This window comes from Paraburkholderia sp. RL17-383-BIF-A, from assembly GCF_046028015.1.
Classification (GTDB): domain Bacteria; phylum Pseudomonadota; class Gammaproteobacteria; order Burkholderiales; family Burkholderiaceae; genus Paraburkholderia.
Window position 1 is genome coordinate 57,672 of sequence record NZ_JARESR010000009.1, and the last position, 57,671, is coordinate 115,342.

50 protein-coding genes and 3 pseudogenes (2 of these 53 cut by a window edge) are annotated in these 57,671 nt (G+C 60.8%); 34 read left to right on the forward strand and 19 right to left on the reverse strand.

Annotation, left to right across the window (positions count from 1 at the left end; all coding sequences use genetic code 11):
- Both ctlX and ocd read right to left on the reverse strand, forming a co-directional pair.
- On the reverse strand, positions 1-104 hold the beginning of the coding sequence (ctlX, locus tag P0D71_RS12985; RefSeq protein ID WP_408480349.1) for a citrulline utilization hydrolase CtlX. 835 nt of this gene lie to the left of the window's left edge; the window shows 104 of its 939 coding nt (coding positions 1-104); it begins with the start codon at positions 102-104; its stop codon lies off the left edge, out of view.
- 50 nt (positions 105-154) lie between these two features.
- Entirely contained in the window at positions 155-1,231 is a 1,077-nt protein-coding gene (gene ocd, locus P0D71_RS12990; protein ID WP_408302304.1) for an ornithine cyclodeaminase, read from the reverse strand.
- Positions 1,232-1,448: 217 nt separating this feature from the next.
- Between ocd and P0D71_RS12995 the strand changes: the two genes are divergently transcribed.
- From P0D71_RS12995 to P0D71_RS13015, 5 genes are all read left to right on the forward strand, one after another.
- Entirely contained in the window at positions 1,449-1,880 is a 432-nt protein-coding gene (locus P0D71_RS12995) for an Lrp/AsnC family transcriptional regulator (protein ID WP_091803811.1), read from the forward strand.
- A 229-nt stretch (positions 1,881-2,109) separates the two neighbouring features.
- Positions 2,110-3,462 (forward strand): MFS transporter, encoded by a 1,353-nt coding sequence (locus P0D71_RS13000; RefSeq protein WP_091803814.1) that lies wholly within the window; start codon positions 2,110-2,112, stop codon positions 3,460-3,462.
- Between the two features lie 33 nt (positions 3,463-3,495).
- Positions 3,496-4,155 carry an RraA family protein gene (locus P0D71_RS13005; protein WP_091808921.1) on the forward strand — a complete coding sequence of 220 codons (660 nt, stop codon included), beginning with the start codon at positions 3,496-3,498 and terminating at the stop codon, positions 4,153-4,155.
- Positions 4,156-4,262: 107 nt separating this feature from the next.
- Positions 4,263-5,039 carry a class II aldolase/adducin family protein gene (locus P0D71_RS13010; protein ID WP_408480498.1) on the forward strand — a complete coding sequence of 259 codons (777 nt, stop codon included), beginning with the start codon at positions 4,263-4,265 and terminating at the stop codon, positions 5,037-5,039.
- Positions 5,040-5,061: 22 nt separating this feature from the next.
- On the forward strand, positions 5,062-5,988 hold the full coding sequence (locus tag P0D71_RS13015; protein ID WP_408480351.1) for a 2-hydroxyacid dehydrogenase: 927 nt from the start codon (positions 5,062-5,064) through the stop codon (positions 5,986-5,988).
- A gap of 21 nt (positions 5,989-6,009) precedes the next feature.
- On the opposite strand, the gene P0D71_RS13020 is transcribed toward P0D71_RS13015, so the two are convergent.
- On the reverse strand, positions 6,010-6,963 hold the full coding sequence (locus P0D71_RS13020; protein WP_286162111.1) for a LysR family transcriptional regulator: 954 nt from the start codon (positions 6,961-6,963) through the stop codon (positions 6,010-6,012).
- A 141-nt stretch (positions 6,964-7,104) separates the two neighbouring features.
- Between P0D71_RS13020 and P0D71_RS13025 the strand changes: the two genes are divergently transcribed.
- The 8 genes and pseudogenes from P0D71_RS13025 (at position 7,105) to P0D71_RS13060 (ending at position 14,013) form a co-directional block, all read left to right on the forward strand.
- Positions 7,105-8,337: a Zn-dependent hydrolase gene (locus P0D71_RS13025; RefSeq protein ID WP_408480353.1), complete on the forward strand. Its 1,233-nt coding sequence runs from the start codon at positions 7,105-7,107 to the stop codon at positions 8,335-8,337.
- Entirely contained in the window at positions 8,334-9,236 is a 903-nt protein-coding gene (locus tag P0D71_RS13030; protein WP_408480355.1) for an HpcH/HpaI aldolase/citrate lyase family protein, read from the forward strand. Before P0D71_RS13025 ends, P0D71_RS13030 begins: the two co-directional genes overlap by 4 nt.
- Positions 9,237-9,404: 168 nt before the next feature.
- Positions 9,405-9,983, forward strand: coding sequence for an RNA polymerase sigma factor (locus tag P0D71_RS13035; protein ID WP_408480357.1), 579 nt, complete (start codon positions 9,405-9,407; stop codon positions 9,981-9,983).
- 12 nt (positions 9,984-9,995) lie between these two features.
- Positions 9,996-10,304: a hypothetical protein gene (locus P0D71_RS13040; protein ID WP_091803831.1), complete on the forward strand. Its 309-nt coding sequence runs from the start codon at positions 9,996-9,998 to the stop codon at positions 10,302-10,304.
- 181 nt (positions 10,305-10,485) lie between these two features.
- Positions 10,486-11,202, forward strand: a complete 717-nt coding sequence (locus P0D71_RS13045) for an O-methyltransferase (protein ID WP_408480358.1) — start codon at positions 10,486-10,488, stop codon at positions 11,200-11,202.
- A 268-nt stretch (positions 11,203-11,470) separates the two neighbouring features.
- Entirely contained in the window at positions 11,471-11,740 is a 270-nt protein-coding gene (locus P0D71_RS13050) for a MoaD/ThiS family protein (protein ID WP_408302319.1), read from the forward strand.
- A gap of 91 nt (positions 11,741-11,831) precedes the next feature.
- A complete protein-coding gene (locus P0D71_RS13055; RefSeq protein ID WP_408480359.1) occupies positions 11,832-12,989 on the forward strand; it encodes a WD40/YVTN/BNR-like repeat-containing protein in 1,158 nt (385 codons plus the stop codon).
- Between the two features lie 381 nt (positions 12,990-13,370).
- Positions 13,371-14,013 (forward strand): annotated as a pseudogene (locus P0D71_RS13060) (phosphatase PAP2 family protein).
- Positions 14,014-14,148: 135 nt separating this feature from the next.
- Here the strand turns inward: P0D71_RS13060 and P0D71_RS13065 are convergent.
- Positions 14,149-14,592, reverse strand: coding sequence for a cupin domain-containing protein (locus tag P0D71_RS13065; RefSeq protein ID WP_091803865.1), 444 nt, complete (start codon positions 14,590-14,592; stop codon positions 14,149-14,151).
- Positions 14,593-14,807: 215 nt separating this feature from the next.
- Between P0D71_RS13065 and P0D71_RS13070 the strand changes: the two genes are divergently transcribed.
- From P0D71_RS13070 to P0D71_RS13080, 3 genes are all read left to right on the forward strand, one after another.
- Positions 14,808-15,869, forward strand: a complete 1,062-nt coding sequence (locus P0D71_RS13070; protein WP_408480360.1) for a methyltransferase — start codon at positions 14,808-14,810, stop codon at positions 15,867-15,869.
- Positions 15,870-16,292: 423 nt separating this feature from the next.
- A complete protein-coding gene (locus tag P0D71_RS13075) occupies positions 16,293-17,684 on the forward strand; it encodes an MFS transporter (protein ID WP_408480362.1) in 1,392 nt (463 codons plus the stop codon).
- 209 nt (positions 17,685-17,893) lie between these two features.
- Positions 17,894-18,724 carry a 3-oxoadipate:acetyl-CoA acetyltransferase gene (locus P0D71_RS13080; RefSeq protein ID WP_408480364.1) on the forward strand — a complete coding sequence of 277 codons (831 nt, stop codon included), beginning with the start codon at positions 17,894-17,896 and terminating at the stop codon, positions 18,722-18,724.
- Positions 18,725-19,099: 375 nt separating this feature from the next.
- Here P0D71_RS13080 and P0D71_RS13085 read toward each other — a convergent pair.
- A pseudogene (locus P0D71_RS13085) lies at positions 19,100-19,873 on the reverse strand (MHYT domain-containing protein); the annotation flags it as partial.
- Positions 19,874-20,238: 365 nt separating this feature from the next.
- On the reverse strand, positions 20,239-21,195 hold the full coding sequence (locus tag P0D71_RS13090; RefSeq protein ID WP_091803880.1) for a helix-turn-helix domain-containing protein: 957 nt from the start codon (positions 21,193-21,195) through the stop codon (positions 20,239-20,241).
- 95 nt (positions 21,196-21,290) lie between these two features.
- Between P0D71_RS13090 and P0D71_RS13095 the strand changes: the two genes are divergently transcribed.
- The 5 genes from P0D71_RS13095 to P0D71_RS13115 all read left to right on the forward strand — a co-directional run bounded on the left by P0D71_RS13095 (position 21,291) and on the right by P0D71_RS13115 (position 25,927).
- Positions 21,291-22,535, forward strand: coding sequence for a DUF1479 domain-containing protein (locus P0D71_RS13095; protein ID WP_408302333.1), 1,245 nt, complete (start codon positions 21,291-21,293; stop codon positions 22,533-22,535).
- A gap of 73 nt (positions 22,536-22,608) precedes the next feature.
- Entirely contained in the window at positions 22,609-23,856 is a 1,248-nt protein-coding gene (locus P0D71_RS13100) for an ABC transporter substrate-binding protein (RefSeq protein ID WP_408480365.1), read from the forward strand.
- Between the two features lie 252 nt (positions 23,857-24,108).
- The gene (locus P0D71_RS13105; RefSeq protein ID WP_408480367.1) at positions 24,109-25,155 is read left to right on the forward strand and encodes an acyltransferase family protein; all 1,047 of its coding nucleotides are present in this window, start codon (positions 24,109-24,111) and stop codon (positions 25,153-25,155) included.
- Positions 25,156-25,352: 197 nt separating this feature from the next.
- Positions 25,353-25,730, forward strand: a complete 378-nt coding sequence (locus P0D71_RS13110; RefSeq protein WP_408480368.1) for a hypothetical protein — start codon at positions 25,353-25,355, stop codon at positions 25,728-25,730.
- A gap of 8 nt (positions 25,731-25,738) precedes the next feature.
- On the forward strand, positions 25,739-25,927 hold the full coding sequence (locus P0D71_RS13115; protein ID WP_408480369.1) for a hypothetical protein: 189 nt from the start codon (positions 25,739-25,741) through the stop codon (positions 25,925-25,927).
- 148 nt (positions 25,928-26,075) lie between these two features.
- On the opposite strand, the gene P0D71_RS13120 is transcribed toward P0D71_RS13115, so the two are convergent.
- From P0D71_RS13120 to P0D71_RS13135, 4 genes are all read right to left on the reverse strand, one after another.
- Positions 26,076-26,993 (reverse strand): sterol desaturase family protein, encoded by a 918-nt coding sequence (locus P0D71_RS13120; RefSeq protein WP_408480371.1) that lies wholly within the window; start codon positions 26,991-26,993, stop codon positions 26,076-26,078.
- A 513-nt stretch (positions 26,994-27,506) separates the two neighbouring features.
- Positions 27,507-27,779, reverse strand: a complete 273-nt coding sequence (locus P0D71_RS13125; protein ID WP_408302341.1) for a DUF1488 family protein — start codon at positions 27,777-27,779, stop codon at positions 27,507-27,509.
- Positions 27,780-28,055: 276 nt separating this feature from the next.
- A complete protein-coding gene (locus tag P0D71_RS13130) occupies positions 28,056-29,060 on the reverse strand; it encodes a potassium channel family protein (protein WP_408480373.1) in 1,005 nt (334 codons plus the stop codon).
- Positions 29,061-29,437: 377 nt separating this feature from the next.
- Entirely contained in the window at positions 29,438-29,776 is a 339-nt protein-coding gene (locus P0D71_RS13135; RefSeq protein ID WP_408480374.1) for a hypothetical protein, read from the reverse strand.
- Between the two features lie 344 nt (positions 29,777-30,120).
- Here P0D71_RS13135 and P0D71_RS13140 point away from each other — a divergent pair, with 344 nt between their 5' ends.
- Complete coding sequence (locus P0D71_RS13140) at positions 30,121-31,044, forward strand: glutaminase (protein WP_091803901.1); 924 nt, start codon at positions 30,121-30,123, stop codon at positions 31,042-31,044.
- Positions 31,045-31,292: 248 nt separating this feature from the next.
- On the opposite strand, the gene P0D71_RS13145 is transcribed toward P0D71_RS13140, so the two are convergent.
- A complete protein-coding gene (locus P0D71_RS13145) occupies positions 31,293-32,753 on the reverse strand; it encodes an efflux transporter outer membrane subunit (RefSeq protein WP_408480500.1) in 1,461 nt (486 codons plus the stop codon).
- Between the two features lie 76 nt (positions 32,754-32,829).
- Between P0D71_RS13145 and P0D71_RS13150 the strand changes: the two genes are divergently transcribed.
- The 5 genes from P0D71_RS13150 (at position 32,830) to P0D71_RS13170 (ending at position 39,157) form a co-directional block, all read left to right on the forward strand.
- Positions 32,830-33,447 (forward strand): TetR/AcrR family transcriptional regulator, encoded by a 618-nt coding sequence (locus tag P0D71_RS13150; protein WP_091803904.1) that lies wholly within the window; start codon positions 32,830-32,832, stop codon positions 33,445-33,447.
- A gap of 81 nt (positions 33,448-33,528) precedes the next feature.
- Positions 33,529-34,644: an efflux RND transporter periplasmic adaptor subunit gene (locus tag P0D71_RS13155; RefSeq protein ID WP_408480375.1), complete on the forward strand. Its 1,116-nt coding sequence runs from the start codon at positions 33,529-33,531 to the stop codon at positions 34,642-34,644.
- Positions 34,641-37,778: an efflux RND transporter permease subunit gene (locus P0D71_RS13160; protein ID WP_408480502.1), complete on the forward strand. Its 3,138-nt coding sequence runs from the start codon at positions 34,641-34,643 to the stop codon at positions 37,776-37,778. The genes P0D71_RS13155 and P0D71_RS13160 overlap by 4 nt, the downstream gene beginning before the upstream one ends.
- A gap of 31 nt (positions 37,779-37,809) precedes the next feature.
- Complete coding sequence (locus P0D71_RS13165) at positions 37,810-38,616, forward strand: oxidoreductase (protein ID WP_091808930.1); 807 nt, start codon at positions 37,810-37,812, stop codon at positions 38,614-38,616.
- A gap of 169 nt (positions 38,617-38,785) precedes the next feature.
- On the forward strand, positions 38,786-39,157 hold the full coding sequence (locus tag P0D71_RS13170; protein WP_408302363.1) for a hypothetical protein: 372 nt from the start codon (positions 38,786-38,788) through the stop codon (positions 39,155-39,157).
- On the opposite strand, the pseudogene P0D71_RS13175 reads toward P0D71_RS13170, so the two are convergent.
- The 4 genes and pseudogenes from P0D71_RS13175 to mhpT form a co-directional block, all read right to left on the reverse strand.
- Positions 39,146-39,634, reverse strand: a pseudogene (locus P0D71_RS13175) (IS6 family transposase); the annotation flags it as partial. The gene P0D71_RS13170 and the pseudogene P0D71_RS13175 sit on opposite strands and share 12 nt — an antisense overlap.
- A 506-nt stretch (positions 39,635-40,140) precedes the next feature.
- Positions 40,141-41,850 carry a tannase/feruloyl esterase family alpha/beta hydrolase gene (locus P0D71_RS13180; RefSeq protein WP_408480378.1) on the reverse strand — a complete coding sequence of 570 codons (1,710 nt, stop codon included), beginning with the start codon at positions 41,848-41,850 and terminating at the stop codon, positions 40,141-40,143.
- Between the two features lie 10 nt (positions 41,851-41,860).
- On the reverse strand, positions 41,861-42,994 hold the full coding sequence (locus tag P0D71_RS13185; RefSeq protein ID WP_408480380.1) for a porin: 1,134 nt from the start codon (positions 42,992-42,994) through the stop codon (positions 41,861-41,863).
- Between the two features lie 42 nt (positions 42,995-43,036).
- Positions 43,037-44,242, reverse strand: coding sequence for a 3-(3-hydroxy-phenyl)propionate transporter MhpT (mhpT, locus tag P0D71_RS13190; RefSeq protein ID WP_408480381.1), 1,206 nt, complete (start codon positions 44,240-44,242; stop codon positions 43,037-43,039).
- A gap of 489 nt (positions 44,243-44,731) precedes the next feature.
- Between mhpT and P0D71_RS13195 the strand changes: the two genes are divergently transcribed.
- A complete protein-coding gene (locus P0D71_RS13195; RefSeq protein ID WP_091803926.1) occupies positions 44,732-45,613 on the forward strand; it encodes an amidohydrolase family protein in 882 nt (293 codons plus the stop codon).
- On the opposite strand, the gene P0D71_RS13200 is transcribed toward P0D71_RS13195, so the two are convergent.
- Positions 45,585-46,085 (reverse strand): MarR family winged helix-turn-helix transcriptional regulator, encoded by a 501-nt coding sequence (locus tag P0D71_RS13200; protein WP_091803930.1) that lies wholly within the window; start codon positions 46,083-46,085, stop codon positions 45,585-45,587. The genes P0D71_RS13195 and P0D71_RS13200 overlap by 29 nt on opposite strands.
- Positions 46,086-46,257: 172 nt before the next feature.
- On the opposite strand from P0D71_RS13200, the gene P0D71_RS13205 reads away from it, so the two are divergent.
- The 6 genes from P0D71_RS13205 (at position 46,258) to P0D71_RS13230 (ending at position 53,672) form a co-directional block, all read left to right on the forward strand.
- Positions 46,258-47,094: a p-hydroxycinnamoyl CoA hydratase/lyase gene (locus P0D71_RS13205; protein WP_408186743.1), complete on the forward strand. Its 837-nt coding sequence runs from the start codon at positions 46,258-46,260 to the stop codon at positions 47,092-47,094.
- Between the two features lie 103 nt (positions 47,095-47,197).
- On the forward strand, positions 47,198-48,634 hold the full coding sequence (locus P0D71_RS13210; RefSeq protein WP_408480504.1) for an aldehyde dehydrogenase: 1,437 nt from the start codon (positions 47,198-47,200) through the stop codon (positions 48,632-48,634).
- Positions 48,635-48,745: 111 nt separating this feature from the next.
- Complete coding sequence (locus P0D71_RS13215; RefSeq protein WP_408480383.1) at positions 48,746-50,644, forward strand: feruloyl-CoA synthase; 1,899 nt, start codon at positions 48,746-48,748, stop codon at positions 50,642-50,644.
- A 1-nt stretch (position 50,645) separates the two neighbouring features.
- Complete coding sequence (locus P0D71_RS13220; protein WP_408480384.1) at positions 50,646-52,433, forward strand: acyl-CoA dehydrogenase family protein; 1,788 nt, start codon at positions 50,646-50,648, stop codon at positions 52,431-52,433.
- A 42-nt stretch (positions 52,434-52,475) separates the two neighbouring features.
- Entirely contained in the window at positions 52,476-53,045 is a 570-nt protein-coding gene (locus tag P0D71_RS13225) for a DUF3237 domain-containing protein (RefSeq protein ID WP_408480385.1), read from the forward strand.
- Positions 53,046-53,174: 129 nt separating this feature from the next.
- Positions 53,175-53,672 carry a MarR family winged helix-turn-helix transcriptional regulator gene (locus P0D71_RS13230; protein ID WP_408480506.1) on the forward strand — a complete coding sequence of 166 codons (498 nt, stop codon included), beginning with the start codon at positions 53,175-53,177 and terminating at the stop codon, positions 53,670-53,672.
- A gap of 233 nt (positions 53,673-53,905) precedes the next feature.
- On the opposite strand, the gene P0D71_RS13235 is transcribed toward P0D71_RS13230, so the two are convergent.
- The 3 genes from P0D71_RS13235 to oxdA all read right to left on the reverse strand — a co-directional run.
- Entirely contained in the window at positions 53,906-54,856 is a 951-nt protein-coding gene (locus tag P0D71_RS13235; protein ID WP_408480386.1) for an AraC-like ligand-binding domain-containing protein, read from the reverse strand.
- Positions 54,857-55,097: 241 nt separating this feature from the next.
- Positions 55,098-56,624 (reverse strand): amidase, encoded by a 1,527-nt coding sequence (locus P0D71_RS13240; protein ID WP_408480387.1) that lies wholly within the window; start codon positions 56,622-56,624, stop codon positions 55,098-55,100.
- Between the two features lie 52 nt (positions 56,625-56,676).
- Positions 56,677-57,671, reverse strand: partial view of an aliphatic aldoxime dehydratase gene (gene oxdA / locus P0D71_RS13245; RefSeq protein WP_091803951.1) — the 3' portion only. 55 nt of this gene lie beyond the right edge of the window; only the last 995 of its 1,050 coding nucleotides appear in the window; the start codon falls outside the window, past its right edge; it ends in the stop codon at positions 56,677-56,679.

Here is a 57,671-nt window from a genome sequence, read left to right on the forward strand (position 1 = left end):
CTGCGCTGAAAAGCGTTGTCGGCGGCGGTCTCGGGGTTCGGAAGAAAACGATGCGGGCGGATCATCACGACCGAGGCCGGCGCTTGAATCGACAAAAGTGTCATGGATTGCGAGGGACGAAAGACAGTGGGAACGACGACGGGCTACGTTAGATTCAGCGGGCGAATGCGAGGACGTCGGCCGCCCCGAGTGCTGGCTCCGACGCTTTTTCCTGAGACGCGCCGATTAGCGCGAACAGATTCTTCGGATCAGTGGCAGGCGGGATCAGCGAGATTTCGACGCCCGCATTGTGCTGACGCGCGAGCCCGTCGAGGTAACGAAGCGCCGAATAGTCTTCGAGCGCGAAACCCACTGAATCGAACACCGTGACTTGCGTAGCACTATCGCGCCCGGCTGCTTCGCCTCGCAGGACGCGCCACAGTTCCGTGACGGGGAAGTCGGCGGGCAGTTGCTGGATGTCGCCTTCGATTCGAGTCTGCGGTTCGTATTCGACAAACACACGCCCCATGCGCAACACGTCGGCATGCAACTCCGTCTTGCCCGGACAATCGCCGCCGACAGCATTCAAATGCATACCCGGAGTGATCATGTCGGGCGTCAGGATGGTCGCGTAAGCTTTGTCGGCTGTCACTGTCGTGACGATATCCGCGCCGCGCACAGCTTCAGCAGTGGACGCAGCCCGCACGGTACGTAGCGCCGGAAATGCAGACAGGTTGCGTACGAGCTTGTCCGTCGCACGCTCGTCGAGGTCGAACAGTCTGATTTCCTCGATGCCCATTAGCGTGTGGAATGCGATTGCCTGAAACTCGCTCTGTGCGCCATTGCCGATGAGCGCCATCGTTCTGGATTCCGGCCGCGCGAGTGCCTTTGCCGCAAGTACCGACGTGGCGGCCGTGCGCAGTGCGGTGGTGAGCGTCAATTCCGCAAGGAGAAGCGGATAGCCCGTGTCGACGTCGGCCAGCGCACCGAACGCCATCACGGTATGGATGCCTCGCTCTGCGTTGACCGGATGGCCATTGACGTACTTGAACGCGAACAACCGTGAATCCGCAACGGGCATTAACTCGATCACGCCCTCCCGCGAATGGCAGGCCACGCGCGGCGACTTGTCGAAGTCGTTCCATCGAACGTAGTCGGCATGCAACGTGTCGACGAGTTCACTCAGGAACCGTGGGACACCTAATGAAGCGATCAGTCTGCTGGTAGCAGGCACATCGAGGAAGCGGGTCATGGGGTTTGTCTCCTGGGTTGGGCGCGGCTCCGCGAGCCGCCTGATAAGCCATTATTTCCGCAACCCAGGCCAACAAAAAGTGTCCACTTATGACAAAATAGCTGCCTTAATGAGCAATTTGCCCATGCTGAATGGCAATTTGTTTATCTGACGCAACCATTGCCGTCAACGAACGGCAAAGCGCCCGTTTCAGCGTCATGCAAAGGAAGCGAATTACATGATCAGCCTTGACGACGTGGACCATCAGCTCATCGCGCTGTTGCGCGACAACGCGCGCACGCCAGTCGTCACACTCGCACAACAGTTGCGGGTGGCACGGGCAACGGTTCAGAACCGGTTGACCCGGCTGGAAAAGAACGGCGTGATCGTCGGCTATACGGTGAAGTTGAAGCCGGCCGTGGAAAAGCACCGGATTCGCGGGCTGATGTCGATTGCCGTGCAGGGCAATCGGGCGGCAGAGGTCGTGAAGGTGTTGCGTGGTCATCCAAACGTCGCCACGATTCACAGCACCAACGGGCGTTGGGACCTCATTGCGGAACTGCTGGCGGACTCGCTGGAGAATTTTGATCGCGTACTCGGCACGATCCGTTTGATCGACGGCATTGCCAGCACGGAAACCAGCATTCTCTTGTCGACACACAAAGCGTGATCGCGGCACGCACGGCGCGCCATGCCCAAGCCTGCTGTTCCAGGCGTTTCCCGCCAACAGCCGCGCGCATGCACCTCCTGATTTGCATCCGCGATCATTCGCTCCATTAATACAAAGGATTAGAAAACAGACTTTTACTTATTCTTTTTGGTTTCCGATAAAGGCACCAGGCCATGCGCGCAATCGCTGCGTTCATCCACTGAAACTGCTGTGCCTCAAGGAGAAACCCATGACGTCCTATCGCCCCGCGGACACACCACCCCCATCAGACGGCGCCCCGGCCAACATGAAAAAGATCGCGGTGGCGAGTGTGATCGGCACGACCGTAGAATGGTATGACCTGTTCGTCTTCGCCACCGCCTCGGCACTCGTCTTCAACAAGGTGTTCTTTCCCGGCTTTGTCCCGTTAGTCGGCACCTTGCTGGCGTTCGGCACGTTCGCCTCCGCCTACCTCGCGCGCATTGCCGGGGCCGCCCTGTTCGGCCATTTCGGCGACCGGCTCGGACGCAAGGCGATGCTGCTGGTGTCGCTCATCATCATGGGCATCGCGACGTTCTCGATCGGCCTGCTGCCGAACTATGCGTCGATCGGCATCTGGGCGCCCATTCTGCTGCTCACCTTGCGCGTCATTCAGGGACTCGCGCTCGGCGGCGAATGGGGCGGCGCCGTGCTGATGGCGGTGGAACATGCCCCCGCAGGCAAGCGTGGACTGTATGGCTCGTGGGTGCAGATCGGCGTGCCTGCTGGCACTCTGATCGCCAATCTGGCGTTTCTGGTCTGCAATGCCACACTTTCAAACGACGCACTGCTCTCCTGGGGCTGGCGCATTCCGTTCCTTGCGAGCGCATTGCTCGTGGGGGTCGGGCTTTACATCCGTCTGAACACATCCGAAACGCCGTCGTTCCGCAAGATCAAGGAAGCCGACGCGCAGGTCAAGTTGCCGATCGCCGAGGTCCTCACCCGATACTGGAAGCAGGTTCTGCTCGGCGGTATCGCGACGATGTCGACGGGTACCTCGTTCAACCTGATTGTCGCGTTCGGGCTAACGTATGGGACGCAGACGCTGGGATTCTCACGCAACGCGATGCTCTCCATTGCACTGATTGCCTGCGCGCTTTGCATCGTGTTGCTGCCGGCCTTCGGCAAGCTCTCTGACATCGTGGGCCGCAAGCCGGTGATCATCGGCGGCATTGTCGCCGAGGCTCTGCTCGCTTTTCCGCTTTTCTGGCTGCTGGATACGCGCGAGTTTCCGTTTGCGCTGCTCGGTTATCTGCTGATGATGACCGCCTTCGCCGCGAACTACGGACCCATTGCCACCTTCCTCGCGGAGTTGTTCGGCACCGAGGTTCGCTACTCCGGCCTGTCGGTGAGTTATATGTTGTCGGGGCTGCTCGGCAGCGCAGCTACGCCGATTGTCACCACCGCATTGCTGTCCGCTACGGGCAGAGGTTCGTCGGTGGCGTGGTACATGATGGGCTCGGCTGCTGTTTCGGCACTCGCGCTCGTGCTGCTCGCGGAGACGCTCCGCCGCGATATCTCGTCCGCGGCGCGCGCGAATGCCGCCACCGCAAGCATTTCGTGAAGGGTTGATATGCAAACGGAAAAGGCCGCTCTGATGCAAGACACACCAGACTCATCGTTACTGCACAGCCTCGAATCCGTCAGCTTCCCGACACTCGGGCATTTCCTGGAGAATGGCTTCGCGGACCATCGCCTGCGCGCGATGGTCCCCAACGTGAAAGTAATCGGGCGCGCGGTGACGCTCAAATTGCTATCTCCCGACGCCATCCCCGTGAACCGCGCCCTGTCGCAACTCAAACCCGGCGATGTGCTGGTGATCGATATGAGCGGCAATCATACGCATGCGCCGGTTGGAGCAGTCACGGCATGCGCCGCGCTCAACGCCGGCGCGAAGGCCGTCATTGTCGACGGCGTGGTGACCGATCTCATCGAACTACGCAGCACGCGGCTGCCAATATTCGCGCGCGGAACGTCATTGCTGACGACCAAAAAACGCGACACCATGTCGAGTCAGTTCAACGAGCCGGTGGTGTGTGGCGCAGTCGTGGTGCGCCCAGGCGACATTGTGCTGGCCGACGACAATGGCGTGCTGTTCACCCAGGCACCGGCGCTTGCCGCCGTGATCGATCTGGCTCTGGCGTCCGATCACGCGGAACCCTCGATTCTGGCTCGGCTCAACGCCAAAGCGCCGCTTCACGAGGTCCTGCAATGCTTCATCTCATCAAGTATTCACGCCGCTAATGATCAGCATTAGAACAATGAAGTTGACGGACACTGACACGCTAACGAACACTACGCCCACTACAGCAAGTGAGAACCCGGGAGACTTCTGAAATGCAATCCACCCCTACCCCCGATCGCATGAGCGAAAAACCGGCGCAGCCGGCTGCCGAACAGCAGGTAAGAGAGGAACTGGCGGCGCTCTACAGGCTGGCCGCGCACTTCCGCATGACCGACATGATCGACACGCACATCACGGCGCGCCTGCCCGGCTTGCCGGGGCAGCCGCCGGCATTTCTGATCAACCGCTATGGCGTGCTGTTTCACGAAATGCGCGCGTCGGACCTCGTGAAGATCGATCATCTCGGCAACGTCATCGACGAGCGGGCTCACAGCGAACCGGCGTTGTTTCGTGTCAACGCCGCGGGATTCACGATTCATTCGGCCATCCACGCGGCACGCGACGATCTGCATTTCGTGATCCATACGCACACCGCCGCGGGAACAGCGGTATCGGCTCAGGAGCAAGGGCTGCTGCCGATCAGTCAGCATGCGTTGAAGTTCTACGGCAAGCTCGCCTATCACGATTACGAAGGCATCGCGCTGGAACTCGGCGAGCGTGAGCGCCTGGTGCGCGACCTCGGTTCCTGCAAGGCGATGATCTTGCGCAATCATGGGTTGCTTGCGGCCGGCGCCACGGCAGCCGAAGCGTTCCACGAGATCTATTTCCTCGAGCGGGCCTGTCAGGCGCAAATCCAGGCGCTGGCCGGCGGCAGCGCGTTGCGCATTCCACCGCGGGGAGTGTGCGAGTTGACCGCGAGCCAGTTCGCTCGCGAAGACTCCGCGGAAATTTCGGAGTTGGCATGGCACGCGGCGTTACGGTTGATCGACGACCCGCAATCCGACTACCGCAGCTAAGCCCGTTTTCTGCTTCAATGCCATGACCAAATTAGTTCTAATGAGCCGTGACTACGACATGTCACACCTCGTGCAGCCGATTCTGCGCGCCGCCCCTGAATTGGATGTCGTGGTGCACGGCGAGCAGTCCGCCGGCGATGCTGAAATAGCCGTGTGCTGGAACCCGCCGGCCGGCGCGCTGGCGGAGTTGCCGAAACTGCGGCTCGTTCATAGCATCGCCGCGGGCGTCGACAACATCCTGTCAGACCCTGCCCTGCCCGCCGTGCCGCTGTGCCGGGTCGTCGATCCGCAACACGCGCGCGGTATGAGTGAATTCGTCACGTGGGGAGTGCTGCATTTTCATCGCCAACTCGACCGCGTGCTCGCCAATCAGCGTCTTGACCGCTGGTTCCGCCACGATCAGCGCGATGCTTCCGAATGCGCCGTCGGCATCATGGGATTGGGAGAAATTGGCAGCCGCGTCGCGACGGATTTGCAGCGCTTCGGGTTCGCAGTGCGCGGCTGGGCGCGTAAGGCCCGTGAATTGCCGAACGTGACGACCTTCGCCGGCGCCGAGGAATTCAAGCCATTTCTCCAGGGGACGGACATTCTCGTGTGTCTCCTGCCGCTCACGCACGAAACCCGCTGGATTCTCAACGCAAACACGTTCGAGCACTTACGGCCTCTAGCGAAGCTGATTCACGTCGGCCGAGGCGAACATCTGGTGCCGGCGGACCTGATCGCGGCACTGAAGAGTGGGAAGATCGGCGGCGCGATCGTCGACGTGTTCCCGACCGAACCTTTACCCCCCGAAGATCATTTATGGCGCGCACCCAATCTGATCGTGACGCCGCACATGGCTTCGGTGGCAAGCTCGGAGACGATCGGCGCGCAAGTGGCGCACAACGCACGCAGGCTGATTTGCGGCGAACCGCTGCAGAACATGGTCGACATCGCGCGCGGATATTGAGTGAGGTTGCTGAGCGAGGCGTTAGCGGCCAACACCTTCCTCCTGGCCGTCGATGAACACATTCAGGGCATCGATAAACGCGGCTTCGGCGGCGCTCAACTTTCGGTCCTGTGACCACAACATGTAAATATCGAGGTCGGCCACGCCTTCATCCGGCGGCAGCCGCTGAAGGCGGCCTTGAGCAATGTCGTCGCGTACGACATGTTCCGGCAGGCAGCCTATGCCGAAGCCCGCGAAGATGAAGCGCCTCACCTCGGTCATGCTCGACGACGAACCCACCACGCGCCCGGTGAAGCCCATCTCGTCACGAAAGAACGTAAGCGGCGACAGGTGGTCGCCCACCTTGTCGCCGGTGAAGGAGACAAACTTTTCGCCGGCGAGATCAGCGACCCGAAGATCGTTACGCCCAAAGAGCGGATGATGACGTCCGCAGAAAAGCGCATACCGTTGACGCAGAAACACACGGCTGTCGACCCGTTTGGGTAACGCGCGCCGTGGCGTCAGTCCAAGCGTTGCGGACTTTTGCTGGAGACTGTTCACCACGTCGGCGCTGCGCATTTCCTGGCTTTCAAGTTCGATACGCGGATACGTGCGATGAAACTCGGCGAGAAACGTATCGTAGGCCGGAAAATCGATGCCGCTGACGGTACTCACGCGCACCATGCCGGAGATATCGTGATCGCGATCCACCTCGGCAAGTGACAGGCGCGAAATCGTCCCGTATACGTCTTCAGCAATCTGCTTCACTTCGATGCCGGCCTGCGTGACCTCGATGCGCGGACCGTGGCGATCCACGAGGCGCAGACCCAACTGCTCTTCCAATCGGCGCAGCGCCTGGCTGACCGCGGGCTGCGTCAGATGGAGTTTCGCCGCCGCGCGACTCACGCTGCCTTCTTTCGCGATCGCAAGAAAAGTCCGCAGCAAATTCCAGTCAAGACGGTCGTTCAGGTAGGTGTCAGGGCGATCTTTGCTCACGATGAGCCTCACTGATTTCATCATCCGCCAAAATTATACTTAGGATTAGAATTAGAAATTAGACTTATCATTTTTGATTACCGATAAAGGCATCACGACGAACCCGACGCGGCCATCTCGCCGCGGCCTCAGGAGTGTGTGATGCTAAAAATCAATGGTGAACGGCTCTGGACGAGCCTGATGAACATGGCCGCTGTCGGCGCTACGGCGGGCGGCGGTGTGCGGCGCCTCGCATTGACCGAACAGGACGCGGCCGGCCGGGCGCTTTTCTCGCAATGGTGCGTCGACGCGGGCCTCACGTTGTCGGTCGATCAGGTCGGCAATCTCTTCGCACGGCGCGCCGGCAAACTGAACGACGCCGCACCCGTGGCAAGCGGAAGCCACCTCGACACCCAGCCCGAGGGCGGCCGATTCGACGGTGTGTATGGCGTGCTGGCCGCGCTCGAAGTTGTCCGTACGCTGAACGACGCGAACATTCAAACCGACAAGCCCATCGAAATCGTCGTGTGGACCAACGAGGAAGGCGCGCGATTCACGCCGGCCATGCTCGGTTCAGCGGCCTTTACGGGCGTCATGCCGCTCGCTCAGGCATTGAGCACGCGCGATGCAGCCGGAACATCGGTCGAGCAGGCTTTGCAGGCAACAGGCTATGCCGGCGCGCGCGCCGTGCCTGGCGTTGTCTTCGACGCCTACTTCGAAGCGCATATCGAGCAGGGGCCGGTGCTCGAGGAAAGTGGCGTGCCGATCGGCGTCGTCACGGGCGGCCAGGCCATTCGCTGGCTCGATGTGCGCGTACGTGGGCAGGCCGCGCACGCAGGCACGACGCCGATGCAGTACCGCCGCGATGCGCTATTTGCGAGCGCGGAAATGGCCGCGGAACTGGAAAGCATCGCGGCAGATTTCTTCCCGCAAGGCCTTGCGACCATCGGCGAACTGCACATCCGCAATCCATCGCGCAATACGATCGCGGCGGACCTGTCGTTCACGGTGGACCTACGCCACCCCGACGACGCGATGATCGAAAACATGGAAGCCGCGCTGCGCGAGCGCTTCGATGCCATCGCGAAGCGCCGCCGCCTCACGGTCGAGGTGGGGCAGCATTGGGTCAGTCCGGCTACGCCGTTCGACCCGCACTGTATTGCTGCGGTGGGCAACGCGGTGGAGGCGCTGGACTATCCGCATCAACGCATCGTCAGCGGGGCCGGCCATGACGCGATCCATCTCGCCAAGCATTGTCCGACCGCGATGATCTTTATCCCCTGCGTCGACGGTCTAAGCCATAACGAAGCCGAAGACGCCTTGCCGGAAGACGTCACGCGTGGCACGGACGTGTTGCTTCACGCCATGCTGGCGCGCGCGGGGCATGCCGTATGAACGCACACCCAACGCCGCGCCCGCCTGGCCTGCGGCGCACATGGCTCTTCGCACCCGGAAACAATTCCGAGGCCCACGCAATCGCGCTGCAAAGCGGTGCGGATGCCATTGTCGCCGACCTGGAAGAGATGACCTCGCCGCAAGACCGGCCGCGGGCACGCGAACGCATTGTCACGTTATTGCGCGAGGCGGCTCGGGCCGGCACGTTCGGTTCGGTACGGATCAACAAACTGGAGCACGACGGCCATGCCGATCTCGAAGGCATCATGCCCGGCGCCCCACGGGCGATTTTTCTGCCGCACGCGGAGAGCGCGGCCCAACTGGCCTCACTCGACGATGCGCTGGCCATCATCGAGCGCAAGCTGGGCATTCCGGCGGGCTCGACGGAGGTGGTTCCAGTTATCGAATCCGCGAAGGGTCTGGTCAATGTGGGCGCGCTACTTCAGGTGGGCGCACGAATAAAATGCTGCATGCTTGCAGTCGAAGACCTGGCGGCGAATCTCGGCGCTCGCCGCACACCGGGCGGTATCGAACTGCTTTACGCACGGAACCGCTTTCTGATCGAGTGCATTGCCGCCGGTTGCGTGCCGATTGATCTTCCTTGCACCTATCGGTCGGCGCAGGTGCTTGGGCAGGACCTGGACCTCTGCACGCAACTCGGATTCGCATCGAAAAGCGTCGTGTTTGCCGAACACGTGCCGGCCATTCACCGTGCGCTGACGCCATCCGCGGAGGACGTGCGGGCGGCGCATGCGCTCATCCACGCGCACGCCGCACAGCAGGCGAATCCGCCGGATGCCGGTTCAGCCTGGATCGATTATCCGGAGCGCAATAACGCGCAACGTCTGATCGCACGTGACGCGCTGCTGCGCGCCTTTGACGACAGCCGCAACGCGTAGGCCGCGCGCATCGCCGCCGCGGCTTTTATCGGCAGGGCTGTCAGGGTCGATCGCAAGAGGCGTGAACGCAACGATCTTTAGGATCGAGCGTCAGCGCAACAAATATTCGACTGGCAAAATTTTTTGAGCCAGCCACAATATTTGCGCGCCTGAAACGTCTTCAGACGCATGGAACCCCCACCCACCCCGGCCACGATGACCGAACGAGACAGCGACATCACCGCGACCGTGGTGCGTGAGCGCACGAGGCTCGGCAATTTCATCCGGCGCCGCATACGCGATCCAAACGATGCCGAAGACATCCTGCAGGATGTCTTCCACGAATTCGTGCAGGCCTACCGCCTTCCGGCGCCGATCGAACAGGCTAGCGCGTGGCTTTTCCATGCGGCGCGCAATCGCATCATCGACCGCTTCCGGAAGAAGAAAGAAGAGCCTCTGTCTGACCTTTTCGACGACGACGAAGCCGGCAGTGAGTATCGCCTCGACCTGAACTTACCGGCCCACGATGCGGGCCCCGAAGCCCGATACGCGCGCGCTGTATTGCTCCAGGCCCTGCAGGATGCGCTCGACGAGTTGCCGCCGAATCAGCGCGACGTGTTTATCGCGCACGAACTCGAAGGCCGGTCTTTCAAAGACATCGCGGCTGAAAGCGGTGTCACGCTCAATACGCTGCTTTCACGCAAACGCTATGCGGTCCTGCATTTGCGCGCCCGACTGCAGGCCATTTACGACGAACTGGATATTTAGAGGAGTTGAAGTATGAAATTTCGAATCAGATGTGCAGGTAAAGCGTTGCTTGTGATCGTCGGCATAGGCGTGCTGGGGTGGGCGGTCATGACGCTATGGAACTGGGTGATTCCGACGTTGTTCGTCGATGCCCGGACGATCGACTTTGCGCACGCACTCGGCTTACTGGTTCTGAGCCGCATTCTGTTTGGCGGATTCCGCGGACACGGCGGCTGCCGCGAGCGGCGACTGTGGCGCAAATGGGATGCCATGACGCCGGAAGAGCGGGAACGCGTGCAGGCCGGCTGGCGGTCGCGCCCCGGCAAACGCGCGGAAGATTGACAACGCGCAAAACCCCGACGTCCAACTGCAACGAGAACTGACCAGTCGTGACGGTGCGCCTTCCATGGGCAATCGAACTGGCCGGAACAGGCGCCACAACCCGCATTCCTGACATTGATGCGAAGTGATGCCGATCGGTTTTTGATTACTTCGCCGAGCCCGGTTAGCCCCGGGACAACCTATGAGATCGACGACCACGACGCTTTTGCAGCGGCTTCACGAGCAAAGCCGGACAGAAATGATGCTCCGCGCGCGGGCCCAATTTCCGGGATCGAGTGATGAGTTTCAGACTCTCGCGGAAGAATACGACACGCTCGCCCCTCACCTGCGGGGGCGTTTTCTCGAAACGCTCGGGCTTTCCACCGACGACTTCGAATCCACGCAAGGGACGGCGCTGTCGTTGGCGGTTTCGGAGGAAATGGGACGATTTTTGCGCAACATGGTCCTTTCGCATAAGCCACGTCGAATTCTCGAACTCGGCAGTTCGTATGGCGTATCCACGCTGTATTTTGCCGAGGCGCTTCGCACCTTGAACGACGGCGTGGTCGTCGCGACGGAACTGGACCCCGTGAAGTGCGCCCACCTCCGCGCTCACGTCAGAACCGCGGGCGTCGATGCCTATGTCGAGTTGCGTGAAGGTGACGTGTTCCAGACCGTTTCCTCATTGGACGGTGCGTTCGACATGGTGTTTATCGACGTATGGGCGAACACGTATCTTGATCTGTTCAAGCAGACCGAACGATTGCTGCGCCCCGGCTCCATTGTTCTCGCCGATAACATGTACACAGCCGAGGACGCTGTCCGGCCCTTCAAGCAGTACCTTGCCGGCAATCCACGCTTTTCAACGACGACGCTGGACTTTGAATCAGGGGTCGAGTTTACGGTCGTGGTTGCTTGAGTTGCTGCGGGGTGGTTGTTGATGCGGTTGAGCGCGCGTCAGTTCCTCGATGAGCGCGCCAGCGCGCAATCGCCCCACCGCCAGCGCCGACCTCGCAAGACTCCACCACCGGGACACCGACGGGATACCGTTGCCCGGCTTGAAACTCGTGACGCGCGGTGATTCATGCCGCTTATCTTCTGCTGAATCGCGATACCCCGGAGCAAGCGGCGAATCGCCTACACTACAGAATCAACGGACCCTGCCATCCCCGCGACGTGACTCCGCCATGGCGCACATCTTCTTCGCTGCTTCGATTCAGCGACATATCGCAACGCCCGAGCGTGATATCGACGCTCGCACGCTGAGCGAAGCGCTCGAGGCCGTCTTCGCCGTGCAACCTCGACTGCGCGGCTACATCCTTGATGATCAGGGCGCACTAAGGCGGCATCTCGCCGTGTTTGTGGATGGTCGGCGGGTGCGCGATCGACAACGCCTGTCCGATGCACTCGGCGAACAGAGCCGGGTTTATGTCGTGCAGGCGCTGTCGGGCGGGTGAGGCGCCACGCAGATTCGAGCTTTGCATGAGATCGGAGTGAGCGCCAAAACGCCAACGCCGATCGACATCTGGACGACGGGAGACACTCCACATGAGCGATCGATTGCTTGTCGCGACCCGCAAGGGTCTGTTCGTTCTGAGAGCCAATGGAGCAGGCGTCTGGGAGTTCGACGAGTTGCATTTCACCGGCGAGCCGGTGAGCATGGTGCTGCCTGATTCGCGCGACGGGTCGCTCTATGCGGCGCTCAATCTCGGCCACTTCGGCGTGAAGCTGCATCGCCGGCGCGCGGGCATGGCGGATTGGGACGAGTGCGCGGTTCCCGTCTACCCGCCGCAGCCTGCCGGCGAAACGCGGGCCGGCGACAGCGCAAACGCGAATGTAGACACCGGCGCGGACAACGCGAACGCCGTCGCGCCCAGCGCGCCGCCTGCCTGGACGCTTCAGCAAATCTGGTCGCTCGAAACCGGTGGCCCAGACGAGCCAGGCGTCTTGTGGGCCGGCACGATTCCCGGTGGGCTGTTCCGTTCCGACGATGGCGGCGACACATGGGTGCTCAACCGTGCGCTGTGGGATCGCCCGGAGCGCCGCGAATGGTTCGGAGGCGGCTATGACGCGCCGGGCATCCATTCCGTGATGGTGGATCCGCGCGACAGCCGCCATGTGACGATCGGCGTATCGTGCGGCGGCGTTTGGCAAACGGTCAACGGCGGTGCGACCTGGCGCGTCACCGCCGAGGGCATGGAGGCTGACTACATGCCGCCGGAGCGGCGCGGCGACGCCAACGTGCAGGACCCGCACCGGGTCGTCCAATGCGCGGCAAATCCAGACACGTTGTGGACGCAGCATCACTGCGCAATCTTCCGCTCGACCGACGGTGCGGCACACTGGCAAAGAATCGAGGCGCAGCCATCGAGCTTCGGCTTTGCGGTTGCCGTGCATCCGCACGAGCCGGACACCGCCTGGTTCGTGCCTGCCGTGAAAGACGAGTGCCGGATTCCGGTTGACGGACGGTTCGTCGTCACGCGCACACGCGACGGCGGCCGCACGTTCGATCGCTTCTCGAGTGGCTTGCCGCCTGCCCCCGCGTATGACCTCGTGTATCGGCACGGCCTCGCGGTGGACGACTCCGGCAAGCGCCTCGCGATGGGGTCGACCACCGGCTCGCTATGGACGTCCGATGACGGCGGCGAAAGCTGGCAATCGATTTCAGCGCATTTGCCGCCGGTTTATTGCGTCCGGTTTGGATGACGGTCTTTGCCAATCGGACGGCGGCCTAAAGTGAAGGGTCGATAAGTTGCGCATACCCGCCAGTCCGCCGATATCCGCTGCCTGAGCGGACAAATCCGATCACCACCGTGCATTACCTGCTCGCGCGTGGACCAATGGCTCGACGAACGCGAGCGCCAACACGGGACTGGGGAACGAAATGTAGATGTCGGTAATACGCACCAGGTGCCACCATCGCCACCCGACGCGTTTTCGATAGACGTAGCCGACGCGATGTTCGTCGGCATGCGTTGCCCGAACAGGACAATCGCGCAGTAAGCCGTCAGTGAAAGTAAGCACCAGAAAATGCGGCGCACACAATGGGCTATGTTAACCCTCGATGCGACCAAGTTTCCTAAAGAAATGAGCAGCTTCGATTCGTCTATCGAAACATATCTGTCCAACATCCACTTCGGTCATTTCGCGACCCAAATCCCGTGCTGTGGTGGATGTGGTTTCAGCAAGACAAGCGCCGCGAATGGTGGCGGGAAATGGTTCTCGCCACGCTTCTCAGTAGCGTCGTGGCGCTCTTCGTCGGAAGACTGCTGACTCACTGGTTGCCGTTCAGAGTGCGCCCCATCTATAGCGACGAACTGCATCTGCACTTTGCAGGTAGCGCTATCAAGGACGCACTGCTGACAAGTTGGAGTTCCTTCTCAAGCGATCACGCGATGCTATGGATGGCGGTCGCCACCGGTATCTTCCTCGTGTGGCGGGGCATCGGTGTGCTGGCGGTTTCCTTACCGTGCTGTTCATTTGCGTTCCGCGCGCCTACCTGGGTTTTCACTACCCAACCGATTTGCTGGTGGGCGCCGCCTTGGGAATCGGCATTACCTATGTCATGACGCGAGATGCGATCCGCGTGCGCTATGCGATTCCTGCGCTGCGATGGATCGAACGCTACCCGGGGCCTTCAGCGATGCTGGCCTTTATTCTGTGCCTCGAACTCGTTACGCAGTTCGACGAACTGCGCAGGCTGGCGAGCGGTGTGCTCAAATATCTATGAAGCACGCGTTGCGGTGCGGCGCTGGGAGGCTATTCGGTGGTGGCGGCGCCCGAGCGAGTGATGTTATCGAAGCCAGGTTCATGCGCGTTTGCACGTCGGCCGATAGTTATTCAGCCACAGTGGATCGCTTTCAACTCATTTAGGCGACGCTGGGACCAGTCCGTACCCGGACATCACAGCGATAAGCTTCGCGCGGTCGGGCGGCTCACCCGCATTGACTATGGCGCCGACGTCGCGGAAATACTGGGCGCCGATGTCGGGCGTAAGTATGATCAAGGCACGAGCCGTGTCACCGTGTGGATTGCTGAATTGATGGACCGATCCGCGTCGGGAATGCATCCACTGTCCTTGGGCCAGATCCCGGACTACGCCATCAACTGAGTATCGAAGAACGCCCTCCAGCACATACACGCACTCCTCATTATGTGTATGACTGTGAGGTGGAGGAACGCTCGAACCAGGAGGCACCGTCAACTCGAATACGCCCAACCCGCCTGTGCCGGCTCCATCAATCAGGTAACGAATCGTCAGACGACCGACCGTGATCAGTTCGCCTGGTTCCGCGTTGTCAACAGTCATTTAAATTTTCTCCCGCCTGAGTATTCGCGCCGGTCGCAAACACTACGAGTGTAGGCCGGAGACACGCCGCTTGCAGCGGTTCCCTGACCGAATGTCCGACATTGGGCAGCACGTAAGCGGCTGGACTTAGCTTTATACGATGACTACGCTTAAGAACGTCGCGCCGCCCGCCATGGCACCTGGCGCTTCAACACACGTGTCCGACGGAGGCATCGATGCCAAGTACACCAAACGTGGATCAGCAGGGACCGGGCGCCGACGTCAAGTATCAGCCCGAACCCACTCCTGAGCGACTTCTGCAACTGGGCATGGGATTCTGGGCGTCGAAGACGTTGCTGTCCGCGGTCGAACTCGGTGTGTTCACGCGCCTCGCGAGCGGTCCGAGCGATGCGGCGGAACTCATTGAGGCGCTCGGATTGCATCCGAGATCGGCCCTCGATTTTCTCGACGCGCTGGTTGCATTGAATCTGCTGGAACGCGAAGCCGGGATATACCGCAATACGCCGGAGGCCGGGCTCTTTCTGGACACGACCAAGCCCGGTTACGTGGGCGGACTACTGGAAATGGCCAACGCCCGGCTGTATCCGTTCTGGGGCTCACTGACAGAAGCGCTTCGCACCGGGCGGCCACAGAACGAGGCGAAACACGGCGGCAACCTGTTTGACGCGATCTATCACGATGAAGCAGGCCTGCGGCGTTTCCTGCGAGCAATGACCGGAGTCAGTCTTGGGGCGGCCAAGGCGATTGCGCAGAAATTCCCCTGGAAGAATTACAGCACTTTCATCGACATTGGCACGGCACAAGGTGCGCTACCTGTGCAGATCGCGCTCGCTCATGCTCACCTGCTCGGCGGTGGTTTCGATCTACCGGAAGTGGGCCCGGTATTTAACGAGTACGTGACGTTGCACGGCTTGCAGGAACGGGTGCGCTTCCATGCGGGCAATTTTTTCAAGGACCCCTGCCCGGCAGCAGACGTGCTTGTGATGGGACACATCCTCCATGACTGGAATCTCGAAGAGAAACTCGAACTGCTGGCGAAGTGTCACGCGGCGCTGCCTCCCGGGGGGTGTCTGATCGTCTACGACGCGGTGATCGACGATGATCGCAGGCAGAATGCATTCGGTCTTCTGATGAGCCTGAACATGCTTATCGAGACCCCCGGCGGTTTCGACTATACGGGTGCGCAGTGTTGTGCGTGGATGAAGGAAGTCGGCTTCTCACAGGCACGCGTAGAGCCTCTCGCCGGCCCGGATTCAATGGTGATTGGAATCCGGTAGGAGCGGATTTGGCGCCCCGCCAGCCATTTACCGAAGCGTGGAGCGACGCCACGATGCTGGCCGGCCTCCCACGCTCCGGTCCCTGCCGCTCACGGTCCCGCTCCGTAGAAACCCCATTTCAGAACGAAAATCGCGCGTGTTGCGCGAATAGCGCTCATATTATGCTGACTGCCGTTGTCGTGCATCCATCGACAGCGTAACTTCCTTGCATCCCTGATCGCTCTGCGGACCAATGCCGACTTAAGGCTCGTGTCGCGTCGTAAGCGAAGCAAGTCATGCCGGTCGATGTCGGGATGCACATTCAATATTACCGATCGAATGCGCCGGCTGAAGCGGTGAAGCCGGCGCGATCCAAGCGAAGCGTTTTCGCTGACGAGCAGGGCGCAATCCCACCGCGATCAAATATCAATATTGGAGACAGACATGGCTGGCAGCCCCACCGAACACGAGCCGCATGGCGCCCATCAGACGAGGAAGGCAACCGCGAGCGGCTGGATCGGCTCCGCGCTCGAGTACTACGACTTCTTTATCTACGCGACCGCAGCATCGCTGATTTTCCCGCAGCTGTTCTTCCCCTCGGGCAACCCGAAGATCGCGATCGTGGCTTCACTGGCGACCTACGGCGTGGGATATGTCGCGCGGCCGATTGGCGCCTTCTTTCTCGGACACTGGGGCGACACGAAAGGCCGCAAGAACGTCCTGCTGGTGTGTATGTTTCTGATGGGCTTCTCGACCATGGCCGTCGGCCTGCTGCCGACTTACCACCAGGTCGGCCTGCTCGCACCGGTGCTGCTGGTTGCGCTGCGCCTGATTCAGGGCTTCGCGGTGGCCGGCGAGATCTCCGGCGCCAGCTCGATGATTCTCGAGCACGCGCCATTCGGCCGGCGCGGTTACTACTCGAGCTTTACGCTGCAGGGCGTGCAGGCCGGCCAGATTCTCGCTGCGGCCGTGTTCCTGCCGCTCGCCCACTACATGCCTGAAGACGCGTTCAATGCCTGGGGCTGGCGCATTCCGTTCCTGCTGAGCGCAATCGTTCTCGTGGCGGGCTACATCATCCGGCGCGAGGTGAAAGAAACGCCGGCCTTCGCGACCGAGGGCGCCGTGCCGCGCTCGCCGATTGTCGAAGCCTTCAAGTTTAACTGGAAGGAGATGCTGGTCGTCGTGTGCTGTGCGTTGATGAACGTCATTCCGGTGGTCACGACGATTTTTGGCGCGGCCTACGCGGTTCAGCCTTCGTACGGGATCGGCTTCCATAAAAGCGTCTACCTGTGGATTCCGGTGCTCGGCAACATCGTGGCAGTGCTCGTGATTCCGATTGTCGGCAATCTGTCCGACAAGATCGGCCGACGTCCGCTGATTATCGGCGGCGCGCTCGGTTCAGGGCTGCTGTCGTTCGGTTATCTCTACGCGATCAGCATCCATAACGTGCCATTGGCGATCGTGATGTCGATACTCATGTGGGGCGTGATCTATCAGGGCTATAACGCCGTTTTCCCGAGCTTTTACCCCGAACTCTTCCCCACGCGCTCCCGGGTTTCGGCAATGGCGATTTCGCAAAACATCGGCACCACGATTACGGCGCTGCTGCCGGCTCTCTTCGCAACCGTCGCGCCTCCGGGATCGACCAACATCCCCATGACGATCGGTGCGATCACGTTCGGCGTCACGATAATTTCGGCGATTGCTGCATACAGCGTGCGGGAAACGTACCGGATTCACCTGAACGACCTTGGCCAGCGCAGCGCAAAGCCTGTCGACAAGGAGGACTACGAGCGGATGCGCGAGCAGACCCTGTCCGGCGCAAAAGCGGCGTAGCAATCGAACGTCTGGATGCAAACGCCGGTGCCCGGCATTCATCGTCCGGGTCCGGTCTGCATCAAAAGAGCGCGCAATGAAGTTGGGCGCGCAACCATTGGATTAGCCCGCTGAACGGGACGGCGCGCTGCCGGTTAGGCGGTCGCGCTGTCACTGTCGGTTCGCCAGCCGGGCGGGCCGGCCACAACGATTTGTATGGAGCGTCCCTCATGAATCAGCCTTGCATTATCTCCGTCGCCATTACCGGTTCAGTGCCGCGCAAGAAGGACAACCCGGCTGTGCCGGTCACCATTGCTGAACAGATCGAAAGCACTCACGAAGCTTATGAAGCCGGCGCGACGCTCGTACACCTGCATGTGCGCGACGAGCAGGAAAACTCCAGTTCCGACCGGTCGAGCTTCGCGAAGCTTCAGGAAGGCATCCGCAAGCATTGTCCCGACATCATCATCCAGTTTTCGACGGGCGGCCGCGGCCGTTCGTTCGAGCAGCGCGGCGCGATGCTCGATCTGCGTCCGGACATGGCGTCACTCGCAACGGGCTCGGTCAACTTTCCGACGACCGTCTACGAAAATCCGCCGGATTTCGTCCGCTCGCTGGCAAAGATGATGCTCGACTACAACGTCAAGCCGGAAATCGAAATCTTCGATCTGGCGATGTTGTACAGCACCGTCGACCTGGTCGGGCTCGGCCTGCTGAAATCGCCCGTGCACGTGCAATTCGTAATGGGCGTGAAGAACGCCCTGCCCGCGCGACGCGAGATCCTGGAGTTCGAGGTGCAGCAACTCAAGGCGCTACTGCCCGATGCAACGTGGACGGCTGCCGGTATCGGACGGCATCAACTCGAGGTGAATCACTGGACCCTGCAAATGGGCGGCCATTGCCGCACAGGTCTCGAAGACAACGTCCGCTGGGACAAGGACACGCTCGCGAAGAGCAATGCGCAACTGGTGGCACGGGTAGCGTCGTTGTGCGGCGAGTATGGGCGGCCGGTAGCGAGCGCCAAACAGGCGCGTGAACTGCTGCATTTGCCGGCCTTGTAGGGCGACGCCGCGCGCCGTCGGCGTCCGCTCGGCTGCCTCAACCGTTTTGTTTTTCTGCGTTAGGTACTGGTGATTGTGCCGCGTTGCGCCCGATTTCATGCGCCCCACGAAAACCATTACGATTCAAGGCTCTAGCGAGTTCACCAGGTAGTTATCAACACCCTCTTCAACAATATCTGGGGATAAGTCGGGCGAAGAGCGTGATCGAGCCGTAACAGCCGCCCACATGGGGCGGCATGGCCGGCCTCAGTCCGACCGCGAGTGCATGCGGCTCATAACAGTGGTCACGATGGGCACGTCAACCGTCTATTGCTATTCAGAAGCGCAGCGCGTTGCCATGACCTGCCAATCCGGCAGTCAACGTGTCGAGCCTCGCACGCGGTCGATCTGATCGTTGAGTCGCGCGACAGAATTGGCGAGAAACGCGACTCTGGCGTCGAGACGGGAAAGAAGCAGCGTCGCGATAAGAATTGCGAACGCAAACGTAATGACAGCGGCGGCGAGCCATTGAGGCTTGACGCCGTTCGCTGCGCCGCAAATCGAGCCAACGGGGAAATTCGCCGCGGCCATGCCGGTGTAATGCATACCCGCGATGGCAATCCCCATGACACAGGCCGCACCAATGCGCTTGGGCATCACATGGTTCTGATCTGCGCCGCGCAGCGTGTTCGCGACCCACAGCGCCGCAGTAGACGCTGCGATTGCAATGAAAATCGAGCCGGCAAAAATTCTGGGTTCGTAGCGAATCGCCGGATTCATCAGCATCGCGGCCATTCCCATGTAATGCATGCCGGCAATACCTAACCCCATGAGAACCCCACCCGCCAGCAAATGGAACAGCTTCAGACGTTCCCGCGTGACAACATGCAACGCAAACCACGAGACGATCACCGCAATCGCGAGCGAGTAAAAGGTTATGGCGAAATCGTAACCAATCGGAATATCCAGGGAAAACGACAGCATGCCGATGAAGTGCATGGACCAAATGCCAACGCCCATTGCCAGGGCGCCGGCGGCCAGCCATAGTTGCCGGGCACGGACGTAAGCCAGAATGGAAAGCCGGTCTGCGAGATCGATTGCCGTAAACGAAGCAAGCGTCGCGACGATAAGGGAAACGGCGACTAACCCGAGGTTATAGTTGCTTTGCATAGATTGGGGGCTCTTTCACAAGAGCTCGATTAGTGGTTATCAAGAGCCTCATGCGGCCTCTCTGCCGACGAAGACTGGGCTCTGCATTCGCACTGGCCTGTGCGCTTATAAATCCATTCTGAGTATTTTTAGCCGCTTGAGTATCCGCGACGGTGTCAATTCTAGTGCATGTTGGTGGGAAGATGATCGACGACCGGACTCAATTGCGCAAGCCCGTTGCACTCGCGTCCGTCGTACACAAGCCGCTGCTCATCGACCTTGCTTTCTGGGCCATGAATGCGCATTTCGAGTGCCAACTCTCACCCGACAAGAAGGCACCCCAATGCGGCCAACGTCAATCCCGCGCTTATGCTCGCTCGCCTGCGTTACGCAATTGATTTCGGTAGTCGCGGGTTCCGTTGCAACGAAGGTGAGCGTTCGTTGATCTGCGGACTGGCGTCTGTCTCGGCAATATCGCCGGCCGCGAACTGTTTGCGGTAAGCGGCGGGCGTGAGTTCTTTCAACGCTTTGAACTGTCGGTTGAAATTAGCCACGTTTGGAAACCCGGAGCGCGTTGCAACGACGGAAACGGGAGTCGAGGTGTGCGCGAGCATCCGGCAGGCATGTCCAATCCTGACTCGCGCGATATATCGCCCAACGCTCTCTCCAATGTGCTGCTCGAAGTAGCGAGCCAGAGAACGTTCCGACACGTTAGCAGCGTCGCAAAGGTCGGATAGACGCAGTGGTTCAGCGAAGCGTAAATCAATCATTGAGAGCACGCGGTTTATACGCTCCGGTTCGTGCCCTGAAGGACCCTCTGCACGGTCGCTAAACGCGGTCGGCGAAGCAAGCGGATCGCCAGGTGCTTCTGCGAGCATGCACAAGACATTGAGTGCCCCGGCAAGGCGTTCTCGCGCGGTGCTGGACAGCAGCTTGTCGACCTGTACGCGCATCGCGGCGGCGACCTCCGGACCGAATGCCAGCCCGCAAGCGGCCCGACGCAACAGGTTACGCAAAGGCGCATATTCCGGGCAGACGTCCGCAAGCCGCCGCGCCCAATCGCCGCCAAACCAGATCACGATTGCAACCTGAGGAGATGCTGCGTCGATCGAGCGATTCGACGCCCATGTATGAGGAAGATTCGGGGGCACAAGAACCAGGTCATCGTCTACATAGTCTGCAATCGAATCCCCGATATAGCGCTTGCCCTGACTGTTCAGAGTCAGGGTTAGTTCGTATTCGGGATGGTGGTGCCATTCGAACGGAATGCGCGGCAGACGCCGGTGGTAAACCCTGACCGAGCAGTCGTCGCCAAATTCGACATGTTCGTATGCTGGTTTCATGGCAGAAAACGCAAAGAAATTGTCTGGATGGTATCACTTCTGTGTGCACGGTCAGCCTATCCTGCGGATACAGCAGAATCCACGAGGAGACGACCATGGCACTCATCATCGACGACCTGCCGGCAGCCATCCGGCAGGCCAAACAGGAGCTTCGCGCACGACTTCCGAACTATCGGGATGTTTTCGCCGAAGTGGATGAAACGATCCGCGCCGAAGCCAGCAGAATTGCCGCGCAACGCAGTCGCGGCGAAAACGTGATCCCCGAAGTCCAGTTCTCCGACATCGCGGAGCAGCGCGTGAGCGCCGAGCAGATCGAACTCGTCAAAACACGTGGTGCGTGTGTGATCCGCAACGTGTTCGACCGCGCTCTGGTGGAAGGGTGGGACCGCGATATCGCGGACTACCTCGAACGCAACGACCTGAATACGCGCCTGCAGAATCGGGCCGAGGACAAATACTTTGGCCAGCTCGCATCCAGCAAGCCACAGATTTACGGCGTGTACTGGTCAAAGCCGCAGGTCCTCGCGCGCCAGGCGCCGTCGCTGACTGCGGCCCGTGTCTTTCTGAACCGGTTGTGGCGCAATGAAAGTGAAGGCCGGATCCATTTCGATCCAGAGCGAGTGCCGGTCTACGCGGACCGGATGCGTCGCCGGCCACCCGGCTCCGAGTCATTGGGCTTGTCCGCGCATTGCGACGGCGGCTCGGTCGAGCGCTGGATCGAAGCGAATTTCCGCAAGGTGTACCGGCATGTGTTCGACGGCAACTGGCGTCAATATGATCCGTTCGACGCCGCGTTCCGGCCGGACGCAGAAGAGATTGCATCTCCCGCCGTATGTTCGATGTTCCGCACGTTTCAGGGCTGGACCGCACTGACGCCGCAAGGCCCTGGCGACGGCACGCTGCAACTCGTGCCGATTGCAAATTCGATGGCTTATATCCTGTTGCGCGCCCTTCAGGACGATGTGGCCGATGACGACCTGTGCGGCGCGATGCCAGGTCGCGCGCTCTCCATCAAGCCGGAATTTCATGCGCCGCTTTTCGACGCGCTCTCATCGATTCCCCACATGCAGGCGGGCGACACCGTGTTCTGGCATAGCGACGTGATCCACGCAGTGGAAGACGCGCACCGCGGCGCAGGCTACAGCAACGTGATGTATATCGCGTCGGCGCCCGCGTGCGCCAAGAACGACGAATACCTCAAGCGCCAGTTGCCTAGCTTCCTTGAGGGCAAAAGCCCGCCTGACTTCCCGACCGACCATTTCGAAGTCGACTTTGTCGGACGGGCTACTGTCGAAGATCTGACGCCGCTCGGGAAGGCCCAACTCGGTTTCGATCTGTAAGCGCTACGAAAACGCACGCCATCATGGCGTGCGTCTGCCTGGTGATTCATAAAGAAAACTAACGGAGACAGCCATGAAAAGAACAGTCATGTCAGCCGCAATCGTCGCTGCGGTGCTTGCCACAGGCGCACAGGTCGCAAGTGCTGCCGAGTCACTTTCTGTATTGCACTGGTGGACCTCTGGGGGCGAATCGAAGGCAATCAGAGTGCTCAAGGACGACATGAACAAGCAGGGTTACGAGTGGAAAGACTTTGCCGTAGCCGGCGGGGCGGGTGCGGCGGCCATGACGGCGTTGAAGACACAGGTCATGTCCGGTAACGCGCCGTCGGCTGCGCAGATCAAGGGGCCGCTGATACAGGACTGGGCTGATCAAGGTGTGTTGGCCGATATAGACAAGTCCGCTACTGACTGGAAAGCCAAACTTCCCGCGCAGATCAACAAGACCATGATGTCAAAGGGCCACTATGTGGCGGCGCCGTTCTCGGTGCACCGGATCAACTGGCTGTGGATCAACAAAGCCGCACTCGATAAAGTGGGTGGTAAACCGCCGACGACATGGCCCGAGTTCTTCGCGCTAGCCGACAAGTTCCGGGCTGCGGGCATGACGCCCGTCGCGCGTGGTGGCCAGCCTTGGCAAGACATGACCATCTGGGAGACGGTCGTGCTTTCTCAGGGCGCGGATTTTTATCGCAAGGCCATGATGGAGCTCGACCAGAAAACACTCACTTCGCCGCAGATGTTGCAGGTATTCCAGACTGTCCGAAAGATTCAGGGTTATTTCGACAAAGGCTCGACCGGCCGTGACTGGAATCTCGCGACTGCCATGGTCATCAACGGATCGGGTGGGATGCAATTCATGGGGGACTGGGCGAAAGGTGAGTTTGCCAATGCGAACAAGAAAGCCGACGTTGACTATATCTGCGGGGCTGCGCCGGGTACGTCGAACGCCTTCACCTACACCGTAGACTCGTTCGTGTTTTTCCAGCAGAACGGCAAAAAAGAAGCGACGCCTGGACAGCTTGCGTTGGCGAAAACAATCATGTCGCCCGCCTTCCAGGAGCAATTCAGTCTTTACAAGGGTTCGATTCCGGTCAAGCAGGATGTTTCAATGGACAAGTTCGACGCCTGTGCCAAGAAGTCATACGCAGATGAACAATCCACCATCAAATCCAACACGTTCTTTCCATCGTTCGCGTTTGGTGACGTTCAGTCGTCAGCCACCGAAGGCGCGATTACCGATGTCGTGACGGGCTTCATGAACTCGAATGAAGACCCGCAAGAGGCGGTGCGCAAAGTCGCGGCTGCAGCGAAGATCAAATAGGTACGAATTTCGAAGCCGCCTCGACAAAATCAAGCGGTCGTGCAAGGTCATTCGAGGACTGTGGCGGCATAACGCAACGCGTGTCCAGAATTCTGCATTCGATGTACCCGTAACACGCGTCATGCGTTACCCACTGTTACGGGCCACAAAGCAATTTTCCCAACCGGCGCGCGGCACAGACGCGTCCGGCCTTGTTATTGCTTTATCACCCCGTCGCATCGTCGATAACTAAACTCAAGAACGGGGTAAGCGGTGACACAGAACAGAGACCTTCGATTTGAAGCGCTTGATGGCCTGCGGCTTGTTTGCGCACTCTGGGTCATGTTGAGCCACTTCGGGCCGCCGCCCATTCATTTCACCTTTGGTATGTTCGCTGGTCATGCATTGACCATCGAGAGCATGTTCAAAAGCGTTTTCTGTGGCACGGCCGCAGTGGTGGCGTTCTTCATCATTTCCGGGTTTTGCATCCATCTGCCGTATGTCTCGGGGAAAACGCTTGCTGTCAAGAATTTCTACGTCGCACGACTGGTGCGTATTGGCGCGCCGATGATAGTGGCAGGAACCGCTGCCAAAGTGCTACCCAACGGAACATACGAGCTCGATGCCGTGCTCTGGTCGCTTTACAGCGAAATCCTTTACTACTTCGGCTATCCGGCCATCTTGCGAGTCGCGCGCAAAGGGGGATTGCCGCACCTCACGGCCATTGCCTTCCTAATGGCGCTGGTTGTTAATCTTATTCCGGATGACACTCACGGCTACTTCTGGTCTAACGGGATCATCCTGACGACGTTGCGCGGATTGCCGATCTGGCTTCTCGGTTGCATCATCGCGCAGTTTTACGCTTCTTCGTCGAGATCCCCGACATCACTACGCATTTTGGGCTTGGCTGGCGTGCGACAGACGTTACGCGTGTTAATAGTGTTGGCGAACGCAATCGCCTTGATCCTGCATTTCCTGACGCCGCTGCACTACAAGTGGAGCATGCTTCCCTTCGCAATCCTGTGCGCGCTCTGGATCGTTGCAGAACTGGAAGCGAGCGCGTCGCGGACGATATTCACGCGAGTTGCGCCGCTTGGCCGCGCATCCTATTCGCTCTATCTCACGCACAAGTTGGCGATACCGGTCGTTGCTGTGATGTATAGCAGTCTGGCAGGTGCGCAGTACTGGATTGCTCTGCTATGCATCGCCATCATCCTCACCAACCTTATGTACTTCATGTTTGAGACCCCGGCCCACCGACTCTCAAGAGCGATCGGTCGAAACTGGATGAAACGACAAAATGATCCAGTCATTACCTGATCTACCCATCAAGCCACCTTCGCGGTGGCTTTTTTGTCACCTCGTCACTCGCCACAACCGCCTTCGGGCGGTTTCTTCGTTTACGGACATGACCAACGTTACCCAAATCCACGAAGGGAAAGAGACGTTGACCGTTGACGTCAACATCCCCGGCCACGAGCCGCATATGACGAAGGCTCTGTTCAAGCGCACGCGTAATGCCTTGCTCTCGCGGTACGGCGGCCGCTGTTTCATCTGCAACGCGACGGCCGACGAAAGTTGGCCATCCATTCGAAGCGCATCACCACCCGATCGAGCGCTCCTTTGCCGAGATGATCGAATGGGAGCGCTTCAAGTTCGACGCGCAGGTCGGCGTCTGGGGTGAAGCGAACCAGGCATTCGACTGGGACAACTTCACCGACTGGACCCAGTTCGTCGACGACATGACGGTCAACGGCATGTTGCTTTGCAAGGCGCACCACATCGGAAAAGACGAAGGCCTGCACACGCTGCCCTTCCCTATCTGGATCGCGCAAAAGTGCGGCAAGGAAGGTTATCAATTCTCCGGCACCGAAGTGATTCACCGCCAGCAATAGGAGCATTCATGCAGTCGGATACGAAGAAATATCTCGCGGCCGCCGGCATCCTCGTGGTTTGGCGCGGCTTCGCATTCGTCGGCAAGACGCCGGTCGACGGTGTCATCGCGACCGCGCGGCCACCTCCAACAAATAACCTCCCCGGCAGTAATCCCGCCGCGCGACGCGGCTCCCTCCCCAGGAAATTCACACCATGAACCGAATCATGCTGCTTGCGGCAGGTACACACGATGGCCGGGCACGATGGACATGGGGCGCGCGTGCGCCCGGCGTGCGCCCCATCACCCGTGTGCGTCGTCAACGATTGAAGCTTGGTCAGCTCGCCCTGCACAAATCGCCAGTTGATCAGCTGTTGGTCACTTCGTACCCGCGACGCGCGGCCTCGCTCTTGTGGCGCAGTTCTTCCGTGGTTTCGCCGCCGCCTTCCGGCATCCAGCCCGGTGGCCGGATAACGTGATTGATCGCGGTCCACGCGTTCTTCGCCTTCAACACGTCCCGGACAAGGGTAGCCCAGTGCTCGAACTCGACGACGAACGGATTGCGTGAGGTTGTTGGCGTAACGAGCCCGTAGCGGCAAGGTTCGTCGGCGCGTTCCTCGACGTAAGTGCCGAACAGCCGGTCGAAGATAATCAGCACGCCGCCGTAGTTCGCGTCCAGATATTCGACATTCGACGCATGGTGCACGCGGTGCGAGGAGGGCGTATTGAACACATACTCGAGCCAACCGAGCTTCGGAATCCACGTGGCATGAAGCCAGAACTGATACATGAGGTTGACGAAGAGCGTTAGCAGAACGACTTCCGGACGCACGCCAAGCCACACGAGCGGCGCGAAGAAAATCGCCGAGCCCGTCAGCTTGCCCGTCACGCCGAGCCGGTATGCGGTTGAGAGGGTCAACTGGTTCGGCGAATGATGCACGGCATGCGTGGCCCAGAAGAAGCGGATGCGATGCGACGCGCGGTGATACCAGTAGTAGCAGAATTCCTGACCGATGAAGAGCGCCAGCACCATCAGCGCGCTATTGAGTTCCACCGTGAAGATGCGATGCTCCCAGGCTAGCGCAAACACAGGTGTCGCGAGCGAGAGCGGCAGCAGCGCGAGCAGCTTGCGCGCGAAGACGTCGGCCAGTGAAAGCCACACTTCGTGCCACGCGAATGGCGTGGCCGTATTGCGGTTTTTCCGAGTCAGCCAGATGGCTTCGACCATCGATACGGCAATGACGAATGCCGTGACATATAGCGAGAATTTTCCGAGTTGTTCCATGACGATGCCATAACGGTAGTGACCGGGGGATATCGTCTGCGGTGAGGTTGTGGAACAGTGCATCGCATCCGATATGCGCACTGTATCTATGGCTCCCGCAACAGGCTATGCGAAAGTTATTTCACCGCATGTCATGTGGCTCGAAGCCTTTCCAGCCAAGACTGGCAGTCGCTTTTGTCTCTTAGACACCATTGCGCGAATCGCATCTTCGGTGGATGCCGTCAGTCCATTGCGGTGGGCCGCCGCGCGGAAATCGGTGGGCGGCGGCTCCCACCTCCTCAGCGCCGCTCCGGCTGCAGGTATCGCCGAATCGACGTTTTGGGCGCCCCAATATCTCCACCATTTGGAGCGCGCACGGCGCGGAAAAGCTCGACTTGCCTGAAGTTCGCAAACTTTTCATAAAAGAAATTAGATACGACTGAGCGGTCGTGCTTTTTTAACAAGCTTTGCTCACGACGGACCGAGGAGTCAGGTCAATACCGTTTCGACTTCCTGCGCGCCAAGCACCGCTGCCTAACCTCTGGTGACTAAGTCACGACTGGTTAGGCAAACGGGCGGGCCCGGCCGAGTCCGCATATTCCACTCGGCAACCGCGACGATACGATTTCGACCGTCGTCAAACGCTTTGAGCGTGCGGACTTCGCTGGCGCCTGGCGGCAGCCAGAGATGTGCTTCAAATGCCTCACGGGAGATTGCACACTCAGCAGAGCCGGTCCGTTCTGACAAATGGAATGCTATTCTGCTTCCGTCTGGCGATAGCCCCGGCGCGAAATCAAGAACTTGCATGCCGCACCTCGTGAATACACCGGCCAGCTGAGCTCCTGCCGCTCGCTCGAAATTTCCCAGAACATACGTGCCATCCCTACAGTCCGACCAAGCATCCCCATATGCCGCAGGGTCCTGCGCCGGGGCAGACTTTCATTCCTCCGGGTATGGCAGATGTTTCTGCGAGCGGCCGCCGTAGAAAAAGTCGAATGCCTCCTGTCGACCCTTAGCTGCCTTTCGACCAAGCGCTCACTCGATGGCCGGTTCCGAGGTTAGACCCGACGGCGCCCGTCAATCCTAGTCCAAACCGGAACTCTCAAATTTCAGTTCCTCGTTGACGATTGACTCGTAAATCTCAATCGCCGTTAAGTTCTGACGAATCAAAAAATAAAGTGAAACGAATGAATTAAACATATTGCTGGGCTGATATTTCGCATCTCCGTTCCATTCAGTTATTACTTTTTCAACAAAAGCTTTGCCGGATTGCTCGCCCAAATTCATTTGTTCCCACTTTAATATTGCACCCCTCCAATCGAGCGTGCGGGTCTGTTCAATGATAGAGCGGCAACACGACGAAAGTTCAGGCCACCTGCTGAGATCGACACCAAGCATTAGATCCCTAATCGCAACGATCAGCTCGTCCTGAGCCTCAAAAAAATACGAGACGCTCGATCGAGAATGATCATCAGAAAGCAAAAGGCTTGGCTTATATAAATCCCGCAAGTCTTGGAAAGGAAAGTCCTTCCTTGCAGTGAACTCAAGCTTGGCGCTCGCATCAAAATTGGGAGCTTCAAGTTGGATCGTCGCTCCCTCCGTGGCAGTTACGGACTGAACGCCAGCGCGTTGAGCCAATGGCGTGGTCACTTGATAAGCGTACAGACGGTATCTAGCTATGTAGATTGCCACTATGCTAGAAAAGCTGCGTAGGCGCGCCAACTCCGCGAGATGCTGAGCACGTTTCTGTGAACGTGCCTCGACAGCTTGTGCCGCGCTGCTGATTGAGAACGACAAGGAATTTAAAAATAGTCCAATGGTTATGATGCCGAGCAGCGCTTCCAGAGCGGAGAATATCTGGGCCATTGAGCCGTCAGGCGTTATGTCTCCATACCCAAGCGTTGTGATGGTAACAACACTGAAATAAGTCGCCTCAAGAAAAGAACATGGATTTACAGTGCACTTCAGTATAACGCCAGGGAGAAAATAAAAAATCGCTGCAAAAATCGGGATCAATAGAAAATAGATTCGCGCATAAAAGCTGGGGCGTTGCTGCCCTAATTTGGTTGTCCAGTCGGTATTCTTCATTTTCCCGTGAGTATGTATTCATTGATTTGTGACACTATGCATCTTGATAGATTGAGCAACGGACGACGTCATCTTGAAGTATAACGGGAAAGCCCTTCATAACTGCTCGAGGACTTGACATGTTCGGCAGCGAATCGGAATCGGATATTCCACGTTCCTCCCAACAGTCACGAGAAGTCTGCCCTTCTGAATGGCCGTCAAGTTCGCGAGGTTAAACGGGCTGCTCCTTAACCAAAGGGGCATGCTTGGGGGGCTCGGCGGGGTATTGACGACGGTACGACTGCTTGCGGAGCGGAGGCGCCGTCCGAATGTCCGAGTAGCACAGCGCGCCAATGGCCCTCCTTGGCCGACTGGGGCCTCACGCCTACTCGGGTCCGTCAAAATCCTGACGCAGCGAACAAGCCGGCTTTATATTGATTTGATTCGAAAAAAAACGGTCCAACAGCCTCAAGTAACGTCGAATCATATTTTCCCTCCTGGTAGGCAAAATTTTCCCAGACGTAGGATTCGCGATCGCGCCGCACGAGGGCCGAATATGCGCCGCAGCCAACATCGCCGCACTCTGGGCAGATGTAAAGCAGCACACGCTTTCCGTTCTCAGGCGGAACATCGAGCAGAGTCGCGCGAGTACGCTCGCATGACTCTGCATACCCACTCACAAAGCAACCCATGAAATCCGAGTGTCCTCCAGCATTTTTCACCAGCATTTCCAGCAAAGACTGTCCGTCTATCAGGAAGTCCGCAGAGGTTCTCTCAGTGCGGGTAGCAGCCCCCGACACGGTCCCTGGTCGATGAAGTGTGCGATGTCCAAGTAGGTTCATGTTCGTATACGGAATCGGCTTAATTTGTCGGCGTTGTCAACGATTGAGGAGCCCGTGTCGAATGTCCGCACTTGGCCGAACCGGGTCCGATGCGAACCGAGATCGATCACCGATCGCAACGGGGGATGCGAAAGGCGGAGACCGACCCATGTGCTCGACACTGTGGGCGAGGCACCTAACACTGCCTGGCTGCGGTATCATCGCGACCCATGCTCAAGGGCTCCTGGATGCAGCCACCAATGTCCGACCAGAACTATCAAGCGATCCTCGAACAGATCCATCGCGACATCGAGCCGTGGCGCACCGCGGGCCGCGCCGCAGACTACATTCCCGAACTCGCGAATGTGCCCGCCAACAGCTTCGGCATGGCCGTTGTCACGACCTCGGGGGACGTGTATCGCGTGGGACAAGCCGATACGCGCTTTTCAATTCAGAGCATCTCCAAGCTGTTCGCGTGCACGATGGCATTCAGGCTGCTGGGCGATGCGTTGTGGCAGCGCGTGGGCCGTGAGCCGTCGGGTACGGCCTTCAATTCGCTCGTGCAACTCGAGGCCGAGAAGGGCAAGCCGCGCAACCCGTTCATCAACGCAGGCGCGCTGGTCGTCACCGATGTGCTGTGCCGCCGCTTCGTCAACGCGGAGACAGCGCTCGTCGAATTCATGCGGCGGTTGACGGGTGAATCGACCATCGACTATGACATGCGCGTGGCTCAGTCCGAATTGCAGCACGCACACCGCAATCGCGCGATGGCCCATTTCATGGCGAGCTTCGGCAACCTGGAGATGCCGCCCGAGGCTGTCGTCGATGCGTATTGCCGTCAATGCGCGATATCGATGAACTGCGTCGAACTGGCGAAGGCCGCGCTCTTTCTCGCCAACGGCGGCGTCGCGCCGATCTCTGGCGAACGTATCCTCGACGCGAGTTCGGCCAAACGCCTGTCCGCTCTTATGCTGACATGCGGCACGTACGACGCGGCCGGTGACTTCGTGTATCGCGTCGGCTTGCCAGCGAAAAGCGGCGTGGGCGGCGGCATCGTCGCGGTGCTGCCGGGGGAAATGGCCGTCTGCGTCTGGTCGCCCGGACTCGACGCGAACGGCAACTCACTTGCGGGCGTTCAGGCGCTTGAACGGTTGACCACGCTTACCGGGCGGTCGATTTTTTGAAAACACCGGAGTCCAGGTCATTCGGCAAGCGTCGACTCACACTGAGCGAGCGCCAAGTGAAAGGCTGGGACCGACCCGTTTCCGTCAGTCAGGTCATTGCATTAGTTGTGGCCGTTCTCGAATCACCAACGGTCACTTGCCCGTCGTGCGCACTGCGCATCGGCAGGCGCCGCAAACAGCGTCCCGACTGTCGGAGGAAAGCCTCTGCAAACGAGCGGGCCGGCTGCAGCCGGCCCAAGGCGGTGGTGCTATCGGCTTGCAACGGCCTGAGGATCGGCGGGTTGCCACCCTCCGCCGAGTGCCTTGAATGCAGCGACCGCTGCGCGCGCGGATTCCGTTTGCGCCTGCACCCGCTCGTCGGATGCGCGCAGCAAGTTTTGATCGGCCTGCAGGACTTCGATCAGGCTGACGACACCTTTCTGGTAGGCCGCAAATGAGGTGGCTCGTGCCCGGCCTAGCGAATTCACACCCTGCGCGAGAACGGCAGCCTGCTCCTCGCGCTTCACGAGCGTAGAGAAAGAATTCTCGACGTCCTCCGTTGCGTGCAGTGCGGCAAGCCGGTACGCGGCGAGCATCTCGGCATCCTGGCCTTTGGCCTCATTGATCTGCGCATTGATGCGGCCGAAATCGAACAGACGCCAGCGCAACCCCAGCACGCCAGCGCCCTGACTGGCACCGCTGCTGAACAGGTTGCCGCTGGCCACTGAGGTGGCGCTCCCAATCAGTCCACTGAGTGACAGCTTGGGGTAATACTCAGCGACTGCCACGCCAATACGCGCGTTGGATGCAGCAAGGCGACGCTCAGCCACGATCAGATCGGGCCGACGCCTGAGCAACTCGCGAGGCGAGCCGGTGCCCGCAATTCGCGGGGCGGCTGGGATACCAGCACCCTCGAACAGTTCCGCCCGATGCGTGCCGGGCTGTGCGCCCAGCATCACGTCCAGCGCGTTCATCGCCGCATCCAGGCCGGCCTCCAGGACCGGGATGGATGCCTGCACCTGCGCCAGCGCGCCTTCAGCCTGGCTCACCTGAAGATCGGCCGCCAGGCCTTTCCCATACAAAAGCTTGATGGTCGAGAGCAGATCCTGCTGCGTCTGAAACTGCTTGCGGGCCACCTGCAAACGAGCCTGCAATCCACGAATGGTGATGTAGATGTCGGCCGTCTGTGCTGCCACAGCCAGGCGCGTGGCCACCTCGCCGGCCTCTGAAGCCTGATAATCGGCAACTGCCGCTTCCCGCTCGCGACGCAGGCCACCAAACACATCCAGTTCCCAGCTCGCGTTGAAATTGGCCTCGTAGTCGTTGCCGTAGCGATCGAAACCAGGCGTTGAGTTCAGGACGCGTCCCAGCGGAGTTTCAACCGACTGGTAGACCCGGGCCATCTGGCCACTGACATTGCCAGAAGGAAGCAGCGCGGCGTTCGCCGCGCCGAGTCCCGCACGCGCCTGCACGACGCGAGCGGACGCCTGCGCGAGGTCGAGGTTCTGATCAAGCGCAAGCGCGATGAATCGCGTCAGTTGCGGATCGCCGAAACCCGTCCACCACGTGACCAGGTCTGCGCTCGCCGCCGCCTCCCGGTGATCTACCGCGGCCTGGCCATGGAAATGGTCCGGCATTGCCACGTCGGGCCGGACGTAATCGGGGCCCACAGCGCAGGCTCCAGAGAGGCTGGCGACAATGACCGCAACAAGGAGGTGTTTGGGTAGCATGAGCGTCTTCACAAGGTTCCTGATGTGACCATAATACCAAATGGTCACTGGTTGTCCATTCCTGTATGCTATGGCCATGAAAAACACCACCACTCCCTCCGTCCCCGCGCGCGGCCCCGTTGACCACGAGGTGCGGGACCAGATCGTTGCCGCCGCCACGGAGCACTTCAGCCGGTATGGCTACGAGAAAACGACGGTCTCCGACCTTGCCAAGGCGATCGGGTTTTCCAAGGCATACATCTACAAATTCTTCGAATCCAAGCAGGCCATTGGCGAAATGATCTGCGTCAATTGCCTGCGGGAAATCGAAAGCGAGGTCCGGACAGCCGTCGCAGAGACCGATCTGCCGCCGGAGAAGCTGCGACGAATGTTCAAGGTCTTTACCGAAGCGAGCCTCAAGCTGTTCTTCCGGGACCGCAAGCTATACGACATTGCCGCATCAGCCGCCACGGAAAACTGGCAGGCGGTGCAAGCCTATGAAGCACGCGTGCAGAAGCTGCTCCAGGAAGTCCTGCAGGCGGGCAGGCAAAGCGGCGACTTCGAGCGCAAGACGCCGCTCGATGAAACTGCAATGGCGATCTACCTGGTGCTGCGCCCCTATCTCAATCCGCTACTCCTGCAATACAACCGCGACACCACCGACGTCGCACCTGCACAGCTATCCAGCCTGGTACTCCGAAGTCTGTCGCCCTGATGCGCCTCGCTAGTGACGCTTGACTGAAATAGTCACTAGAACCATAATGAAAGTCGTCATCACTTTATCGATGGGACTTTCATGTTCTCGCGTCGTCTCGCCACATCCGCACTCGCCTGTGCGCTAGCGCTTGCGCTAGCGGCCTGTGGCGAAAAAGCACCGCCCGATCCGCGCACCGAGGTCCCGCTGGTGCGCACGGCCATCGTTCACAGCGCCGTCCCCGCAGCCCGTTCGTTTACGGGGACTGTCGCGGCTCGCGTGCAGAGCGACCTGGGTTTTCGTGTTTCCGGCAAGGTGCTGGAACGGCTTGTGGATACCGGCCAAACCGTCAAACGCGGCCAGCTGCTGATGCGCCTCGATCCCATCGATCTCAAGCTTGCCGCGCAGGCCCGGCAGGAGGCGGTCACCGCCGCGCGGGCGCGGGCGCAGCAGACCGCGCAGGATGAGGAGCGCTATCGCAACCTGCGCGGCACGGGTGCGATCTCGGTTTCGGCCTACGACCAGGCCAAGGCGGCCGCCGATGCCGCCAGGGCGCAGCTCAGCGCGGCCCAGGCCGACGCCGACGTGGCGCGCAATGCGACGGACTACGCCAATCTGGCCGCGGACGGCGATGGCGTCGTGATGGAAACGCTGGCCGAACCGGGCCAGGTCGTCAGCGCCGGACAGCCCGTAGTGCGCCTGGCCCATGCCGGGCGCCGCGAGGCCGTGATCCAGCTTCCGGAAACTCTGCGCCCCGCCATCGGTTCGGTCGCCCATGCGACCCTGTTCGGCAACAGCGGCGTCAGCGTGCCGGCCACGCTACGCCAGCTCTCGGATACGGCGGATCCGCGTACCCGCACCTTCGAAGCTCGTTATGTGTTGCAGGACGCGCTGGCCGGCGCGCCGCTAGGTGCAACCATCACGATCGAGATACCGGACGCACGCGTGGCGCTCCAGGGCGGCATGCAGGTGCCGATTGGCGCCGTGCTCGACGCGGGCAAAGGGCCCGGCGTGTGGGTCGTCGACGGCAAGCCGACCAGGGTTGCATGGCAGCCGGTGACGGTTCTTCACCTGGACGACGGCAGCGCGCGCGTGTCCGGTACGTTGAAGCAAGGCGATCGCGTCATTGCGCTCGGTGCCCAGTTGCTGCACGAAGGCGAACAGGTCCGCGTGTCCGGCGAGGCCGTCGCAATGGCGAACGAAGGAGCACGTCCGTGAGCGAAGGCCGATTCAATCTGTCGGCGCTCGCGGTGCGTGAGCACTCCATCACCTTGTTCCTGATCTGCCTGATCTCGCTGGCCGGGCTCCTGTCGTTCTTCAAGCTGGGTCGCGCCGAAGATCCAGCGTTCACAATCAAGGTGATGACCATCGTCACCGTATGGCCGGGGGCCACTGCGCAGGAAATGCACGATCAGGTCGCAGAGAAGATCGAAAAGCGCATGCAGGAGCTGCGCTGGTACGACCGGACCGAAACTTACACACGACCTGGCCTGGCCTTCACGACGCTAACATTGCTCGACAGCACACCACCGTCGGAAGTGCAGGAGCAGTTCTACCAGGCCCGGAAAAAAATCGGCGACGAAGCAGCCAACCTTCCGGCTGGCGTGATCGGGCCGATGGTCAATGACGAATATGCTGACGTCACGTTTGCGCTCTTCGCACTGAAAGCCCGGGGCGAACCGCAACGGCTGCTCGTGCGGGATGCCGAGACGCTGCGTCAACGGCTGCTGCATGTGCCGGGCGTGAAGAAGGTCAATATCATCGGCGAGCAGGCCGAGCGCATCTACGTCCAGTTCTCGCATGACCGGCTCGCAACGCTCGGTGTCAGCCCGCAGGACGTATTCGCCGCGCTCAATGGCCAAAACGCCCTGACGCCAGCCGGCTCCGTGGAGACCAAAGGTCCGGAGGTGTTCATTCGCCTGGACGGCGCCTTCGACAATCTGCAGAAGATCCGCGACACGCCAGTCGTCGTGCAAGGTCGCACGCTGAAACTGTCGGACATTGCCACCGTCGAGCGCGGTTATGAAGATCCGGCGACATTCATGATCCGCAACAACGGCGAGCCCGCGCTGCTGCTGGGCATCGTGATGCGCGACGGCTGGAACGGGCTCGATCTCGGCAACGCACTGGACAGCGAGGTCGGCACAATCAACGCCGGGCTGCCGCTCGGCATGAGCCTGACAAAGGTCACCGACCAGGCCGTCAACATTCATTCGGCGGTCGACGAGTTCATGCTCAAGTTTTTTGTCGCCCTGCTGGTGGTCATGTTCGTGAGCTTCGTGAGCATGGGCTGGCGCGCAGGCCTGGTGGTTGCCGCCGCTGTCCCGTTGACGCTGGCCATCGTATTCGTGGTGATGGCCGCGACAGGCAAGAACTTCGATCGCATCACGCTGGGATCCCTGATCCTTGCGCTGGGCCTGCTGGTGGACGACGCGATCATCGCCATTGAAATGATGGTGGTGAAAATGGAGGAAGGCTACAGCCGTGTGGCCGCCTCTGCCTATGCCTGGAGCCATACTGCCGCCCCCATGCTCGCGGGCACGCTGGTGACGGCCGTGGGCTTCATGCCCAACGGCTTCGCGCGGTCCACCGCGGGCGAATACACCAGCAACATGTTCTGGATTGTCGGCATTGCACTGATCGCATCCTGGGTCGTTGCCGTGTTCTTCACGCCCTACCTCGGCGTGAAGATGCTGCCCGACTTCAAAAAGGTCGAAGGCGGGCATGACGCGATCTATGACACGCCGCGCTACAACCGCTTCCGTCAGCTGCTCACGCGCGTGATCGTGCGCAAATGGCTGGTCGCCGGTTCGGTCGTTGGCCTCTTTGCCATCGCCATCCTCGGTATGGGCGTGGTCAAGAAGCAGTTCTTCCCGATCTCCGACCGTCCCGAAGTGCTGGTCGAAGTGCAGATGCCCTATGGCACATCGATTTCACAGACCAGCGCCGCCACGCAAAAGGTGGAGGCATGGTTGTCTGAACAGAAGGACGCCAGGATCGTCACCGCGTACGTCGGACAAGGTGCACCGCGCTTCTTCCTGGCGATGGGGCCGGAACTGCCCGATCCGTCGTTCGCGAAGATTGTGATCCGCACGGACAGTCAGGAGGAACGCGATGCATTGAAGGCGCGACTGCGGCGAGCTATCGCCGACGGTCTTGTGCCCGAAGCGCGCGTACGCGTCACGCAACTCGTGTTCGGGCCATACTCGCCATTCCCGGTCGCCTATCGCGTCACCGGTCCGGACCCGGACAAACTGCGTGGAATCGCGGCTCAAGTCCAGCAGGTGATGGAGGCCAGTCCGATGATGCGCACGGTCAACACGGACTGGGGCACGCGCTCACCGACGCTGCACTTTACGTTGCAGCAGGATCGCTTGCAGGCGGTGGGATTGACGTCCAGCGCCGTCGCGCAACAGCTGCAGTTCCTGCTCACCGGCGTGCCTGTCACCGCCGTGCGTGAGGATATCCGAACCGTGCAGGTGATCGCGCGCTCGGCCGGCGATGTGCGTCTCGACCCTGCCCGGCTCGGCGACTTAACGCTGGCCGGCGCCAACGGGCAGCGCATTCCGCTGTCGCAGGTCGGCAAGGTCGACGTGCGGCTGGAGGAGTCGATCAAGCGCTGGCGCGACCGCGTGCCGACGATCACGGTACGCGGCGACATTGCCGACAACCTGCAGCCGCCAGACGTATCAACGGCAATCACCAGGCAGCTTCAGCCGATCATCGCGAAGCTGCCCAGTGGCTATCGCATCGAGCAGGCGGGCTCCATCGAGGAATCGGCCAAGGCGACGACCGCCATGTTGCCGCTGTTCCCGATCATGCTGGCGATCACGCTGGTCATCATCATTCTCCAGGTTCGGTCGATCTCCGCAATGGTGATGGTGTTCCTGACCAGCCCGCTTGGCCTGATCGGCGTGGTGCCGACGCTGATCCTGTTCAGGCAGCCGTTTGGCATCAATGCGCTGGTCGGCCTCATCGCGCTGTCGGGGATCCTGATGCGCAACACGCTGATCCTGATCGGGCAGATTCACCAGAACGAACAGGCCGGGCTGGATCCATTCGATGCAGTCGTCGAGGCCACCGTGCAACGGGCGCGCCCGGTGATCCTCACGGCTATGGCGGCGATCCTGGCCTTCATACCGCTGACGCATTCGGTATTCTGGGGAACCCTCGCCTACACGCTGATCGGCGGTACATTGGCCGGAACAGTGCTGACGCTGGTGTTCCTGCCGGCCATGTATTCGATCTGGTTCAGGATCCGGCCCGGCAGCGCCGCGGGTTCACACAAGAGCCTGGGCCACCACTCATCGCATCCCGACCTCATGACGCAGGATGCGCTCGACGCGCGTTGAAACACTATCAATTCACCAAACGGAGCTGTTCATGTCGAATTCCACGGTCGTTATTGTGACCGGCGTGTCATCGGGTATCGGACGCGCCACCGCCGAGAAGTTCGCGAGGCGAGGTTGCCGCGTGTTTGGCACAGTGCGCAGCATCGCAAAAGCGGTGCCTATCTCCGGAGTCGGGCTCATCGAGATGGATGTTCGCGACGATGCTTCGGTCCAGGCTGGAATCCAGTCCGTCATCGAACGCACCGGGCGAATTGACGTACTTGTCAATAATGCGGGAGCGAGCCTGATGGGTGCCGTGGAGGAAACGTCGACTGCTGAGGCCTTGTCGCTGTTCGATACCAACGTCTTCAGCATTCTGCGCACGACGCAAGCAGTACTTCCCCATATGCGTGCACAACGCGGCGGAAGGATCGTCAATGTCAGTTCCGTGCTCGGGTTCCTGCCCGCCCCTTATATGGGACTCTATTCGGCGTCCAAGCATGCCGTTGAAGGGCTGACCGAGACCCTGGACCATGAGGTGCGCCAGTTCGGCATCCGGTTAACGCTGGTCGAACCATCCTTTACCAGGACCAATCTGGACATCAACGCCCCTCTGGCAAGCTCGAAAATCGCCGACTATGATCGCGAGCGTGCCCTTGCATCGAGCGCAGTCGTCAACAGTGTCAAAGGTGCCCCCGCGCCCGACGGCGTGGCGAAGACAATCGTTGAAGCGGCGCTCGGCGCCTGGCGTATGCGTCGCACACCGGCCGGCGAAGCTTCCCTGTTGCGCAAATTGCGGCGCTTCATGCCCTCCGGCCCGGTGGATGCAAGCTTGAGGAAAACATTCGGGCTCGCGTGAAGTCCTCTCTCCCGCCGCAACGTACATCACGTTCGCGGGCCCGCCCCGCGCCGACGGTGGTTAGTTTCAGGCGTCCATGGTCATGACAACTTCGGCGCCTTGCCACGACCCGTCTGCGGCAGCACGGAACTCTTTGCAACCCACTCCCCACGCATCCGGAACCGCAGATATGGAAAGTCAGAATCGCGAGTCGTCGATGCCCGCGATCGGAGAGATCTCCGCGCTCGCGCTCAACCACTTTTTCGCCCAGCGCGCAATGCGAGCTTTCTGGGCCCATTTCGACGAAGCACTGCGGCATACGGAGGTGACCGAAGGCCGAAAAGCTGTGGCTTCAGCAATGATCCCCTGGATGCGTGCCTATGAGGATACCTTCGCGTTTGTGAGACTGATTGATCTCGATTCAATGCGCGATCTTTTCCACGCGATTCGGGATATGAAAAGGCTCGATGACCTGAACGACGCCAGCGGCGTTTCTGCTCGCCCGGAAGCTCGACTGCTGCTGTGCAATGACGCGTGGCCGTCCGTCGTCTCAGCGAGATGAAAGGACCGCCGTCCAAACCGGGGGCGCAGCGGTATCTTTGAGATGCAGCTTCATCAGGTTGAACTGGCCTTTGCGAATGCGATGCATGAGCTCGAAGCCGGAAATGGTTGTTGCCGCAGTCCTGAAGCCTTTAAAGCCGAGCATCACGTTCACCCGTGCTTTGAGGTTGCGATGATCCTGTTCGATCAGGTTATTCAAGTACTTCGACGATCGCAACGTTGTGCTTTCGGGCAGCAATCTATCGATCTTCATTTCGCGCACTGCGCGGTGAGACGCTGCGTAGCCGTCCAACCTGATTGACCTGGGTGCGAGCCCTCGACTCCTGATCGCTTTCTCGAAGAAGGCCTTGGCAGCAGCGACATCGCGCCTGGCGCTGAGCCGGAAGTCAATCGTCTTGCCAGCCCGGTCAACCGCTCGGTAAAGATAAACCCACTTGCCACGGATCTTCACGTAAGTTTGGTCGATTCGCCACGACCTGCAGGCTGCCGTAGCAAAGCGGATCCCGCGCTTAACGAACTCCGGCGTGAACCGCTTCTCCCCAGCTTACTCATCTGTTTGCCCTGCGTGCGCCAAAACCCTGAGCCCAACCCATCGGCCTTCATATTTGCACCAGAGCCCCGCCGAGCAGGCCGACGCCTGTCCATCGAGCCACCATGAATCACGCCCGACAATCTCGTTCAGCTCGCGCAACTACACGCCGCCCCTCGGCTGATCCTCGACTGTCGGTGGCGAAGGAACACACACAGCCCTCATTCGTAAATCAGCCTCTTGACCATCACTTCGCTTTACGAATGGATGGCGAATTTAATTCGTATATTTGCGAATTGAAAGATTTGCTTCGCTTTACGGCTCGCGGGCAGAAATGGCGAGAGGGACTTCCAGGCGTTAGCATCCAATAAGGCCATCGTTGACAGTAGGTGGCTTTATTGGATGCTAACGCCGTTCGCGATGCCGTTATTCAGATCCGGCGACTTTCGGAATGATCAACCGCACGAGAAGCTGGCCGCCGAATTCGCGTCACCTCCTTTGTATCGCGCGACCTTGGGATAGGGGCACAACGGCCGTGTACGTCCCGCGCCCCACTCCGCGGGCACTTCGCTGTTCGGAATCGCGTTGCCGGCGTCGCGTGCGGTTGCGACGATGCTGTCGGGCGCTTTGCCCTGTTCGACCCAGGCGACCAACGGCGTGAGCATGTCGAACTGGTCCGCAGTCGGCCCGCCCGAACAATGGTTCATGCCCGCCACCGTGTAAAGACGCGCGAAGTTGCTCGCATCGCCGCCGTTCGCCGTCATGAGACGCTGATACCAGTCGGTCGTATCGTTCGATGAAAACACCGGGTCGCTCGTGCCGTGATACACCATCAGCTTGGCGCCGCGCCGCTTCAACGCGCTCAGATCGGTCTCATCCGGCGGCGTCATGAACGACCACGACGCCTCGGTGTAGACGCCGCTCGTTGCAAAGATCTTTGGCGCATCGTTGTCCATGCTGAAGTTCAACGCATATGACGTCAACTGCGTAAGCAGCGAAGCGCTTTGCGGCGGCGTCGTGAACGTGAAGGCAGCGGCGGCGGGATCCAGCGTGATGGAATTGGTTTGCTTCCACAATGACCAGTTCGCGCCATTGATACCCGCATCGTACGGAAAGCTAGCGTACAGCGCCGTTCCCGCGCTGTTGCGCGCGCCGGAGAAGACGTTGCCGATTGCGTCCTTCTGCGCAGTCGTCAAGCACGAGCCATCGCGCACATTCCCCGAGCAGGTCGGCACGTCGTTGGCGAGGCTAAAGTTCGCCTGGCATGCCTTGATGTCTTGCACCATGCCGTCGGCCACGCCATCGAGCGAGTCGCACTTCGCAATGATTCGCGCCGCAACCAGCTGGCGCTCCGCTGCGGTAAAGCCCGTCTTGATGTCGGGAAGGCCGCTCGTGGTATTCGCCGTCGCCACCTTGGCGAGTTGTTGTGCGCTCCACATCTCGCCGATCGCCGCTTTCGGCAGATGGAAGCCCGGATCGCCCGCGATGATGCCGTCATACTCCGCCGACGAGCGCGCCGCCGCCACCATCGCATGCCGGCCGCCGTTCGAGCAGCCGTCGAAATAGCTCCGGTCGGGGCTCTTGCCATAGGCGGTCCTGATGACCTGCTTCGCCATCGGCGTGAGCGTAGCGACCGCGTTATACCCGTAGTCGATACGGGCCTGAGGATCGAGTCCAAACAGCGGGTTTTGCGACGACGAGTGGCCAGCGTCCGAACTGATGACGGCGTAGCCCATGTTGAGCGCATCGTTGAGCGGACCACCGCCGCCTATCTCACCGGTTGCGGTCAGCACGTTCCCATCGAGGCCACCATTCGCCTGATAGAAGAAGCGTCCGTTCCAGGCGACCGGCAGGCGCATCTCGAAGCCGATCGCGTAGGTTTTGCCGTCGACGGAACTCGCCCGTTGATTCATTTTCCCTTCGATCACGCAATGTTCCGCGATCGGCTTGCCGGCTACCGTCAGCGTACCTGCCGGCACGTCCTGCACCGACGTGAACGTCGTGTTCGCAAACGAGAGCTTCGCGGCAAGCGCGGTACAGGTGCCGGAGAGATTCGCGGGCGTGGCCGCACTGAGTTGCGGCAGGGATGACGATGTGTCGTTCGGTCCGCCACCGCACGCGGCGAGCGTCAGCGAAACCAGTATTGCAATTGCGGTTCTGTTCATCTCATGTCTCCTAGAACATGTGCCGTACGCCGACCATCGCACCCGTCTGGCCCATGCCCGCGGCCGGCGTCGTGCCGCCACCGCCGCCGCTGACCGAATAGCGTGCTTTCGCGCTGTTGGCGAGATAGGAGCCCTGCGCGTAGACAGCTGTGCGCTTGCTAAGCAGATAGGTGGTGCGCAGCGTGCCCATCGTGGCGCGTGTGTCGTGGTCGCTGTTGACGATGCGGAACACTTCGCCATCTACGAGAAACGCCGGTGTGACGGCATACGAAGCGCCGACGAAGAACAGATTCGAGCGCACGTTCGGCACAGCGGGAGAATCGGTGACGACGCGCCGACCGACCCAGCCGAGACCGATCTTCGCGCCGGCGTACTGCGCGTAGGCGCTCACGTGAGCGCGCGCGTCTTTGTCGGCGGCATTGATGAGCGTGGTGGGCGCAACGCCGTCGAAGAAGTTCGCCGCGGCGGTGGCGCCGCCACGCTCTTCTTCGTACGACGCCGCCACGCCGAAGTACTGCGCATCGTATTTGAGCATCACGGACCAGTCGCGGCATTCGGTGGCGTGCCCCGCCACCGAGCCGGTACAGGTGCCTTGTCCGGGCGAGTTGTTGCCGGCGTCACGTCCGAATGAATAACCGGCGCCGAGGGTGACGCCCTTGTATACGCCAATGTAGGTGACCGAGTTGTCCGCGCGGGCGTTGGGGACGTAGGCGTCCAGCGAACCGAGGCCATAAATATCCGGGCCGATGATGTCCGCGCCCATCAACGCAAGGTACGTCATCGTGTACTGGCGGCCGAACGCGACGGTTCCATACGGGCTCTTCACGCCCACAAAGGCTTGTCGGCCGAACAGGCGGCCACCCTGGCCGAGCGTTCCGTCGCGCACGTTAAAGCCGTTCTCGACGGTGAAGACGGCGCTATAGCCGCCACCCAGGTCTTCCAAGCCGCGCAGGCCCCAGCGCGAGGGCAACTCGCCCGTCACCGCGGGCATGCGAAACAGGTGGTCGCCCGCCGCATTGGCGTGCGAAACGTATTCGATACCGGTATCGACGATTCCGTAGAACGTGACGCTCGATTGCGCGGCGGCCACGGTGCTCGTTGCGCAGAGGGCGCCGCTCAGGAGAAGGCGTGTTGATGCTCGCATGATTGAAGTCTCCAAACCGTTATGTGTTTTTTTGAAAAACCATCAGTCGGTCGCGCGCGGGCGACGGATGAGCAAGAGGGCCGCGACTGCGGCGATCAGCGTCACTGGAATGCTCGCGCCGATCACGACCGACGAGCTGCGTCCCATCGCGAGCAACTGGCCTGCCGCGAGCGGCCCGACAACCGAACCGATACGGCCCACGGCGACGGCGGCGCCGACGCCCGTCCCGCGCATCGCCGTCGGATAGAACGCGGCGGAGAGCGCATACAGCACCGACTGCCCGCCAATAACGAACATGCCCGCGAAGAATGCCGAGCCGGCGAGCGCGCCGAATCCCGGCGCTATCGACAGCGCTGCAAGCGAGGCGATGATCCCGATGTACATGCCCGACACGACCACGGCGCCGCGCAGCCGGTCCATCAACATGCCAATGCAAAGCGCGCCGATGCCGCCGCCGACGTTGAAGGCGATCTGCACATAGCCGATTTCCGGGCGCGAGAGACCGCGCGCGGCCATCAACGAAGGAAGCCAGTTGAGCAGGAAATACAGAACGATCAGCGTGCAGAAATAGCTGATCCAGATCTGCGCTGTCGAAAGAGCACGATTGCCGCCGAACAGCACATTGCCCACGGCGGCGGGCTGCACGTTCCCTTCATGCGATGCGCGCCGAAATGCCTTTGATTCGGGCAGGAAAGCGAACAGGAGCGGCACCAGAAGCAGCGGCCCCGCACCGCCTACATAGAAGATATGGCGCCATTCGGTGTCTCCCATGTTCACGATGCCGATGATCGACGCGATCACGCCGCCAAACGGAATACCGCAATACATGATGCTCACGGCGGTATTGCGCGCCCTCGGCGACACCGATTCGGACGACAGCGCGATCAGGTTCGGCAGCGCACCGCCCAGTCCGATACCGGTCAGCACGCGCACCAGCACGAGCATGTCGAAGCTGCTGACGAGCGCGGTTGCAATCGAAAGCAGGCCGAACAGACATGCCGAGAGAATCAGCACACGTTTGCGGCCAATGCGATCGGCAAGCCGTCCGCCGAACATTGCGCCGGGCAGAAGGCCGAAGGTTCCGGCACTGAATGCAAGGCCCATTTGTGTCACCGACAGGCCGAACTCGCGCGCCATTCGCGGCGCCGCGACCCCGACCGATTGAAGGTCGAGGCCTTCGAGCAAAGCGACGGCAAAGCAGAGGCTCAGGGTTACGGCGGCAGCCGATCTGGCGACTGGTTGCGTCATCACTGCGTCTCCTGGTGCTGCTGTTCTCATTGGCTTCATATCGATCACCTGGGTTGTCGGGTCCGCCTGAACCACATGTCTCGCCGAGCCCTCACAATATCAGGTGACCTGATATAAAGATCGCACGAAAGCGCTTCAGCGAGAAAGCATAAGAGCATAGGGGTACGGAGAAACCGAAGCTGTTATTGCGTGTTATTGCGCTGTGGCGAGACCACTGCCGTTCTAATCGCGGAAGATCCTTCGCGGCAGAAGAATCGATCCGTGCAGCATTGCCCGAGCGGCGCAGTCAGTTTGAAAACATATCCGCCCGGTGATGCGCATTTGATCTCAGGCGACCTGATAAGACAAGATAAAATTCTTCGGTGAATACCCCAGGCCAAAGTCGGGTTGACCGTATCGGCCGTATTGATACACATTGCACGTGATCGAGATTGCGCCGCGCCGGAGGCGCGCCAATCCGAGTCCCTTTAGGATCACCAAGGAAAGAGAATGGACATTGCGAATCTGGTTGCTATCGATACCCATGTGCATGCGGAGGTCTCCTGTTGCCAGCCGCCGGATCTGTTCGGCAAGGAGTTCGACGACGCTGCCGACAAATACTTCGGTACGGTGCTCAAGCAGGGGCGGCGGCCGACGATCCCGGAGACGATCGACTACTATCGCCAGCAGAAAATTGGCATGGTGATGTTCACGGTCGACTGCGAGGCGCAACTCGGGCGCCGCCGCATCCCCAACGAGGAGGTCGCGCAATTCGCGGCGGACAATAGCGACATCATGATTGCCTTTGCGAGCATCGATCCGCACAAAGGCAAGATGGGCGCGCGCGAAGCACGGCGTCTGATCGAAGATCACGGCGTGCGGGGATTCAAGTTTCACCCGACGCTGCAGGGCTGCTATCCGAACGACCGGATGGCCTATCCGATCTATGAAGTGATCGCCGAATACAACTTGCCGGCGGTATTTCACAGCGGCCATTCCGGCATGGGCAGCGGCATGCGCGGCGGTGGAGGGCTGCTGCTCAAGTATTCGGAGCCGATACACCTGGACGAAGTGGCGGCGGAATTCCCTGACATGAAGGTGGTGATCGCGCATCCGTCGTGGCCGTGGCAGGATCAGGCGTTGTCGATTTGCCTGCACAAGCCGAATGTCTACATCGACCTCTCGGGGTGGTCGCCGAAGTACTTCGCGCCACAGCTGATTCAGCATGCGAACACGCTACTCAAGCACAAGATGCTGTTCGCGTCCGATTTCCCGCTGATTCGCCCGGATCGCTGGCTGAACGATTTCCAGACAGCGGGCTTCAAGCCCGAGGTTCATCCGTTGATTCTGAAGGAAAACGCCATCAGTCTGCTTGGATTGAGTCCGACGTGACCTGATCGAAAGTGTGTAGATTGCGCAGCAGCATGCGCAATGAAGCATGCAGCAGATCGGCGTTCGCGGGCTCGATACCGTTCATCATGCCTGCCTCGAGCCGCTCGATCGACGCTTCGCACTGGCGCACGAGCGCGGCGCCCGCGCGCGTGAGTTGCAGCACGACGATGCGGCCGTGGGAGGGGTCGGCGGCGCGTGTGACCCATCCGCGCGCGACCATCACCTTGATGACCTCGTTGGCCGCCTGAGGCGTGATCAGCGATCGCTCAGCCAGCTTGGCGTTCGACGAGTGTCCGCGCGCTTTCAACACCGACAGGGCGGTGAACTGCGGCAGCGTCACGCCATGTGGCGCGAGCGTTTCGATGAGCCGGCGTTTCAGCACACGGTCCACGCTGCCGACCAGGTAGGTGATACGCAGCGGCTTTTCGGCCATGGCGCCCGAAGGTCGGCCGGAATGATCGGTTGGCTTCATCGTATCTGATGTTCGAGGGTTTTCACTAAGCACCGGGCGCTTGTTTATCAGGCTGCTTGATAATAGACTCTGTATCAGGATGCCTGATATAAAAATCTCAGGCAGGTTGATACTACAGCAGTTCAACGGAATTTCCACCTTATCGCGCGGTCCGCGCGCAGGAGTTACGAACATGGCAAGTTACGAGGGTCGCTGGAAGACGGTTGACGTGAAGGTCGAGGCAGGCATCGCGTGGGTGACGTTGAATCGCCCGGAGAAGCGCAATGCGATGAGCCCGACGCTCAATAGCGAGATGCTGCAGGTCCTGGATGCCGTGGAGCTCGACGACGACGCAAGGGTTCTGGTACTGACCGGCGCGGGCGCCGCATGGACCGCGGGTATGGACTTGAAGGAGTATTTCCGGGAAGTCGACGCGGGTCCGGAAATTCTGCAGGAGAAGATTCGCCGCGACGCGTCGGAATGGCAGTGGCGCCGTCTGCGCATGTATGCAAAGCCGACCATCGCAATGGTCAACGGCTGGTGTTTCGGCGGTGGTTTTTCGCCGCTGGTGGCGTGCGATCTGGCACTTGCAGCGGACGAAGCGGTATTCGGGCTGTCGGAAATCAACTGGGGCATTCCGCCCGGCAATCTGGTCAGCAAGGCGATGGCGGATACGGTCGGCCATCGTCAGGCGCTGCACTACATCATGACGGGTGACACCTTCACCGGCCCGCAAGCTGCGGCGATGGGCCTCGTCAACAAGAGCGTGCCGCTTGCGCAGCTGCGCGACGAGACCATTGCTCTGGCAGCGAAGCTCCTCGAAAAGAACCCGGTGGTGTTGCGCGCCGCAAAGCACGGCTTCAAGCGTTGCCGTGAACTGACGTGGGAGCAGAATGAAGACTACCTGTACGCCAAGCTCGATCAGGCGCAACTGCGCGACCCGGAGCACGGACGCGAGCAGGGCCTGAAGCAGTTCCTCGACGATAAGTCGATCAAGCCGGGTTTGCAGGCGTATAAGCGCGCTGAATAAAGCATGAGTATCGCAGCCACAGTCCGGCGAAGAGACTCGGCGGTGGCATCCGCATCAGGACACGCAGCACAGTGAGGAGACAACAATCGTGACCGAAGTGAGCATGTTGATCGGCGGCCAGGACCGTCCGGCATCCAGCGGGGCGACGTTCGAGCGCCTGAACCCGGTAACCGGCACCCTCGCTTCACGCTCGCCTGCCGCCACGCTTGCCGACGCCGATGCGGCAGTCGACGCCGCCGCCGCCGCATTTCCTGCGTGGGCCGCGCTTCGGCCCACCGAGCGTCGCGCGCGGCTGCTGAAAGCGGCCGACATGATGGATGCACGGACCGGCGAGTTCATCGCGGCCGGCGTGGCCGAAACGGGCGCGATGGCGAACTGGTACGGCTTCAATGTTCATCTCGCCGCCAACATGCTGCGTGAAGCGGCCGCAATGACGACGCAGATCGACGGCAGCGTGATTCCGAGCGACACGCCAGACAATCTGGCGCTTGCCGTGCGTCAGCCGTGCGGCGTCGTGCTGGGCATTGCGCCGTGGAATGCGCCGGTGATTCTCGGCACGCGCGCACTCGCGATGCCGCTCGCGTGCGGCAATACGGTGGTACTCAAGGCATCGGAGGCGTGTCCGGCGGTACATCGGCTGATCGGCACGGTATTGCAGGAAGCCGGGCTCGGCGACGGCGTCGTGAACGTCGTGACGAATGCGCCCGAGGATGCGGCGGCAATCGTCGAACGCCTTATCGCACACCCGGCCGTGCGGCGGGTGAATTTCACCGGCTCGACGCATGTGGGCCGCATCATCGCCATGCATGCGGCGAAGCATCTGAAGCCGGCGTTGCTGGAACTCGGCGGCAAGGCGCCGGTGCTGGTGCTTGAAGACGCCGATCTGGACGCGGCCGTTGCCGCGATCGCGTTCGGCGCGTTCTTCAACCAGGGGCAAATCTGCATGTCCACGGAGCGGGTCATCGCACACCGCAGCATTGCGGATGCGCTGGTGGAAAAGCTGACTGAAAAAGCGCGCAAGCTGGTGGCAACCGCGCCGACCGACGACGGCGCGGTGCTCGGTGCGCTCGTCAACGCACAGGCCGCGCAACGCGTGGCGGCGCTCGTCGAAGACGCGCGCCGCCACGGTGCGACGGTGCTGGCGGGCGGCGCGATTGACGGTGCGATCATGCAGCCGACCATCGTCGACGGCGTGCGTCCCGAGATGAAGCTCTACGCGGAGGAGTCGTTCGCACCGGTGGTCACGGTGCAGCGTGTGGACAGCGACGACGAAGCGGTGCAAGTCGCCAACGACAGCGAGTTCGGGTTGTCGGCGGCAGTGTTCAGCCGCGACAGCGCGCGGGCATTGGGTCTGGCGAGGCGTATCGAATCGGGCATTTGCCACATCAACGGGCCAACCGTGCACGACGAAGCACAAATGCCGTTCGGCGGCGTAAAGGGCAGTGGCTACGGACGTTTCGGCAGCAAGGCTTCGATTGCCGAATTCACGGATCTGCGCTGGATCACCATTCAGACCGGCCCGCGCCACTACCCGATCTAACAGCGCCGCACGAAGACGAGTGCGTCGAAACACGGCATCCTCTGTCGAATGACAGAGGGCTTGCGTTCGTCCACGAGTCGCCGCGCCGGCAGCCCATCAAGGAGACAAAACGTGAATGCAGAGCCGACTCAGCCCCGTGTCGAACCCGTGATTCGAGAGACGTCCGTGCCTTATCGCCGGGTGCGTATCGGATCGGCAGCGGCCAGCGTTCGTCGACAGGGCGACGCCTGGTACCTGCAAGCGAGCGAGCCGATCGGCGCTTATCCGGCACGTCTGACCGACCGGCTCGTGAGCGGAGCCCACGCGCATCCGGACCGGTGGCTAGTGGCACGCCGCGGTGCCGACGGCGAATGGGTGGGCATCAGCTATGCGCAGATGCTCGAGCGTGCCCGTTCTATCGGCCAGGCGCTACTCGAGCGCAAGTTGTCGGCCGAGCGGCCGGTCGTCCTTCTGTCCGGTAACGACCTCGAGCATTTCCAGCTCGCACTCGGTGCGATGTGGGCGGGCGTTCCTTATGCGCCGATCTCGCCCGCCTATTCGCTCATTTCCAGCGACTACGGCAAACTGCGCCACGCGATCGAACTGCTGACGCCCGGTCTCGTGTTCGCCGCCGACGGCGATGCGTTCGCCGCCGCAATCGACGCCGTCGTATCCGACGATGTGGAAGTGGTGACGGCTTACGGTTCCAACAAGCGCGCGCAGACACCGTTCGCGGAACTGTTGAACACGCCCGCAACGACGGTCGATGCCGTGCACGCCGCGATCGAACCCGATGCAATCGCGAAGTTCCTCTTCACCTCCGGCTCCACCAAACGTCCGAAAGCGGTTCCGACGACGCACCGCATGCTGTGCAGCAACCAGCAGATGCTACTCGAAACGTTCCCGGAATTCGCCCACGAGCCGCCGGTTCTGGTCGACTGGCTGCCTTGGAATCACACGTTCGGTGGCAGCCACAACGTGGGCATCGCACTGTATAACGGCGGCACGCTGTATATCGACGACGGCAAGCCGGTAGGCAAGAAGTTCGACGAAACGCTGCGCAATCTTCGCGAGATCGCGCCGACCATTTATTTCAATGTGCCAAAAGGTTGGGAGGAGCTGGCGAGTGCGCTCGAAGCGGACGCGCAGCTTCGCGCAACCTTCTTCTCTCGTGTCAAAGTCTATTTCTTTGCTGGCGCGGGACTCTCGCAAGCGGCGTGGGATCGCCTGGAGCGGGTGACCGAGCGATACTGCGGCGAGCGCATTCGCATCATGGCCGGATTGGGTATGACCGAAACATCGCCCTCCTGTCTGTTTACGACCGGGCCTGTCATGGGTGCGGGCTATGTCGGAGTGCCCGCACCCGGCTGCGAAGTGAAGCTCGCGCCCGTATCGGGCAAGCTCGAAGCCCGCTTTCGCGGGCCGCACGTGATGGCCGGTTACTGGCGGATGGACGAGGAAAACGTGGCCGGGTCGTTCGACGACGAAGGTTACTACTGCAGCGGCGACGCGTTGAAGTTCGTCGATCCCCGTAAGCCGGAACTCGGACTGTTGTTCGATGGCCGGATCGCCGAAGACTTCAAGCTGAGCTCGGGTACGTTCGTGAGCGTCGGGCCGATGCGTGCCCGGGTGGTCTCCGAGGGCGCGCCGTACGTCCAGGATGTGGTCGTGACCGGTATGAATCGCGACGATGTCGGTGCGCTAGTGTTTCCGCGCCTCGACGATTGCCGGCGGCTGGCGGACTTGCCGGCATCGGCGAGCGCCGCTGAGATCGTCGCGGCGCCTGCTGTGCGCGCGTTCTTCACCGGCTTGCTGGCCCGTCTGAACCGCGAGTCGACCGGCGGCGCAACGACGATCGCGCGCTTGCGCCTGCTCGACGTGCCCCCCTCCCTCGATCTGGGCGAGATCACCGACAAAGGCTCGATCAACCAGCGTGCGGTACTGACACATCGCGCGAATCTGGTGGAGGCGATGCATGACCCACGTCAGGCCGATCCCGCGGTGATCTATGCGTGCAATGACGGGCTCTGACATGTCTGCTTGCTACGTGGCTCCACTGCGCGACATGCGCTTCGTGATGGAAGAATGGCTCGACGCCGAAGCGTTCTGGCGGCAGATTCCGGAATGGTCCGATGTCGATGCGACGACCGCGCGAATGGTCCTCGAAGAAGCCGGCCGCTTTGTGTCGGAGCAGCTAGCGCCGCTCAATGCCAGCGGCGACCTTGAAGGCTGTCAGTTCGTCGATGGCGAAGTGCGTATGCCGTGCGGCTTCAAGGCAGCGTATCGCGCCTATGTCGACGGCGGCTGGCCGACGCTCTCGGCAAGTGCCGGCCATGGCGGCCAGGACTTGCCGCAACTGCTGGAAGTGGCGCTTCACGAAATGCTGGCGGCGGCGAATCACGCGTGGCTCATGTCACCCGGACTGACACATGGCGCAAGCGTCTGCTTGCAGACGCATGGGTCGGAGAAGCTGAAAGCCGACTATCTGCCAAAAATCGCGAGCGGCGAGTGGCTCACCACCATGTGTCTGACCGAACCGCAGGCGGGGAGCGACCTCAGTCTGCTGCGCACGACGGCCATCCCGGACGAGGTGAGCGAGGGTTATCGAATCACGGGCAGCAAGATCTTCATCAGCGGTGGCGATCACGATCTGACGGACAACATCGTCCACCTGGTACTTGCGCGTTTGCCCGACGCGCCTCCCGGAACGCGCGGACTCTCGATGTTCCTCGTGCCGAAGTGGCGACCTCACAGCGGGGTGGCGATTCGCAATGGCGTTCATTGCGAGGGGATTGAAAAAAAGATGGGGCTCAAGGCAAGCCCCACATGCACGATGCGGTTCGAGGACGCGCTGGGTTGGCTGGTCGGCGAGCCGCATCGCGGGCTGGCGGCGATGTTCGTGATGATGAACGCCGCGCGCTTGCAGGTCGCGATGCAGGGATTGGGTCACGCCGAGAGTGCCTGGCAACGCGCAACGATCTATGCGCGCGAACGGGTGCAAATGCGCGCGCCCGGTCTGGAGGCGAAAACGCAGGGGGCGTCGCCCATTTCGCTGCATCCCGCGATACGGCGCACGCTGATGGATCTGCGTTGCGTCGTCGAGGGCGAGCGGTCGATCGGCTATTGGATCGGCCAATGGCTCGACATTGCCGCACGCCATCCCGATGAAGCGAAGCGTGCCGAAGCAGATCGTTTCGCCGCGCTCCTCACGCCGGTGGCGAAAGCATTTTTCACGGCCAACGGCTTTCTTGGGGCGTCGAGCGCGCTCCAGGTGTTCGGCGGCTACGGTTACATACATGAATACGGCATCGAACAAACGGTGCGCGATAGTCGTGTCTCGCTCCTGTATGAAGGCACAAACGAGATTCAGTCGATCGACCTGCTGGTTCGCAAAGTAATCGGCGACGGCGGGGACAAGCTGCGAGCATTGCTTGCCCATCGCGCGGAAGCCGCGGAGCACGCCAATGCCGCACCGGATTTGCCGCAGGTCGCGGCGCAACTCGAGACATTGTGCGCGGATGCTTGGCATACGACCGCCGCGATCATCGAAGAGAGCGCGCGCGACGTGGAGTTGCCTTATCGCGTCGCCGACGATTACCTCGCAATGATCGGCTGGCTGCTCCTCGCCTATGCGTGGGCGCGCTCGCTTCGGCTTGCCGCTCCGAAGGCGGATGAAGAAGATTTCTATCGTCAGAAAGTGGCCACGGCCCGCTATTTCTTCGACTACCGATTAGCCGAATTCACGCACCGCAGGTGCCTGGTCGATGCCGGAATTCATGCCGATCTTCCTTTCATCGGAGCGACAGCGGGCACTTCGTAGCTGTTCGATGCTCCATGCACTGCAACCTCATTGGATAACGCAATGAAAAATCTGCTCAGGCTTTTTCTCGTCTCGACATTTGCGGCACTGGCTTTCAATCATGCTCTCGCCGTGGAGCCGGAGGCGGCGGCCCACGCCGAATTCGAGCCGCCCAAACCGGAACTCGCCTACATGGGCCGCTTCTCGGTCGACCTGACCGCGCCGATCTGGGAGTTGGGAAAGACCGCCGATGCCGGTAAGCGTCGGATCATTCCGATCACCGGCGGCAGTTTTCACGGTCCCATGCTGAACGGCGAGATTCTGAATAACGGTGCTGACTGGCAGGTCGTCACACCCGACGGACTGGCGATTATCGACACCCGATATCTGCTGAAGATGGATGACGGCGAGCTCGTGTATCTGCAGACGAGAGGGTTGCGGTACGGCCCCGCGGATGTGATGGCGGACGTGGCGAAGGGCAAATCCGTGGACCCGGGGAAATATTACTTCCGCCTCTACATGACCTTCGAGACCGCCTCGAAGAAATACGCGTGGCTGAACCGGGCAATGGCCGTTGGCTACGCGATGCGGCTCGGCAACGCCGTGGTCTACGACGCCTACTTGCTGAAGTAAGTGAACGTGGCGGACGGGGGGTCGTAGCGTGCCGCCTCGCGGTTTGGCGGACCGACGGTGAGATGGTCGCGGGAAGCGCGGATGAACGCGGTAACATTGCTGCTTTCCGACGAGCAAAGAGCCGACGCGATGACGAGCAAAGCCCCAAAAATGACGACCCCCGGCACCGCGCGCCCCGCCCGCGCGCCATCGGCGCGGCGCAAGGCCACGCCTGCGCCACGTTTGACCTACGTCATTGGGAGCCTCGACAGAATCCTGCGGCGAAAGATGACGGAGGCGCTGGCGCCTCTCGGCCTGACGCTGGCGCAATTCACCGCGCTTTCCGTTCTCGATGCGCGTGGACAGGCGTCGAATGCCCAGCTTGCGGAATGGTCGTTCATCACGCCGCAGTCCGCCAACGAGGTGATGATTGTCATGTCATCGCGCAACTGGATCACGCGCGAGCCCGATCCGAATCATGGACGCATCGTCGTGCTGCAACTCACTGACGAAGGCCGCGACGTCCTGCGTCGGGGCATGGATATCGTGCGGCTGCTCGAAGAACAGATGCTTGCAGGTATCGATGCTGATAATGCCGCTACCGTGCAAACCCACCTCGAATTGTTTGTACGTAATCTGCGCAGCTGATTGGCAATTCGGGCGCGAAGGCGGGAGAAGCTGCGCCCGCCGTATGGAATGCGGTCCTGTCAATTCGACAAATGATCCTTCCTATAGGCAACCTCTCAAGCTGCCTTCCTATTTGCACCAGAACCGATTGGAACATCAACGGTACTGGTAACAGAAACATTTCTGAAAATCGGGCACTCCGAGACGATCTATACGGTGGTATCGTCAGGTCATGCTTTCTTTCATCTCGCTCCTCACGGGCCCTGTCGACGTGTCATCGCCTGATTGCGCCACTCGCGCGGCGACGTCTCGAACCGCTCCCGAAACGCGCGGCTGAAATGCGACATGTCGTTAAACCCCCACCGTAACGCGACATCGGAAACCCTCAGCACCGCGCAGTGCGGATTTACCAGATCCTCCGCGCAGCGTTCGAGCCGCAGGTTCCACACATATCGCATCAGCGACGTGTTCTCCGCCTCGAAAAGCTTGTTGATGTACCGCGAGGAAATTCCGATCCCCTGCTCGATCAACGTCGGATTCAGATCCGGGTCGCGCAGGTGTTCGAGCAGATGTCGCTTCACGCGCGTCAATGTTAGCGCCTTCATCCTCGATTGCGCGACGTCGTTGCGCTGCAGGTTCCCAAGCGTCATCGCAATCAACGAGATCGCCGTGTCCGACAACTGCAGCATCTCGTCCTCGGAGACATGGCGGATCTGTGACGACATCTGCTCGAGGAAACCGCGCATCACGCTGCCGACGCCCTGCGCGGTCGGAATTGGACTCGCGGTGCGGTGCTCCATGCCGACGACGAGCTGATTCAAAGTCGTGCGCGGAATGCTGACGACGATCTCGCGCCACGGCTGGCCGAACTGCAGGTGGTGCGGCCGTGTCGCGTCGTAGATCGCAAAATCCCCGGGACGCAGCGTGACGATCTTGCCGTCCTGCTCGACCGATTGACTGCCCTCAAGCATCAATACCGCAAAATACTTATCCTCATACTCGCTCCGCGCTTGGCGATAACGCCGGATCACTGCCTGCTCGCTTGCGTGGATTTCTGAGATCCGCATCTTTTCGCATTTGCGTTGCCGTACCCGCCCGAAGAAATCAGCCTTCTGCACGTCCGCTATCTGCACGTCCGCGAACAAACGCAGAATCGTTTCGCGCCAAAACTCGATGCGCTGGCTGACCGAGCCGTCGGTCGCCACCTCGATCGCCGAATTCGTCCATTCGGCCGGCGGGTGATCGGACTCGAAGCCGGAAAAATCTCCGCTCGTGGCGCGAGGAAAAAGTTGCGTCGTCATTATCATGTCCCAAATGGATTGCGAACGAGCAGCCAGTACCCTGCACGGGAAAAAAGGCGTTGTCCAATCGACTCTACCGCTTGCACCGCGAGACCTGTCGGACAGACTCGCGGCGCAGCGGCAGCCCGCTACCGTTCCGGGCAAGTCATGCGAATGACGTCTGACGCCAATCGGATGATTGTTCATAAGCATACGCGCAGCGGTAGATCGTGGCCTCGTCGAAGCGGCGGCCGACCAGTTGCAGCCCGATCGGCAGATCCTCCGCTACCCCGCACGGGAGCGACATTGCGGGATGCCCGGACACGTCGAACGGTGCGGTGTTCGCGAGCATCTCGAACGCGCGCGTCAGCGATTCCGACATGGTGCAACCGGGGTCCGGCAGCTTCGATGCGCGCATCGGCACCGTCGGCATTAACAAAAGATCATACGATTGAAGCGCCGAGTCGTAATCCGCCCGCAGCCGCCGCGCGAGGTTCTGGCTTTTCGCGTAGTAGCGACCACGATACCGGCTAGTGAAGTATTCGCCGAGCAGCATCGTCACCTTCACGGTGTCTGGCAGTTCGTCGGCGCGCTCACGCCAACCCGCATGGTGATCGATCATCCCGGTCACGTACAGACCGCCCCAGTTGAAGCCGTGGCTATTGCCCTTCATCATCTGCTGCGTCGCGCCCTCGGCTGCGATCGGCAGCCAGATCGCGGTACCGGCTGCATGCAGGGGTACCGACACCTCGTCGACGCTCGCGCCGAGCTTGCGTAGCCGATGCGCGGCGACAAGTACCGCCTCATCGACGACCGATTCCGAGTTCGCGAGCCCGAAGCCTTCGCGCAGGATCCCGATCCGCAACCCTGCTATGCCGTCGCGGATCGCGCCGAGAAAGTCGGCGCGCGGCGGCAGCGCGCGTTGGCGCGGATCGAGCCCGTCGTCGCCGGCGATCACGTCGAGCAGCAACGCGTTATCGTGCACACTGTTCGTCAACGGTCCGAGGTGATCGACGGTCGCCTCGATCGGCATCGCGCCGGTGTATGGCACGAGCCCGTGCGTCGGCTTCATCCCGTAGACACCGCAATACGCGGACGGAATCCGCACCGAGCCGCCCTGATCGCTGCCCAGCGCCATATCGACCTCGCCGCTCGCGACGAGTGCACCGCTGCCGGACGACGAGCCGCCCGTTGAATGTCCTGGCTTGCGCGGATTCTGCACCGGCCCGGACGCACTCGTATGCGAGCCACCGGAAAAGCAGTAGTACTCGCAGGTGGACTTGCCGGCAATCGTTGCGCCGGCATCGAGCATGCGTGTGACGACAGTCGCGTCGACGTCCGGCACGTAGCCCTCGAACGTGCTCGCGCCGTTACGCATCGGCACGCCGGCCACGCAGATGTTGTCCTTCACGGCGACCGTCTTGCCGCTTAGCTTGCCATCGGGCGCACCGCGAATCGTGCTCTTGCGCGCCCATGCGCCGTAGCGATTCTCGTCACCTTCCGGGCGATAGCCGGGCGTGCGCGGGTAAGTCACAAGCGGCAGATAGTCAGGCAGTGCGTCGATCGTATCGTATGCGTCGAAGTTCGCCTGCAGCGCTTCGTCGTAGTCGGCGAGTTGCCGTTGGTCGACATGAAAGCCGAAACCGGCTGCGATGCCGGCGAGTTGTTCACGGGTCGGGCGCTTGATCGCCATCGATTTTCTCCAGTTCGGTAAGGCGGCGCCGCACGTGCGGCGCGCGGTTCATTCAGCGGGCGGCGTCGCGCATCATCCCGGTTTGCGGGTGGCAGTTCACGTACTCGTACACCTGATGTTTCGCGTCGAATACGGACACCTCGTGGTACAGCCGCAGCTTCGACAACCCGGCGACAACGCGGAAGAACGTGACGAAGATCCGCAGATGCGTAGGGTGCGACTCGGCCCAGCGTTCGAGCCGCTCGAGCGAGCGCCAGTGACCGATGTTGTAGCTCTCGTCGAGCAGGTTGCCGTCCAGATCGATCGACTGCACGTAGCGGTTGCTGTAGCAGCCGGCGGCGGCGCCGTTGTCGCGCAGGAAGTCCATGCCCGCGCGCAACGTCGGTTCGATCTCGTCGAGATAGAGACGGCGCTCGTCGCTTTCGGCCGCGCGCCAGTCCTGCCCGGATCGGATCAGCGCGATGTTGTCATGCGCGTGCACCACGACGCGGCCGCCTTTCGACGGATCGCCATGCACGATCCTCAACTCGCCGTCCGCCTGCATCCAGTCGATCTGCGAGATCGGAAAGCGGTCGCGCATCGATCCCCAGTAGCCATGTTCCTCGACCTCGCCGCTGACGCCGTCCATGATCGCGCCGACGCCCGGAAAAGCGTCGGTGAACGCGTACAGCGTTTCGAACTGCTCGGCACGCGGCGCCACGATCTCGCGGAAATAGCCGACTCCGTCGGTGAGACGTTCTTCGGATTCCCACCATTCGGCGATCGCACGCGACGTGACCCAGCGTTGGTACGCAGCCGGGTCGCGCCAATAGCCAACGACGATCAGGTTGTCAAAGCCCTCATTGTCGGTATGCTGCGTCAGATCGTGATTCGCGGGCCCGTCCACCGCGCCGAAATCGGCGACTATCCGGCGCAACGCGGCCAGCGCGGCGGCACGCTTGCCGGCGCCGCGATACTGCACACCGAAGTAGCCCATTACGACCTGCTGCAGGTCCTCGGCCGCGCGGGCGACGTACATAGGGAACGGCGGCTGGTAATCGTCGTCGA

Coding starts and splice junctions, on each gene's coding strand:
- ocd (WP_408302304.1), bottom strand. CDS start 1,231: ATGACCCGCTTCCTCGATGTGCCTGCTACCAGCAGACTGATCGCTTCA.
- P0D71_RS12995 (WP_091803811.1), top strand. CDS start 1,449: ATGATCAGCCTTGACGACGTGGACCATCAGCTCATCGCGCTGTTGCGC.
- P0D71_RS13000 (WP_091803814.1), top strand. CDS start 2,110: ATGACGTCCTATCGCCCCGCGGACACACCACCCCCATCAGACGGCGCC.
- P0D71_RS13005 (WP_091808921.1), top strand. CDS start 3,496: ATGCAAGACACACCAGACTCATCGTTACTGCACAGCCTCGAATCCGTC.
- P0D71_RS13010 (WP_408480498.1), top strand. CDS start 4,263: ATGAGCGAAAAACCGGCGCAGCCGGCTGCCGAACAGCAGGTAAGAGAG.
- P0D71_RS13015 (WP_408480351.1), top strand. CDS start 5,062: ATGACCAAATTAGTTCTAATGAGCCGTGACTACGACATGTCACACCTC.
- P0D71_RS13025 (WP_408480353.1), top strand. CDS start 7,105: ATGCTAAAAATCAATGGTGAACGGCTCTGGACGAGCCTGATGAACATG.
- P0D71_RS13030 (WP_408480355.1), top strand. CDS start 8,334: ATGAACGCACACCCAACGCCGCGCCCGCCTGGCCTGCGGCGCACATGG.
- P0D71_RS13035 (WP_408480357.1), top strand. CDS start 9,405: ATGGAACCCCCACCCACCCCGGCCACGATGACCGAACGAGACAGCGAC.
- P0D71_RS13040 (WP_091803831.1), top strand. CDS start 9,996: ATGAAATTTCGAATCAGATGTGCAGGTAAAGCGTTGCTTGTGATCGTC.
- P0D71_RS13045 (WP_408480358.1), top strand. CDS start 10,486: ATGAGATCGACGACCACGACGCTTTTGCAGCGGCTTCACGAGCAAAGC.
- P0D71_RS13050 (WP_408302319.1), top strand. CDS start 11,471: ATGGCGCACATCTTCTTCGCTGCTTCGATTCAGCGACATATCGCAACG.
- P0D71_RS13055 (WP_408480359.1), top strand. CDS start 11,832: ATGAGCGATCGATTGCTTGTCGCGACCCGCAAGGGTCTGTTCGTTCTG.
- P0D71_RS13065 (WP_091803865.1), bottom strand. CDS start 14,592: ATGACTGTTGACAACGCGGAACCAGGCGAACTGATCACGGTCGGTCGT.
- P0D71_RS13070 (WP_408480360.1), top strand. CDS start 14,808: ATGCCAAGTACACCAAACGTGGATCAGCAGGGACCGGGCGCCGACGTC.
- P0D71_RS13075 (WP_408480362.1), top strand. CDS start 16,293: ATGGCTGGCAGCCCCACCGAACACGAGCCGCATGGCGCCCATCAGACG.
- P0D71_RS13080 (WP_408480364.1), top strand. CDS start 17,894: ATGAATCAGCCTTGCATTATCTCCGTCGCCATTACCGGTTCAGTGCCG.
- P0D71_RS13090 (WP_091803880.1), bottom strand. CDS start 21,195: ATGAAACCAGCATACGAACATGTCGAATTTGGCGACGACTGCTCGGTC.
- P0D71_RS13095 (WP_408302333.1), top strand. CDS start 21,291: ATGGCACTCATCATCGACGACCTGCCGGCAGCCATCCGGCAGGCCAAA.
- P0D71_RS13100 (WP_408480365.1), top strand. CDS start 22,609: ATGAAAAGAACAGTCATGTCAGCCGCAATCGTCGCTGCGGTGCTTGCC.
- P0D71_RS13110 (WP_408480368.1), top strand. CDS start 25,353: ATGCCTTGCTCTCGCGGTACGGCGGCCGCTGTTTCATCTGCAACGCGA.
- P0D71_RS13115 (WP_408480369.1), top strand. CDS start 25,739: ATGCAGTCGGATACGAAGAAATATCTCGCGGCCGCCGGCATCCTCGTG.
- P0D71_RS13120 (WP_408480371.1), bottom strand. CDS start 26,993: ATGGAACAACTCGGAAAATTCTCGCTATATGTCACGGCATTCGTCATT.
- P0D71_RS13125 (WP_408302341.1), bottom strand. CDS start 27,779: ATGCAAGTTCTTGATTTCGCGCCGGGGCTATCGCCAGACGGAAGCAGA.
- P0D71_RS13130 (WP_408480373.1), bottom strand. CDS start 29,060: ATGAAGAATACCGACTGGACAACCAAATTAGGGCAGCAACGCCCCAGC.
- P0D71_RS13140 (WP_091803901.1), top strand. CDS start 30,121: ATGTCCGACCAGAACTATCAAGCGATCCTCGAACAGATCCATCGCGAC.
- P0D71_RS13145 (WP_408480500.1), bottom strand. CDS start 32,753: ATGCTACCCAAACACCTCCTTGTTGCGGTCATTGTCGCCAGCCTCTCT.
- P0D71_RS13150 (WP_091803904.1), top strand. CDS start 32,830: ATGAAAAACACCACCACTCCCTCCGTCCCCGCGCGCGGCCCCGTTGAC.
- P0D71_RS13155 (WP_408480375.1), top strand. CDS start 33,529: ATGTTCTCGCGTCGTCTCGCCACATCCGCACTCGCCTGTGCGCTAGCG.
- P0D71_RS13165 (WP_091808930.1), top strand. CDS start 37,810: ATGTCGAATTCCACGGTCGTTATTGTGACCGGCGTGTCATCGGGTATC.
- P0D71_RS13170 (WP_408302363.1), top strand. CDS start 38,786: ATGGAAAGTCAGAATCGCGAGTCGTCGATGCCCGCGATCGGAGAGATC.
- P0D71_RS13180 (WP_408480378.1), bottom strand. CDS start 41,850: ATGAACAGAACCGCAATTGCAATACTGGTTTCGCTGACGCTCGCCGCG.
- P0D71_RS13185 (WP_408480380.1), bottom strand. CDS start 42,994: ATGCGAGCATCAACACGCCTTCTCCTGAGCGGCGCCCTCTGCGCAACG.
- mhpT (WP_408480381.1), bottom strand. CDS start 44,242: ATGACGCAACCAGTCGCCAGATCGGCTGCCGCCGTAACCCTGAGCCTC.
- P0D71_RS13195 (WP_091803926.1), top strand. CDS start 44,732: ATGGACATTGCGAATCTGGTTGCTATCGATACCCATGTGCATGCGGAG.
- P0D71_RS13200 (WP_091803930.1), bottom strand. CDS start 46,085: ATGAAGCCAACCGATCATTCCGGCCGACCTTCGGGCGCCATGGCCGAA.
- P0D71_RS13205 (WP_408186743.1), top strand. CDS start 46,258: ATGGCAAGTTACGAGGGTCGCTGGAAGACGGTTGACGTGAAGGTCGAG.
- P0D71_RS13210 (WP_408480504.1), top strand. CDS start 47,198: ATGTTGATCGGCGGCCAGGACCGTCCGGCATCCAGCGGGGCGACGTTC.
- P0D71_RS13220 (WP_408480384.1), top strand. CDS start 50,646: ATGTCTGCTTGCTACGTGGCTCCACTGCGCGACATGCGCTTCGTGATG.
- P0D71_RS13225 (WP_408480385.1), top strand. CDS start 52,476: ATGAAAAATCTGCTCAGGCTTTTTCTCGTCTCGACATTTGCGGCACTG.
- P0D71_RS13230 (WP_408480506.1), top strand. CDS start 53,175: ATGACGAGCAAAGCCCCAAAAATGACGACCCCCGGCACCGCGCGCCCC.
- P0D71_RS13240 (WP_408480387.1), bottom strand. CDS start 56,624: ATGGCGATCAAGCGCCCGACCCGTGAACAACTCGCCGGCATCGCAGCC.